The sequence below is a fragment of the Christensenella timonensis genome (genome assembly GCF_900087015.1).
In the GTDB taxonomy this organism is placed as follows: Bacteria; Bacillota; Clostridia; order Christensenellales; family Christensenellaceae; genus Christensenella; species Christensenella timonensis.
Genome location: NZ_FLKP01000002.1, coordinates 345,154 through 401,135, shown reverse-complemented (window position 1 = coordinate 401,135; position 55,982 = coordinate 345,154). Strand labels below are relative to the sequence as shown.

The window sequence follows — 55,982 nt, the reverse complement described above, 5'->3', positions numbered from 1 at the left end:
TGAAGCGGTCGCAAAGGTCGTCTTTACCGTGAACGTGAATTCATTTTCCTGTGTGTCGATGAGCAGCGCGTGCGGATTGTTCTGGCAGGCGCCATAATAGGTACGCTGCCAGATATCCGTTCCGGGCTGTGTATAGATTACTGCTTTATGGCCGCTTTCCTCATGTTTTTCCGGCTCATTTAGCCATTTCGCCTTTTTGAAATCAAAATCCATGTCCTGCTCCTTGCGTAATGTTTCACGTGAAACATTTCCTTTACCATTACCGTGCCCTGCTATTTCCTTACTACATAAATGTAATGCGGCATATCTTCGCCATAGTAGTGACGGATATACGCTCCCTCCCGGCAGGCACCCAACGATTCCGCGACCTTTTGCGAGGCAATGTTGCTGTCGCGGATCTGGAAGGCCACTTCGTCGATACCCATCTTTGTAAATGCGTGATCGAGGAAAGCTTTTGCGCCTTCACGCGCATATCCCTGCCCCCAAAAACGTTTATCCAGAATATAACCGATCTCCCAGCGCCACCTGCCGTCGATCTCATTGTAAATAATGCCCATGGTGCCTACTGCATCCTGCGTTTGCTTGTTTACCGCAAGAAAAAAGGCGTAGCCATTGTCCTCGTAGCGTTTCAAGTTCTTATCCAGCCACTCCCGGACTTCTTCATCGGAAAAGCCATGCCCCCACGCATACATCACGTCCGGGGCTTTCAAAAAAACGGAAATCGTATCAAAATCTTCCTTCTTTAATTTCCTGAAAACCAATCTTTCCGATTCAACGGTTTTTTCCATCACGTCCTCCTTTTGGGGCGTCCTGTCCTGTAGTCCGTCTTTTCATTTGCCGATCGATGCCAGATACACCAGCAATACCGAAATATCCGCAGGCGATACTCCCGAAATGCGCGACGCCTGCCCCACGCTTAGCGGGCGCACATCGTTTAATTTTGCACGCGCTTCCAGCCGTAGCCCGCTGATCCGTGTATAATCTATCTCCGGAGGTATCTGCTTTTTGTTGAGCGCTTCCGCCGCCGCGACCTGCTTTAGCTGCTTATCGATATAGCCCGCATATTTAATATTTGTCTCGATCTGCAGGGCTATATCCTCTTCCAGTTCCGGGCAATGCCCGTAAAGCTGCCGGATATCTTCATACCTGACCCCCGGCCGCATAAGCAGAGCGGAAAGCTTCATTCCCTTACCCGTTTCCTGCATGCCGCGCTTTTTCAAAAAAGCATCCGCATCCATACGTCCCACCGTCGTTTCGTTGAGGCGTTTTGTTTCACGTGAAACATTTTCCATCTTATACATGAAGCGGTCGTAACGTGCGTCATCCACGAGCCCCACGTCCCGCCCGATCTGCGTAAGGCGCGTATCCGCGTTGTCCTGCCGCAAAAGCAAGCGGTATTCGGCACGCGCCGTCATCATACGGTACGGCTCTTTTGTCCCTTTCGTCACAAGGTCGTCGATCAACACGCCCGCATACGCCTGGTCGCGGCCCAAAATAACGGGCGACTGCCCATCCAGGTAGCGGCAGGTATTGATCCCTGCGACAAGTCCTTGCGCGCCCGCCTCCTCATATCCGGAGGTACCGTTGATCTGTCCTGCCGTAAAAAGGCCGGGAACATCCTTTGTTTGCAGGCTGGGCATAAGCCGCGTCGGATCGATGCAATCATACTCGATCGCATAAGCCGGGCGTACGAAATGCACCTTTTCCAATCCCGGAATCGTCCGGTAAAGCGCGACCTGCACCTCGACAGGCAAGCTGGAGGACATGCCCTGCACATATATTTCATTTGTATGCAGCCCCTCCGGCTCCAAAAACAGCTGGTGCCGCTCCTTGTCCGGAAATTTGACCACCTTATCCTCGATAGACGGGCAGTACCTCGGCCCGATTCCCTCGATCATGCCGCTGTACAGCGGGCTCCTGTGTATGTTCTCGCGAATGATCCCGTGCGTTTTTTCGTTTGTGTAGGTAAGGAAGCAGGGAACCTGCTCCCGCTCGATCCTGCTGCTCATAAAAGAAAAGGGTACGATCCTTTCATCCCCATACTGCGGCGTCGTTTTGGAAAAATCGATAGAGCGCGCATCCACGCGCGCAGGCGTACCCGTCTTGAAGCGCTGCAGCGAAAAACCAAGGGAAGAAAGGCTGCCGCTCAAATACTCCGCAGGGAAAAGGCCGCTCGGCCCGGCGCTTTTCGCAAATTCCCCAACGATCACCTTTCCTTTTAGATACACGCCCGTCGCCAATATGACTGCGCGGGCCAAGTACCGTGCGCCCATCGCTCCGGTCACGCCCGTGACGCCCTTGTCGTCCGTCATAAGCTGTGTGATTTCGTCCTGCACAAGCGAGAGGTTGTCCGTATTCTCAAGCACTTGCTTCATATAGGCCTGATACTGCTTTTTATCCTGCTGTGCGCGCAGCGAATGCACCGCCGGCCCTTTTTTTGTATTCAACATCTTGATCTGGATAAAAGTCGCGTCTGCGGCGAGGCCCATCTGCCCGCCCAACGCATCGATCTCGCGCACCAAATGCCCCTTTGCGCTGCCGCCGATAGCCGGATTGCATGCCATCAATGCTATGGCGTCCATATTGATCGTCGCAAGTAGCGTCCTTTTCCCAAGGCGTGCACAGGCAAGCGCAGCTTCCACACCCGCGTGGCCCGCACCCACGACCACGATATCAAATTGCCCGCCATCGTATTCCGTCATACGTTCTCCTTATTTCCCCAGGCAAAAATTCTCGAACACGCGGTCAATGATCTCCTCGCTGACCGTGTTGCCCGTAATTTCCCCCAAACTCATCCATGCTCCATTTAGGTCAATGGTCACGCAGTCCATATCCATTCCGTGTTCAAGAGCGTCCTGCGCTTCCCCTAGTTTTGCCGCCGCATCGAGCAGCGCATACCTGTGGCGCAAATTTGTAATAACCGTACCTTCCGCCGAAGTTTGATCCTTCAACGCATATTGATACAACCACGCCCTCAGTGCTTCCATGCCTTCGCCCGTTTTAGCGGAAACACATAGCACGGGATATGCAAGAAACTGTGATAAAACATCCTTTTCTGTGAGCCTCTCAGAAGCATCTAATTTATTCAAAACGACCAGAACATCGGCTTCACTGTTTTTAAGCGTTTCAAACACGTCCTGGTCTTCCGCCGATATTCCCTCCGCCGCATCCAGCACAAAAATCGTCAATTTACTCGTTTCTACGGCGTTTTTAGACCGTTCTACGCCTTTGCTTTCAATAAAATCGTCTGTGTTCCTGATTCCTGCCGTATCCGTCAGGTTTATCCTGATATCATCGATGTAAAAGCTTTGGTCGATCGTATCCCGCGTCGTGCCCGGAACGTCTGCCACAATGGCACGCTCGTGCCCCAAAAGCGCGTTCATCAAAGACGATTTTCCCACGTTCGGTTTTCCGGCGATCGCCACATCGAGCCCTTCCTTCAAGACCCGCCCCTGCTCAAACGTATCTGCCAATTGCCCGATGCTTTTTTTCAGTTTTCCAATCAACGGCAGCGCATCCGCGGTGATCTCGTGCTCCAGGTCTTCCTCCGGATATTCCACCGCTGCCGTGACCTGCGCCAACAGGTCGGTCAGCTCGCTTTGGAAGGCGGACACCGTATCCTTCAATCCTCCGGCAAGCTGCCTTAGGGAAGCTTTTGCCCCTGCCTTAGAGGAAGCGGAAATAAAATCGCATACCGCTTCTGCCTGCGTCAAGTCCATCTTCCCGTTCAAAAAAGCGCGCCGCGTAAACTCTCCCGCTTGTGCCGGGCGCGCCCCGGACGCAAATACGAAGTCCAGTACGCCGCGAAGCCCGACCAGGCTTCCATGGCAATGCAGCTCTGCCACGTCCTCGCCCGTATACGAATGCGGCGCCCGGAAAAACACAGCCATGCCTTCGTCCAAAAGCTCGCCGTCACGTACGATCCTGCCATGATACATCCGCGCGTGCTCAAAAACGCCACGCGAAAACACGCGCCGCAAAACATCTTTTGCCTGCGGCCCGCTGATCCTGATGATGGCTACGCCTCCCGTGCCGGGCGGCGTAGCGATTGCTGCAATGGTCTCCTCTTGCATCGTTGTTCCTCACATGATTCAAAAAAACCCGACTATTCAAAGCCGGGTCCGTTTGCGTATTAATCGGCGCTGCGCTTTCTCCTGATCACCACACGGCGGTAAGGTTCTTCACCTTCCGACATCGTTTCCACGCGGGGATTGTTCTGCAACGTTGCATGCAATATCCGGCGTTCGTATGGGTTCATAGGCTCCAGCGTGATTGGCTTTCCGGTTTTCGCCACCGTGCTTGCCAGCCTCTTAGCCAGTTTTTCCAATGTATGCTCACGCTTCTGGCGGTAGTTTTCCGCATCCAGCATGATCTTCTTGTAATCGTCTTTTCCCTTATTGACCGCAAGCCCCGTCAAATATTGCAGGGCGTCCAGCGTATCCCCCCGGCGGCCGATCAGCACCGCCGTATCCTTTCCGGTGATCTCGATCTGGATGCTTTTTTCACCTTCTTCTTTTAAGGCGCAGACAGCATCCACATCCATCCGCTGGAAAAGCCCGTTTAGGAAATTTTCCGGCGCACTGTCTCCCGGGACGACGTTTACGCGCGGCTTGCGTTCCTCGCTTTTGGCTGCGCCCTTATTGCTGCTCCGGGGCGCTGGTTTTTCTGGTTTTTCGTCTTCCTTTTTCGTCAGCCGGACGACCGCGTTTTTGCCGAGCCCGAAAAAGCCTTTACTTCCTTCGTGTACGATCTCAATATTTACTTCATCGAGGGCAAGGCCCAATTCCTCCAAGCCGCTGAAGATCGCTTCATCGACCGTCTTACCCTTTGCTTCCACATATTTCACGATTTCATCCCCCTTTTATACAACGCTGACCTCTTTCTTTTTTGCCCGTGCCTTTTTAATGAGGTCAACCAGCTTCATCTGCGTGAAGGCATACAAGCTGGAAATGAACCAGTAAAGGGCAAACGCTGTATTCGATGTTGCGCAAATCCAGATTGAAAAGATCGGGAAGATCCAAAGCATCATCTTGTTGGTGCATCCCTGTGCCTCTGCCTGTTCGCTGCCGCCGGAGGCAGCCATGTTCATTCCCCCGTTCATCGCGGCAGGATTGAATTTTTGCTGCAGGAACAATGCCACGCCCGCAAGCGCCGGCAGGATAAAGTATCCATTGTAGTTGGTGACCTTTCCGGCCGCGTCCACAAACCCGTTCGCCTGGAGTATCTGCGTCGTCAGCTGCGTATACGTCGCGTCCGGTACGCTCATCACGCCCGTCGAAAAATCAAGCAGCCCCTTGCTCTGTAACAGCCCCATCGTCTGCGGGGTGATGTACAGGGAGTTCTGCTGGATAAACGACAGGAACTCCGTCGAGTTTGGCAGGATGTTGGACATCCCGTTGTCCGGCTGCCAGAAGTTATGCACCCAGAAAAATTCGGGAAGCTGCACCGTACTCGCGCCATACTGCGCCGCGTCAAGCATGAGGGCTACCGTCTGCTGGCTCTGCAGAACACGCATTGCGCCGAAAAACGCAAAAAGGATCGGCAGCTGTATGAGCGACGGAAGGCAGCCCAGCATCGGCTTTACATTCATCTTGCGATAAAGCTCCTGCTGCTTTCTCTGCAGCTGCTGCGGATTGTTGGCATAGCGCTTTTGCAAGGACTGGATCTCCGGCCCGAGCGCTTGCATCTTAGCGGAATTGCTCCGCATTTTCAAGTCGAGCGGCAGCAGGCACAGGCGGATCAGAATCGTCAGGATAACGATCGTCAGCGCATAATCCGCAAATAGGCTGTTGAGCCCATTCATGCAAATGCTGAAAAAATCTGATAAAAAGTTATTATATAGAAAATCCAAGATCTATATCCTCCCCAAATTATGGAACGGGATCGTATCCGCCCGGAAACAACGGGTTACAGCGCAATATCCGCTTGATTGCCAGGAATGAGCCTTTGAGCGCGCCATATTTTGTGACCGCCTCGATCGCATACTGCGAACATGTCGGCGTATACCGGCAGCACGGGCGCAAATAAGGCGAGATCGCCCTCCTGTAAAACCTAATGAGCGCCAATATCACTTTTTTCATGCTTCTCTCCCTTCAGGGAAAGCAGTCCGGCCTTATTGAGGAGCGTTTGCATCTGTCTTTCGATGTCTGCAAACTCCGCCTCGCGGATCGTTGGCCGCGCCACAAAAACAAGACTGTAATTTCCGCTTAAAACAGGTAAAAACGTACGAAACGCTTCCTTTAGCCTGCGTCTTGTACGATTTCTCACCACACTGTTTCCTACTTTTTTGCTGACCGAAAATCCGACCCGCACGCCGCCATATCTGCCCTTTGCACAGATAAGCGTCATATCGCGCGATCCTGCAGGCTTCCCACGCCTGTAAACAAAGTTGAACTCCTTGTTTTTTTTCAGAGTCAGTATGTTCACTTTTTATGCAGACAGCACTTTTCTGCCCTTTGCACGTCTTCTTTTCAGGACATTCCTGCCGGCTTTCGTTTTCATTCTGCTCATAAAGCCGTGGACGCGGCTGCGTTTTCTCTTTTTGGGCTGATAGGTCATTTTCATAATCTCATTCTCTCCACTTCTGTAATCGTATTACTAACCGACATAAGCGCCGGAAGCTTGCACCATATTTTTTTCGATAAAAAGACGATTATTATTATATATTTATTAAGGTCAAGTGTCAACCAAAAAAAGGCATGCGCGAAGCCTAAACTTCCGTGGGCCTAAGTTCCGCCCCTTCAAATTCTTCCTGCGTCACCGCGCCGTTTTTTACCGCCGCCCGCTTGATCTCCTCATAATATCCTGCCATCACCGTATTATAATAAGGGCCTACATAAAATATCCACAATATCCCCAGCGTCATCACGGATAAGACCATCCACCCCAAAAAACTCAGCTGGGCCACGAATATTTTTGCCTTGTAACCGCGCATCATACGTTTGGATATCTCCACAGCATCCGGCCCGTATACGCGCGGGCAATCTGACAATATATAGGGCGTCATACAATAGGAATAACTTTTGACGATCCCCGGTACGATAAGGAGGATAGACCAGAGGAATATCCACAGGATCATCCACAACATACCCCCAAGCGCGTTTCCGAAGTTCTGGAACCCCCCCCAGGCATTTCCACACGCTTGTTTTCCTGCTTTCAAAAACATCGATATACATTCCCGCGGCGCCGACCGACAGGATAGGCTGCATCAACACCATGATGATCCCCAGCAGAACGGACGAGATCGTCGTGGCCACCGTCTGCACCAAACTCAGCTGGAAAATAAAAACCGTACAGTACAGGGCCGCGATCGTAAAAATCGTTCCCGTCCACATCATAAAAAAAGGAATGATCGAAACGATCAGTACCACTACGACCGACTTCCAGTATTGCCCCAAAAAATTTATTTGGGCTATCCTTTTTATTTCTCTTCTCTTTTTCATATTTTCCTACCGGACAGGTTTCCCTTTTTCTATCTTGTATTCTAATACAGTTTTTACGGTATTACAATTCCATCACTTTTTATTTCTTTTTTCCTTTCCCTTTTTTCTCCCTTTATGCTATAATAAAACACGTACAAACCCGCATGGTTATTCACATTTTTGTGGATTTTGTGGATAGATTTGTGGATAACGTTCGTATAACTTTTTACAAGAACATGGAAACACTTGTGCACAGCCCTTTTATCTGTGCACATAGTTATCCACATAAAATAAGGCAGAGGAATTTTTTTGATGGGCGTATTTAACATTCTATGGGAAAAAACATTGAGTTATTTGGAAGAAGAACTTCCCATGTTCCAATTTAACGTATGGATCAAGGAACTAAAACCGATCCATGAAGAAGACAATACTTATTATTTTGAAGTATCCAGCCCCATGCACAAAAACCTGATCAATGAAAAATACGCAGAGCAGATCAAAAAAACGATGCAGCTTGCCTATGAAGAGCTTTACGGCGCTTCTTCCGTCAATCTTTCGCTTCTCTTTGTAACGCCGCAGGAAGCGGCGAATATCAAGGTAAACGAGATCACGCCGGAAAAGCCGCAGCCAAAAAAGCCCATGGGCTCCACGCTCAACCCGGCCTATACCTTTGATAGCTTTGTCGTGGGCGAATCCAATAAATTTGCCAACGCCGCGGCCCTTGCCGTTGCGCAGTCCCCGGGACATTCCTACAATCCCTTATTTTTATACGGAGGTGTCGGTCTTGGCAAAACGCACCTGATGCACGCTATCGGCAACCATATCAAAAAAGAAAATCCGGATGCCCAGATCGTTTATGTCACCAGCGAAACTTTCATGAACGAGCTGATCCGCATGATCCAGCTTACCAATAACAATGCGAATATCGACCTGCGCGAGCAGTTCCGCAATAAATACCGCAATGTGGACGTACTTTTGGTGGACGATATCCAGTTTATCGCCGGAAAGGACGTAACGCAGGATGAATTTTTCCATACCTTCAACGCCCTGCACGAGCTCAATAAGCAGATCGTGATTTCTTCGGACCGGCCGCCAAAGGAAATGGAAAAGCTTGAAGAACGCATGCGTTCACGCTTTGAATGGGGCCTTATCGCAGATATCAAAATGCCCGACTATGAAACGCGCGTAGCCATCCTTTTGAAAAAAATGCAGGCATTAAAGGAACAGAATCCCGATATCCTTCCTATTAAGAATGAAGTCTTCCACTATATCGCGCAGCAGAAGGATGCCAGCATCCGTACGCTTGAGGGGGCGCTGCAAAAGGTCATTATGTATGCGGAGCTGCATAACGATATTTCCTCCATTCAGGAAATAGACCTTGCACTTGCCCAAAAAGCGCTGGACGACTTTTTCAGTACGCCTACGGTCAAAGCGATTACGCCAAAATCGGTCGTGGACGTCGTATGCAGCTACTACGATGTAAAGGAAGACGATCTAAGGGGCCAGAAAAAAAACCGGGAAATCGCGTTTCCACGGCAGATCTCCATGTATATCCTGCGCGATATGACAGACCTTTCCTACCTGAAAATCGCTGAATTTTTCGGTAAAAAAGACCATACGACCGTTATCTATGCCGAGGAAAAAATTAAAAACCAGATCAAGGAGGATATCGAACTTAAGCGGATCGTTGAGGATATCGAAGCAAGAATTAAGGGATAACGAAAGAACATCTTGCGGATAAAAAATATATCGTTTTATTTTCTGGCTGCTGTAAAAATTTTTATCCACGAATTGAAACCATTCTGTGCACGGACATGCCTTGGAAAAAAGACACTCCATACACAAAACGGATAGCAGGAAAATACGGCTACATTAGGAAAAAAAGGGCTTATCCACATTATGAACATGCCCTAATACATACAACTGACACATATATGGTTAATTAAAAAATGGAGGACTGGCGTCATGCAATTCACATGTACGAAAACAAATTTACTCACAGCCATCGGAACAGTGAACCGCGCTGCTTCAAAAATGCAAAAAACAATCCTGGAGTGCATCCTGTTTTCCTGTTCTGAAGATGGAATTACGCTAAAGGCAACGGATATCGCACTTTCCATCAAGACTGAAATGGAGGCGCAGGTAGAAAAGACAGGGGATGCTGCAATTCCCGCAAGGCTTTTATATGAAATCATCAACCGTTTCCCGGACAGCGATGTTAGCTTTTCGAGCATCAATGAAAATTCTGTGGAGATCAGCTGCCTGAATTCAAAAGTCGTATTGCAGCAGATGAATCCGGATGAATTTCCTGTTTTTCCTGTGTTAGAGCAAAATGAACAGATCAAAATCCCGCAGAATATCCTCAAGAGTATGATCAACCAGACGATCTTTGCTGCGGCGATCAATGAAGATAAGCCGATCCTGACAGGACTTTTTTTTGATATAGGAAAGGATTCCCTGACGATCGTGGCGCTTGACGGGTACCGTATGGCGGTCAGAAAACAGCAGGCGATCTCCGATATCGAAAAAAACTGCGTGATCCCGGCGCGTACGCTGCGCGAGGTATCCAGGATCATAGACGATACGGAAGAGAATATCAAAATTTCGATCAGCGGGAATATGGCGCTTTTTGAAGCAAACCATACGCAGATATTTACGCGTCTTTTGGAAGGGGAATATATTAATTACAGGAACCTCCTGCCCAAGGATTGTGCGACAAGCGTCAAAGTGGAAACGGGTATGCTCAAGGACAGTATTGAGCGTGCATCGATCCTGGCCCGCGAGGGAAGCAATAATGTCGTGAAATTTGAGATCAGGGAAAAGAATCTGGATATTACCTCCAATTCGGAAATGGGTAATATCGACGAAAAAATTCCCGTGATCACGGAAGGAAACGATTTGAAAATCGCATTCAACGCAAAATATGTGCTCGACGTGTTAAAATGCGTAGAAGAACCGGAAATCCTCATGCAGTATAATACGGGAGTAAGCCCGTGTATCGTTAAGCAGGAGAATTCGGATATTTATGAATACCTGATTTTGCCGGTACAGTTGCGTGAGGATTGATTTTAAGCAATGAGATAAAAAATGCGTATACTGGTTTGGTATACGCATTTTTTAAGTTTAAAGAAGGAAATATTGATGTTTTTAAAGAATATCAGGCTGATTCATTTCAGGAATTATAAACAATTGAACATGGATTTTTATCCGGGCATCAATATCCTTTACGGCAAAAATGCACAGGGGAAGACGAATGTCTTAGAGGCGATCAATATTTGTGCCAATGGAAAATCGTTTCGCGTAAATACGGATAGTAAAACGATCATGTTTGAACAGGGCGAAGCGTATATCAGGGCGGAATTCGTGCGTAACGGCGAAACCAACTATATTGAGGTGCTGATCGAAAAAGAAAAAAAGAAAGGCCTGAAAATAAACGGCATACCGGCGAGGAGTTTAAAGGAATTGCTGGGAAACCTTTATGTCGTGGTCTTTTCGCCCGAAGATATCAAAACAGCCAAGGAAGGGCCGTCTCTCAGGCGGGGGTTTTTGGACGGGGAGATCTCCAAAATCCGTCCTTCTTATGTGGATGCTTTAAAAAAATATACGCGCATTATCGCGGAAAAAAATGCCGTATTGCGCTCCAAACGTGTGAAAAATCCGGAAACGGTGCTCGAAGCATATAACGATCAGCTGGAAAGCTATATTAAAATCATTTTGAAAAACCGGAAATCCTATATCAAAAGGCTGAACGAATATGTAAACAGGACGCATCAGGAGATATCCGGCGGGACGGAAAAGATCACGATCCGCTACAAGGAGACCATTCCCGAAAAGCAAGTCAGGGAAACGCTGCAAAAACTGGTAAAAAAGGAGATTGCCGATTTTGGCTGCGCAGCAGGCCCTCACAGGGACGATATCGATATCATGATAAATGATAAGGACGTACGCATTTACGCGTCACAGGGGCAGCTCAGGACGCTTATGCTGGCTATCAAAACGGCATGCCTTAGGATTCTCGAAGAAAGCACGGGGGAAATGCCTGTTCTTTTGCTGGATGATGTTTTTTCGGAACTTGACGATACGCGCAAGAAGAATTTACTGCATGTTTTAAGGGGAATACAGGTCTTTATCACGACCGCCGGGACGGAAGAAATAAAATCCTCGGAAAACGTGCATAAATTCGAGGTTTCCGGCGGCAAAATAACGCCAAAAACGTAAAAAACGCTTCCCTATTATATATATATATAGTATAATATATATAGTAGGGGAGTTTTGTTTTATATGATTTTACATTTGGGAAACGACTGTTTTGCAAGAACAGAAAATATTGTGATGATCCTGGACTATGAAGAGGCTGTAAAAAATGAAGATACAAGCCTTTTTTTAAAGGGGATCGAGTGTTTAAAAATTGCGGAAGACAACCCAAAATCCATTATTATTACGCAGGAAGGCGAAAAGAAGCAGGGCTTTCTTTCGCCTATTTCGTCGCGTACGCTGCTTCGGCGCAGCAAGAAGTTTGAACTGGAAGAAGAAAATTGTGTTTTGAGATAAAAGAGAGGTACATGCATGAGCAATCAGAATGAACATTATGACGAGAGTCAAATCCAGATTTTAGAGGGACTGGAGCCTGTCCGCAAGCGTCCGGGCATGTATATCGGGTCTACCGACCTGCGCGGGCTGCACCACCTCGTATATGAAATCGTGGATAATTCCATCGACGAAGCGATGGCAGGTTTTTGCAGCGATATTTATGTTGTGATAGAAGAGGACGGGAGCCTTTACGTAAGGGACAACGGCCGGGGCATCCCCACAGGCATGCATCCGCAGGCGGGCGTTTCCACTCTGGAGGTCGCGCTTACCATGCTGCACGCGGGCGGAAAGTTCGGCGGCGATGGGTATAAGGTGTCCGGCGGCCTGCATGGCGTGGGCGTATCCGTCGTCAATGCGCTTTCAGAAAAACTGGTGGCAAAGGTAAGGCGCGATGGAAAAATACATCGCCAGGAATTTACCCGCGGCGCGCCCGTTACGGGGCTGGAGATCGCAGGGGAATGCGGGGAAGACGAAACGGGAACGGAAATCCGTTTCTGGCCGGATCCTGAAATATTTGAAGACGTCAATTTTGTTTACGATACGCTGCGCGTAAGGCTGCGCGAAATGGCGTTCTTGAACAAGGGAATCAGCATCACGCTGGAAGACCTGCGCGGTGAAAAGCCATTAAAACAAGTATATTGCTACGAAGGCGGGATTAAATCCTTTGTGCAGTACCTGAATAAAAACAAAAACCCGCTCTTTGAAGAGCCGGTCTATTTCTGCGCGGAAAAAGGAACTTCCATGGTGGAAGTCGCGATGCAGTATAACGAAGGGTATGCGGAAAATATATTTTCGTTTGCGAACAATATTTCCACGCACGAAGGCGGCACGCACCTGAATGGCTTTAAAAACGCGCTCACGCGCGTTGTGAACGATTATGCAAAGCGCATGAAGCTGGTCAAGGAAAACGAGCCTGCGCTCTCCGGAGAGGACATCAGGGAGGGTTTGACAGCTATTATCAGTGTCAAGCTTGTGGAACCCCAGTTCGAGGGACAGACGAAAACAAAGCTTGGTAACAGCGAAATGCGTGCGCTTACGGACAGTACGGTCGCGGAAGGGCTGAATACGTTCCTGGAAGAAAATCCCGCGACTGCAAAAGTCATTGTGGATAAATGCCTGACCGCGAAACGCGCGCGGGAGGCTGCAAAAAAGGCAAGGGAGCTGACGCGGCGTAAAACGGCGCTCGAATCTGCGGCGTTGCCGGGCAAGCTTGCGGACTGCAGCGAAAAAGACGCCAGCAAGTGTGAAATCTTTATCGTCGAGGGCGACAGCGCCGGCGGCAGTGCCAAACAGGGACGCGACCGCCGCTTCCAGGCGATCCTGCCTCTTCGCGGTAAGATTTTGAACGTGGAAAAGGCGCGGCACGACCGTGCCCTTGCCAATGCGGAGATCAAGGCCATGATCACTGCGTTCGGCGCGGGCATGGGAGAGGAATTCGATGTGGAAAAGCTGCGTTACCACAAGATCATCTGTATGACGGATGCGGATGTCGACGGCAGCCATATCCGGATTTTACTGCTTACGTTTTTCTACCGCTACATGCGCCCGCTCATTGAGAACGGCTATGTGTATATCGCGCAGCCGCCGCTTTACAAGGTGAGTAAAAAGGGCACGGAGGATAAATATTTATACAGCGACGAAACGCTGCAGGAATATTTGAAGGAAGTGGGCGACGGCGCGGCGATCCAGCGGTATAAGGGCCTGGGTGAAATGAACCCGGATCAGCTTTGGGAAACGACGATGGATCCGGAAACGCGTACGCTTTTGCAGGTGGATATGGATAATGCCATCGAGGTGGAGGAAACGTTTTCCGTCCTCATGGGCGACAGCGTAGAACCGCGCAGGGATTTCATCGAGGAGAATGCGAAGCTGGTCGCAGATTTAGATATCTAAGGGAAAAACCAATACTTTTCGGAAAGAAGAGGTTCATGTTTTGGAAATAACAAAAAATATTGTACCGATTGACATTAATAAGGAGATGCAGAAGTCGTTCATCGCCTATGCGATGGCGGTCATCATCAACCGCGCGCTGCCGGATGTACGCGACGGCTTAAAGCCGGTACACCGCCGGATATTGTATTCGATGGGCGAGCTCAACATGTATCCGGACAAACCGTACCGCAAAAGCGCGCGCCTCGTAGGCGACGTACTCGGTAAGTACCATCCGCACGGCGATACGGCGGTATACGACGCAATGGTCAGGATGGCGCAGGATTTCTCCATCCGCCACCAGCTCGTCGACGGCCACGGGAACTTTGGCTCTGTGGACGGCGACGGCGCCGCCGCCATGCGTTATACGGAAGCGCGTATGTCCAAAATCACGATGGAGCTGATGCGCGACATCGACAAGGACACGGTCGACTTCTATCCGAACTTTGACGAAACGCTGGAGCAGCCGTCCGTGCTGCCGGCGCGCTTTCCAAACCTGCTTGTAAACGGAACGGGCGGTATCGCGGTCGGTATGGCAACGAATATCCCGCCGCACAACCTGGCGGAAACGATCAACGCGACCATTGCCCTCATCGATAATCCGGATATCACGATCGAGGAGTTGATCGATATCATCCCCGGGCCGGATTTTCCGACAGGTGGTATCATCATGGGCGTGTCGGGCATCCGCGAGGCATATAAAACGGGCCGCGGCAGGATCCGCGTGCGTGCGAAAGCGGAGATCGAGAAATACAACGAAGACCGTGAGCGGATCGTTGTAACAGAAATCCCTTACCAGGTCAATAAGGCGACGCTGGTCGAAAAAATCGCTGAATTGGTACACGATAAACGGCTGGAAGGCATTTCCGACCTGCGTGACGAATCTGATAAATCGGGCATGCGTATCGTGATCGAATTAAAGCGCAACGCGAACGCAAATGTGGTTTTGAACCATCTGTATAAGCACACGCAGATGCAGGATACGTTCGGCGTGATCATGCTGGCGCTGGTGGATGGCGAGCCAAGGGTTTTGAGCCTCAAGGCAGTGCTGGAGCATTATTTGGAGCACCAAAAAGAGGTCATTGTACGCCGTACAAAATTTGAATTGGAAAAAGCGCAGAAACGCGCGCATATCCTGGAAGGGCTGATCATCGCCCTCGATAATATCGACGAGATCGTAAACCTGATCAAAAAATCGCCGGACGCAGCGACAGCGCGTGCGGCACTGTCCGAGCGCTTCGGTCTTTCGGAGGTACAGGCCCAGGCGATCCTCGATATGCGCCTGCAGCGTTTGACAGGTTTAGAGCGCGACAAGATCGAAGCGGAATATAAGGACATCCTGTCCAAGATCGAGCATTTCAACGCGATCCTTTCCACGCCGCAGATGGTTCTTGACATCATCAAGGAAGATTTGGCGGAGATCCGGGAAAAATATGCGGATGCACGCCGGACGGAGATCACGTTCGACGAAGACGACATCGACCTTGATGAGCTGATCGCACGCGAGGATATGGTGGTGACTCTTACGCATTACGGGTATATCAAGCGTATCAGCCTGGAGACCTACCGTGCGCAAAAACGTGGGGGACGGGGCATCACGGCCATGTCCACGCGGGAAGAGGATTTCGCGGAACAGGTCTTTGTCACCTGCACGCACAACCAGCTTTTGTTCTTTACGAATAAGGGCAAGGTTTATATGAAGAAGTGCTACCAGATCCCTGAGGCAGGCAGGACGGCCAAAGGAACGGCGATCGTCAATATGTTAAACCTCGACCCGGATGAAAAGATTTCGGCTGTGTTCCCCATCGAGTCGGAAATCGAGAAGGATTCCAACCTTGTGATCGTCACCAAGGGCGGCGTGATCAAGAAGACACCGTTCAGCGAGTATTCCAATATCCGCCAGAATGGTTTAAAAGCCGTCAATTTGCGCGACGACGATGAATTGATCTCCGTTATGGAAACGGATGGCTCGAAAAATATCGTGGTTGGTACGCGCGATGGGATGTCCATTATCTTTAACGAAGAAAACGTGCGTCCGATGGGCCGAGTCTCCACGGGCGTCCGCGCGATCAAGCTGCGGGAAGGCGATGAAGTCGTGGATGCCTGTATCGTGGAAAAAGACCAGCAGATATTGGTTATCACGGAAAATGGATACGGGAAACGTACGCAAGCGAGCGAATACCGTTTGCAGACACGCGGCGGCATCGGGCTTAAGACCATGAACATCACGGAAAAGACCGGGAAGATGTGCGGCCTTAAAATCGTGGACGGCAGCGAGGAGATCATGCTGATCAACGACGCGGGCGTGGTCATCCGCATGAGCGTGGACGAGATATCGCTGATCGGCCGTTCCACACAGGGGGTGCGATTGATGCGCGTGGATGATGAAACAAAGGTCGTATGCGTCGCCAAGTTCGTGGAGAACGAATATGACGACGCTGATCCGGAAGGCTGCGGCTGTGAGGCAGGGGAAAAGGACGCGCCGCAGGAACAGGAATAGATAATAGGAAATAAAAAAGCAGATGCTCAAAGGCATCTGCTTTTTTTGCCGTTTAGAAGGAAAGGGAAATTTTATCGGAGACAAAAATATCGTCCCACGTCTCGGTGGAAAAAACGTTAAAAGCGAATTCCGCAGTTTCCAAAGTCGTAATCCCTTTTTCTTCCATATCCCAGGAAGCGATCGTGATAGCGTCTACCGCTTTTTTGCCCGCTGTTACGTCTGCGGACATAATACCGGAGAGCATGATCCCGTTTACGGACATATCCCGCACCTGGATGGTAACATCCTGGGCGGAACTATTCTCGATAGACAGTTTGATTTCAGGGCCTGACCATCCGTCGTAATTGACGCCGGTATAAGTGATCTTGATGCCGTCCTGATCCATCAATACCTGATTTGCTTCTGTGGAACTCCCGGCAGGGGAAACAGGGGTGTCCGGTTCCGTATCGGGCGAAGGTAGAGCCGTAACAGCATCAAGCTCTTCTTGCAGTGCGTCGCGTTCCGCCACGACCGAATCATAGTCCATCTGCAAAGATTCATATTCTTCCTGCAGGGCTACATACTGTTTGACAGGGACGCCCGCGCAACCCGTAAATGCACATGCAAGCACCACACACATCACTACAATCAATACTTTTTTCATCATCCTACCACCTTGTTTGCAATCTTGTATCCACAGCATACTATGTTTTCCTGAGTTTTTCAAGGCAAAGGACGGTGCGGCTTTTCATTATAGAAAAAAAGGCTTTACAGAAAGGATTTTTCTTGACAAATATATTAAGTTATTGCTATACTATTAAAGCGTATTTGAATGGGAGATGTTCACAAAGCTGCGGAATATTTCTTTTGGAGAGGTACCGAAGCGGTCATAACGGGGCGGTCTTGAAAACCGTTAGGGTGCAAGCCCACATGGGTTCGAATCCCATCCTCTCCGCCAATTTTAAAAAATTGCGGAGAAACCGCTTTATATAAATCATCAAAAAATTCAGTTGGAGAAGTACCCAAGTACGGCTGAAGGGGCTCCCCTGCTAAGGGAGTAGGCTGGGGTAACCGGCGCGAGGGTTCAAATCCCTCCTTCTCCGCCAAACCCGCTCTATGAGCGGGTTTTTTATTGCCGCGCCAACTTATGCGCCAAATAAAATTCTTTGAGCTCTGCCTTGACCTGATCGGGCAGGTCGTGCCAGCGTATGCCGTGGATCGCGCCCTCAAGGCCGCATAAACGGTTATAACAAGCTGACGGATCCATCGCCTGAATCCTGAGCCATGCATCCCGGCTGCCGATCTTCAGCAGGTCTTCCGCTGTCTGGATGCCCACATCGTTTAGTTGCTGCTTCAACACCGCGCCGATATTCGGCAGCTTCGATAATTCACCCATGCTTTCTCCTCTTATACCAGCTTTCCTTTTAATTGCTCGACTGTGTGCGCGCTGAGCCCTGCCTGCAGCAAATAGTCCTCCGCAGTCTCGTAATGCCGGTACATGTACTGCATCAGTTTCTGCATAAAGGATGACTTGGACTGGAAAACAAAATCCGGAACCTCGATCCCGGCGGACTGTATCATTTTCTGCTGCTCCAAAAAGACGGGCTGCATGTATTTTTCCGTAACGCTGTAATCGTCGATGATCGATTTGTCGTCCACGCCGGCCAGCTTCAATAAGAGCATGGTGACGATGCCGGTACGGTCTTTTCCTGCGGTACAGTGGTAAAGGGCGCAACCCTCCGCTCCCGCCAGCTTGCGAAAGATCGCCGCCAGGGTCGTTTTGCTGTCCTCGACAAGGCGGATATACATTTCCGACATATCGCTGGGCATCTTGCCCTGCAAAAAGGAGGACTGGATGTTGTCCAGCAACGGAAAATTCATATATTCCATGACCTGGCGGTCGACCGCGTCCGGATTGCGCTGTGTTTCTGCCTCCGCGCGCAGGTCAATCACCAGCCGCACGCCGTAATCGTACAAATATTTCCGGTCGTCGCCGGTCAGGTTTGCAAGGCTGTCGGCACGCAAAAACGATTTGTACTTTGTCGTTTTTCCCTCTTGCACAGGGTAACCGCCTAAATCGCGTACATTGTACGCCCCCGTAAGCGGCAGGGGTTGTGATATGAAATCCATGGCGAAAAACCTCCTTGCCATGCTATAATAATGCATCATGGGATATTATTTGTGTTATTTACTGGCAATCAATGTCATTGCCTTTCTGGTATGCCTTATAGATAAACGTGCCGCGAGGAGGTCTAAACGCCGAATCTCCGAGCAAACGCTGTTTTTATTGTCTGCCTTTGGCGGGGCATTTGGCTTTTTGGCCGGTATGCTAACATTGCGGCACAAAACGAAGCATTTGGGTTTTTGCATCGTGATCCCGCTTTTTTGTATGCTGTGGGCGGTGGGGACGGTGCTGATCGTCAAATATTGCCTGTAGGGCGCGTTCCTTTTTGGTTACCTCCTGCGGGAAAGCAAAAACAACCGCAGGAAGGAAAGGAAGGAGGCCAGCATGGCCGCGACATAGGTCATGGCCGCTGCATTGAGCATTCTTTTGGCTTCGCCCTGTTCCTGCAAGGTAAGTACGCCGGAGGCCTGGATATTTGCCATGGCCCGCTTGGAGGCATTGAACTCCACGGGCAGCGTGACCAGCTGGAAGATCACGACCGCAAAATATACCCACGCGCCGATGTCCACCAGCACGCCCATGTTCTCACGGAACAGCAGGCCGATCAGGATCAGCGGAAAAGCCAAGCTGGTCGCGATGTTGACCACGGGTACGATCGCGTTACGCACGCGCATGGGGCCATATTTTTTGAATCTCTGCAGCACGTGGCCACATTCGTGCGCCGCAATGGATACGGCGGCGACGCTGTGTTTGGCGTATACGCCTTCTGAAAGGCTCACCGTATTGTTGCGCGGGTCGAAGTGGTCGGTCATCTGTCCCTCTACCGCCTGCACGCGCACACCGTCGATGTTGTTTTGCCGGAGCATCGTCTGGGCAAATTCCCTGCCTGTAACGCCGCTTTGCGCGGGGATCTCCGAATATTTTTTATATGCGGAGCTGACCTTTGCCTGCGCCCAGATCGTAATGATGAACGCGGGGATGAGGATCAGCCATGTCCAGTCAAACCATAGGAAAAATGGCATCGTATTTCCCTCCTTCTATTCTGCCGGTAAGGGGCGCCGCTCAAGGAATATGCCCGCTTACCATCATGATGATAGCATCATTTTATGAACTACGTATGATATATAAACGAAAAGTGACGTGCCGAAAACATCTGCGAATAGCTGCGCACGTGCAAAAACAAAGGATCGGCAATTAGCCGAGGGGCACGAACGTGGGCTTCATCTCCTCGAAGGTGCAGATGTATTTGGCGCCGCTGCTCAAAAGCAGCTCGCGCGCTTCCCTGAATTTATGCCCGATCACGTCCGCGCTGTGCGCGTCACTGCCGATGGTCACGACCTCGCCGCCAAGCTCGAAGAAACGCTTGATGATGGTAGGGTGCGGCGTCGGGTAGCCGTGGATGTAATAGTTGCTCGTATTCACTTCAATGCCCCGCCCCTTGCGGATGGCGGTCAGCAGGATTTCGTCCAGCAAGTCGGGGAAGTCTTTGTACTGGAAGGGCGCGTCGCCGGGAGCAAGGTCACACTTGTCCAGGTATTTGTCGATATACCCCAAATGCGCGATCACGCAATAATCTCCCTTGAATTCCTTTAAATCATAGAGCGTTTCGCTTAAGTATGCCTCCTGCGCCTGCCGCAGCGTACGTCCGGGAAACAGGTCGCCGAAAAAAGGATCCTGACCGAGCGCCGTGTGCTGCGAAGCGATCACAAAATCAAACCCGCGCCCGGAAAGGTCGTCCGCGATGCGTGTAAGCCAGCCGGGGATGAGCGCCGCTTCCACACCTGCGCGTATTTTTATTTCGGGCACAGCGGCACGCGCCTTTTTGAGCTCGCTGAAATAAAGGTCAAAATCAAAATACGGCTTGGATTCCTCATATGGATAACCGAGCTCATGGTGCTCGGTAAAGCATATTTCCTGAAACCCTTTATCGCGCGCTGCCTGCGCACATTTGAGCATACTGTCGTGCCCGTCGAACGACACGGTGGAATGGACGTGATAATCAAACATAGTGTGCCTCGCTTCCCAAAATTCAAAATTCTATCCTTATCATATACTATCCGGGCGCACAAGTTCAAGCTGCATGGCGGTTTTATTCGCGCGGGAAATGTGCTATACTATACTGTATTTAATTTTAATGTTGAGGGGAACTATGCAAGGGACATCAAAGGTACGTTATTTGTGCGAGGCAAGCCTGATCGCCGCGATCTATGCGGCGCTGACGCTGCTTTTGGCGCCGCTTAGTTACGGGAGCGTGCAGGTGCGTATTTCAGAGGCGCTGTGTGTGCTGCCGTTTTTCACGCCTGCGGCGGTGCCCGGGCTGTTTATCGGCTGTATGCTCGCAAACCTTTATACGGTGGGCTTGGGGATCATGGATATCGTGGTCGGCAGCTTGGCGACCCTTCTCGCCGCGACGGTCACTTGGCTGATCCGCAACAAAAGCAAATGGCTGCTGCCGCTGCCGAGTGTGGTCGCCAACGCGTTTTTGGTAGCGTGGGTGCTGGTGGCGCAGGGGCAGACCCCGTTTCCCTACTGGGTCAACGTTCTCAGCGTAGGTGCAGGGCAGGCGGTCGCCTGTTACGCGATAGGTATGCCGCTTTTCTTCTTGCTGAAGCGCTACCAAAAGACGATTTTCAAAAGGGTTTAATGCGAAAGGAAAGGGTGTAACAATGAAAAAGATATGCGTATTCGGATCCTCTTCCTCGGTGCTGGATCAAAGCTATTTTGACGACGCTTTTCTGGTGGGAAAGCTGATTGCCGAAAATGGATGGGAGATGGTTTTCGGCGCAGGGGATATGGGTATGATGGGGCATGCGGCACGCGGCGTAAAATCCGCCGGCGGACGGATCACGGGCGTGCTTCCGGAGTTCATGAACCTGCCGGGTATCCCGTTTGAGGATTGCGACGAGCTCATCGTTTCCCCGTCCATGCGCGAGCGCAAGTTCGTGATGGAAGAAATGGCCGATGCGTTCATTGTGACGGCGGGCGGCTTCGGTACATTTGAGGAGCTGTGCGAGGTCATTACCTTAAAGCAGCTGAAACGGCATGAAAAAGCGATTGTCATTTTAAATACCAACGGTTTTTACGACGAGATGATCGCCATGTTTGAAAAAAGCGTAGCGCAGAGGTTTGCCAAGGAAGAGGCGCTCAGTGTCTACGAGGTCGTCAAAACGCCCGGGGAGGCGGTCGACGCGATCAAAAATTACAAATACCAGGCCATGGGGAGCAAGTGGTTTACGCCGGATGCCCCGTAAGGCGGGCCGCGTTGAGGGGTCAGAAATGAATCAATTACCGATGGGGTTTCGCGAGATGTTCCGGAAATCCGCGTATGCCTACAGGAAAAATTTTGGGAAGCTGTTTGTGCCGCTGTTGTTGTTCCAGCTTGTACTGCTCGTCCCGCTGATGTTTTTCACGATGCCGGGCACGGTTTCTGTGGCGCGCTCGCTTTTGCTGACGCTTTCACAGACAGGCGGCAGCAGTTTGAGCTCCGTGCTCTCTATCCTGGGGATCGTACTGTGCATCGCTCTCTTTTTGTCGCCGCTCATGGTTTCCAACGTGGTATATGTGATCGACAGCGATTACCATAACAGGGAAATCACCTTTCAGGATGCGGCGGCGCACGCAAAGAAGCGCTACGGCAGTATGCTCCGGTCGTATTTTGCGATCATTGCGCTGCTTGTCCCTGTCGTTGTGCTCATCGGCTGCGTGGTCGGGACAGGCGCGTTTGTAGACGGCGTCCTCCAAAACACACTTTCGGCAGGCGAGATCGTGGCAGTGGTATTGCTGGCGGTTGCCGCGCTGTTCATCTTGTTTGGTATCGTGTTCGTGCCCTACACGGTGGCGATCCAGGGCAAGGCGGGCTTTGGCGCGGTGTTCACGTCTTACCGCTACGCGTTCCTGGGAAATTTCTGGGGAAATTTCACACGTATTTTAACGGCTGCGGCCATCGTAGCGCTGGGCGGCGTGGTCGTCAACTGGCTGTCGCAGCTGCCCTTCAAAGAACTGTATGAGCTCTACCTTGTGGATCCGATGCTCGCGCTGCAAAACCCGCTGATGATATTCGTCATCCTGCTCGCTCTTGCGGCCATCGTGATCGTCACGCTGATCTTCCCGTTTTGGTATGCGTTCACTTACCATACCTACAAGAACGCCAAATATGAATATGAAAAAAAGTACCCGCGCAAAGAGCGGGATCATGCTTGAAACGATAAAAGGAGAATGAAACGAACATGAGAGCGATCGTAAGCGTCCTCGGACACGATAAGCCGGGCATCATTGCCAAAGTATCGAATACCCTATACGAAGTGAATGCGAATATCCTCGACATCACGCAGACAGTGCTGCGCGACGAGTACTTTGCCATGACGATGCTGATTGACCTTTCCGCATTGAATGCATCTTTTGAGCAGCTCAAAACGATGCTTGAAGCTGCGGGAGAGGAGATCGGGCTGGAAGTCCGCCTGATGCGCGAAGAGATATTCAACAGTATGCACAGGATATAAGGGGCGGGCGCAATATGATAAATCAAAAAGATATACTAAAAACGATAGATATGATCTCCAAACAAAACCTCGATATCCGCACCATCACGATGGGTATCTCGCTTTTGGATTGTGTGGGCGGCGACGCAAAAACAGGCGCGCAGCGCGTGTACGAAAAGATTGTGCGGCAGGCAAGGTATTTGGTGCCCACGGGAGAAGCGATCGAGGGTGAGTTTGGCATCCCGATCGTCAATAAACGGATATCCGTGACGCCCATATCGCTGATTTCGCAGGGCTGCGGGGACTATGTACTGTTTGCAAAGGCGATGGACAAGGCCGCAAAAGAGGTGGGCGTGGACTTCATCGGCGGATATTCCGCGTTTGTCCAAAAGGCGGCGACACAGGCAGAAAAGGAATTTATCGATACGATCCCGGAGGCGCTGGCGCAGACCGACCTCGTGTGCTCCTCCGTGAATATCGGCACCACGCGCGCGGGCATCAATATGGACGAGGTCGCGCACATGGGGCGCATCATCAAAAAGAGCGCGGAGCTGACCGCGGATCGTGACGGCATCGGCGCTGCCAAGCTGGTCGTATTCGCAAATGCGGTGGAAGATAATCCCTTCATGGCGGGGGCGTTCCACGGCACGGGCGAGGGAGACTGCGTGATCAACGTAGGCGTATCCGGCCCGGGCGTTGTGAAAGTCGCGCTGGAAAATAAAAAAGGACAGCCGTTTGATGAGATCGCGGACACGATCAAGCGCACGGCCTTCAATATCACGCGTATGGGACAGCTAGTTGCACGCGAAGCAAGCCGCAGGCTGGGCGTTCCCTTTGGCATCGTCGATTTATCGCTGGCGCCAACGCCCGCGATCGGCGACAGCGTCGCGTATATCCTGGAGGAAATGGGACTGGAAACCTGCGGCGCGCACGGCACGACGGCAGCGCTCGCGCTTTTAAACGACGCGGTCAAAAAGGGCGGCATCATGGCTTCCTCGCATGTGGGCGGTCTTTCGGGCGCGTTTATACCCGTAAGCGAGGACGCGGGCATGATCCACGCGGTGGAAACGGGCGCCCTGACGCTTTCCAAGCTGGAGGCGATGACGTGCGTATGCTCGGTGGGGCTGGATATGATCGCGCTTCCCGGTGACACGCCGGATTATGTGATCGCGGCGATCATCGCAGACGAAGCGGCGATCGGCATGGTCAATACCAAGACAACGGCGGTGCGCCTGATCCCCGTTCCGAAAAAGAAGGTGGGCGAATCCGTAAGCTTTGGCGGCCTTCTGGGGCGTGCGCCCATCATGCCGTATCATACGAATTCCCCCAAGGAGTTTATCGAACGCGGCGGCAGGATCCCCGCGCCGCTGCACGCACAGAGGAATTGACGCGTTACGCGCGGCAGGAAAGAGGTTATTATTATCTCAGGAAAAGGAGATAAAAGGATGAGTGAAAAGACAAGAGACCAAATAGAAAAACAATATAAATGGGTGCTGGAAGATATTTATCCGTCGGACGGGGCGTGGGAAGAAGATTATGCGGCCCTTGAAGAGCTGATGAAGGGGATACCGGACATCAAAAAGACGCTGGCTAAGGATGCGAAGAGCCTCGCCAAAGCTTTGAAAGCGATGGAAAAGATGGAGCATATCGCGGGCAACCTGTTCGTGTACGCGCGCATGCGCCGCGACGAAAACAACTCCAATACAACTTACCAGGCGATGACCGCGCGCGCGATGGACATAAACGTACGCCTCGGCAGCGCACTTTCGTTTGTGAACCCCACCTTGCTGGCCCTAAAGCCGGGAGTGCTCGAAGGATACATCGAGAGTGCGAAAGACCACTGCAAGCACGGCCGCGATCCCAAAACGTGTAAAAAAGGCGGGCATTGCAAGAAGTGCGACAATAATGTAAAAGGCAACGACAAGCTGGCGGATTACGATTTTATGTTAAGGGAGCTCATCCGCAGCAGAGAGCACGTGCTTTCCGGCAAAGAGGAAAAATTACTCTCCATGAGCGCGGATATCGCAGGCGCGCCCAAGGATATTTTTACGATGATCGATAACGCCGACTTAAAATTCGGCAGCGTGAAGGACGCAAACGGCAAACGGGTGGCTCTTTCGCACGGCAAATATATCGTGATGATGCAAAGCCCGGACCGCGAGGTGCGCAAGAACACCTACAAGATTTACTATAAATCCTATCAGGGTATGATCAACACGATCAGCGCGGCCTATTCCGCGAGCGTCAAAAAGGACGTCTTTTATGCGCGGGCGCGCAAATATGGCAGTGCGCTCGAAAAGTCGTTGTTTTCGGATAATGTGCCGGTGTCGCTTTACGATAACCTGATCGAAACGATCCACAAAAACCTGCCCACCATGTACCGCTACGTGGATGTACGCAAAAAAGCGCTCAAATTAGACGAGCTTTACATGTACGATATCTATACGCCGCTCGCGGAAGAAACGCACGGCGAATATTCTTACGAGCAGTCCATGGAGATGGTGAAACAGGGGCTGGCCGTCCTCGGCGACGACTATGCGAGCCTGTTGCAGGAGGCGCAGGACACAGGCTGGATCGACGTATACGAAACGCCGGGCAAAACGAGCGGCGCCTATTCATGGGGCGTTTACGGCGTGCATCCGTATGTGCTGTTAAACCACCGCGGCGACCTTGACAGCGTATTTACCATCGCACACGAATTGGGGCATGCGATGCACACCTACCATTCCAACAAATACCAGAGCGAAGCAAAGGCGGGTTACGAGATATTCGTTGCAGAGGTGGCCAGCACGGTCAACGAGATATTGCTCACGCACCATTTGCTGGATACGGTCACGGATAAGAAGGCGCGTAAATATGTGCTCAACCATTATCTGGACCAGTTCCGCACCACGGTAGTGCGCCAGACGATGTTCGCCGAATTTGAAAAAATGACGCACAGCGCCGTGGAGCAGGGGCAGGCGCTGACGCATGAGGTGCTGTGCCAGATGTATGGCGACCTGAACGCGCTCTATTACGGGCCGCAGATGCAACGCGACGACATCATTTCGTATGAATGGTCGCGTATCCCGCATTTTTATAACGCGTTTTACGTTTATAAATATGCGACAGGATTCTCGTGCGCGGTGCAGATCGCGTCGGATATTTTATCCGGCAAGAAAAACGCGGTCAGGGATTATATCCGCTTCCTCTCTTCAGGCGGCAGCGACCATCCTTTGGAACTTCTAAAGATCGCCCATGTCGACCTTGCAAGCGGCGGTCCGGTCGACGTATGCATGAGTGAATTTGATAAGGCGCTCACAGAATTTGAGCAGACGATCTGAAAAAATAGGGATATAAAAAAGAGGCTGCATCCTGCAGTCTCTTTTTTGGTGCGGTTTTATACTGCTTCGCCAAACAGCTGCTTTTCAAACTCGTCCACAGGGATCGGACGCGAGAATACAAAGCCCTGGATCATGTCACATTCGATGCTCCGCAGGAAATCCGCCTGCGCAGAAGTTTCCACACCCTCGGCAACAGATTTGATTTGGAGACTTTTGGCGAGATTGACCGCGGCGGCGATGACATCGCACTCGCGTGGGTTGTCCATCTGCTCTGAGCTGAAAAACGCCCGATCCAGCTTCAGCGTATCCACATAAATATCCTTTAGTACATTGAGAGAGGAATAACCGCTGCCGAAATCGTCCATAGAGCAGGAGAATCCATACTTGTGGATCTGTTCGACAATCTTCGAAAAGGCGTCGGGATCCTCAAAAACAGTAGTCTCCGTAACTTCGATCTCGATCAAATCTGTCGGGACATCATATTTCTTACAAATATCGGCATAGGATTGTATAAAATCCGGCATCACAAAATGGATGCGGGAAACATTGACCGAGACGGGAATGGGCGCAAGCCCCCGTTTGATCCATGAACGCAGCAGCGCGCATACGCTTTCCATCATATAACGGTCGAGCTCCACAATGAACCCGTTTTTTTCAAAGACCGAAATGAACTCGTTTGGAGGGATCATCCCCCGTTTCGGGTCGTTCCACCGTACGAGCGCCTCGGCTCCGGAAATCCGGTTATCCTTAAGCGAGAATTTTGGCTGCAGGTATATTTCAAATTCATGATTCTCCAACGCTGCATGCATCTTGTTTTCTATATTCTTTTCAATGACAAGTTTTTTACGGTCAGCTTCGCTGTAGAAGCGGAGGCTGTACAGGCTGTCTGTTTCTTTTTTGCGGATCGCCTTGCGTGCTACGTGCGCCCGGTCCTGTATCTGCGTGATCTCAAGAGACGGGTCGTCGATGCGGTAGATACCCGCGGTAAAAGGAAGGAAATATTGGTTTTTACGCTGCTGATTGAAATGGTTTACCTCTGTAACAATTTCACCTATCCGGTTCCGGATCGTCGCGTCGTCTGCATTTCTTATCAGCAGGGAATAATTATCGGCGGTGATCCGCGCAAGAAACTCCCCCTCCTGCAGATACAGGCTGATTTTTTCGTATACGTAACGCAGGACAGAGTCGCCCATTTCGTTTCCGGCAATGTCGTTGATCAGCTTGAACCGTTGCATATTGAGCCACACGAGCGCGTACGAACCCGCGCTTGCACGGCGGATCGCTTCGCCGGCGACCATATCGAACCGCATACGGTTCATGCCGCCTGTAACAGGATCCTCGTAGGCGAGCCTCTCCAGCTCGATATTGGTTTGCTGCAAAAGCTCCTGCTGCTCGGTGAGCTGCGTGATGTCGTCGTAAATCAAAAGATAAACGGGATCCTCTTTTTCCCAATCCACACATTCGGCCGTTACACGCATATAAAGCGGCTTTCCGTCAACGCCGGGCGGGGAGATGGTAAAGGATATCGGTTTCCCCTGGCGGATATCCGGCCAAAGAGGAACGATAGCGCCAAGGCCGCTTTCCGGCGTCAGGTCGGCAAGGGAAAAATCGGAATGTCGTTTTAGCTTCTGGAAATATTTGGTGTTTGCGTCAATAAACCAAATACCGCTTTCGGTTATTTTATATTTGGCGATCAGCCCCGGAAAATTGTTGTAGGTAATGGTCTGTTCGACCTGGAGCTGCATCTGCTCGGTGATATCCATCATCACAGAATAAGAGATCGGACAACCATTTACGATCTCTCCCGTGAGGTTGCCGACCAGCTTGATCCACAGTTTTTTTCCGCTGCGGTGGGGCATCCGGCAGACATATTCATACCGCGTCGCACCGGTAGAAAAGACCTCGGTGATATACTCCACCATGTCCTGCCAATCCTTCGGATTATGTTTGAAAAACAGATCGCACTGGTTGTGGAAAAGCGATTCATACTCTTCCTTGGTATAGCCGAACATCTCGTAATAACGATCGTTCGCCCAGACGACGGTATAGTGCTCGTCCAGCAAATGCTTGCTCACGCTGGCGCCGAAAGAATTCATCAGCAGGCTGTATTCATCGGCTGAAAAATCGGACACATTTTTCTCTTCTTGTTTCATAGTTTTTTTCACTCTGCGAATAGCCGTTTCTTCTCAGTATACCTCAAAAGTCATTCGGTTATATTTATGTTAGCACTTTTCCTTTTTAAAAACAACTTAAAAACAAAGCGCGAAAAAAGAGGCTCCGTCAAAGGAGCCTCCGTCCATCCGCAGTTTAACGGAAAGATTTTTGGTAGATCGCAAGCGCATCCTCATCGCTTAACTCCACCGGATCGACCTCAAACAGTCCGCCCATTGTCTCTCGCGCGTTTTGTACGCATTTGGGCAATTCCTCCTCGGTGACGCCGTATTCGCTTAGCTTGATATCATCCACGCCGCATGCCTTTTGCAGCTCAACCAATGCATCTACGAAATCCATAGAGGAGGTTGCATCGGCCCTGCCAAGCGCTTTTGCCATGTCGATCATACGCTGCTCGCATTGCCCTGTCCGTGCGAAGAAGGCGTAATATTCCCGGCTGATTGCGATCAGGCCCGCGCCATGCTCGAGGTTATGGTGATAGGCGCTCAAAGCGTGCTCTAAGCTGTGTTCGGAAATACAGCCCGAGGTGGATTCCACCATACCTGCAAGCGAGTTCGCAAGCGCCACGTCTTCGCGCGCCTGTATGTCCTGGCCGTCCGCTACCGCTTTTGCAAGGCTTTTGCCGATCAGCTCGATTGCTGTTAAGGCATAAAGGTCGCTCATCACATAGCTCGTCTTGTTGAGGTAACCTTCCGTACTGTGGAACAAAGCATCGAAGCCCTGGCAGGCCGTGAGGTAGGGCGGAACGCTGACCATAAGCTCCGGGTCTACGACGGCAAGCACGGGAAAGGTCTTGTCATAGCCAAAACCAATTTTTTCGTTGGTATCCGTTTTGGTGGTGACCGTCCATGGATCGGCCTCCGTGCCCGTACCCGCTGTCGTTGTGATCGCCACAACGGGGAGCGGATCGTTGGGTACAGGGAGTCCTTTGCCGGAGCCGCCGCCCACATAATCCCAATAGTCGCCGGGGTTGTTGGCCATGACGGCAATGGCCTTTGCAGCGTCGATGCTGCTGCCGCCCCCGAGGCCGATCACAAAATCAAGGTCGTTTTCCCTGCAGGCCAGCGCGCCCTCCATGACGTGCTCCTTGATGGGGTTGGGCAGGATCTTGTTGAATATAACGTAAGACACTCCCGCCAGGTCGAGCTGCTCCTTCAGCCGGTCCAGGTATCCGTATTTGATCACGGATTTCCCGCCGGTCGTTACGATGAGCGCGCGCTTGCCCGGAAGCTCCTGTTCATGAAGGCGGCCAAGCTTACCGGCCCCGAATAGGATACGTGTTGGGATAAAATAATTGAACTGTTGCATCGTGTGTCACTCCTTCAGCTTTTATGATATAATACTATCATACAACTTAGAGTTAGCTCGAAGTCAAGCATAATTTTTTGCGGAGGTAACAAAAATGACTTATTCAATTTCGCAGGCTGCCGGCCTTTCCGGTTTATCGGTTTATACGCTACGGTATTATGAAAAGGAAGGGCTGCTGCCCTTTGTCGGGCGCTCAAAGTCGGGCAAGCGCGCTTTTTGCGACCACGACCTGGAGATGCTCGCCATCATCAATTGTTTAAAAAGCACGGGCATGCAGATCAAGGAGATACGCACCTACATCGACTGGTACCAGGAGGGCGATGCGACGCTTCATAAACGGCTGGAACTTTTCAAAAAGCAGAAGGAGGCCGTAGAGGAGCAGATGAAACAGCTAAACGGGCACTTGAAAAAGATCAACCAAAAAATCAAATACTACGAATATGCATGCAAAGCGGGCAGCGCCAAGGCTTGCGAGGGCGTGATCGATTGCGAAGCCTAGAATTGCAAACAGGAAATCCTTATGTTAAAATATTGGTAAGATAGCGATGGAGGAAACGACTATGAAACTTTGTTTTTCAACACTGGGATGCCCCGAATGGAGCTTTTCAGATATTATATCCACAGCGTGCGATTTAGGGTACGGCGGGATCGAGATCCGCGGCGTTGGAAATGTGATCGACGGGACGCGTATTCCGGAATTTTCTCCCGCAAACGCTGAAAAAACGAAAAAGCTGTTGACGGAAAAAGGCCTTACGATCGCCTGTCTGACGTCGGCTTGTTATATGAACGATTTGAACCACATCGACGACGTGGTATACCTTGCAAAAGCGTATGCGGATACGGCCAGCGATATGGGCATCAAATACATCCGCGTGTTGGGCGATTTTGGGCCGGAGCAGAGCAGTGAACTCAATATCCCGGCGATTGCCGGCCAGGTGAGGGCGGTCGCACAGTATGCAAAACCGCTGGGCGTGGATGTGCTGGTGGAAACGAACGGCTTCTTTGCCGATTCCAAACGGATGGCGGAGCTCATAGATACCGCCGGGGAAACAAATATCGGCGTGCTGTGGGATATCCACCACCCGTACCGTTACTTCGGCGAAACGCCGCAGGATACGGTGGGGCTGGTCGGCGACCTGATCCGCCATGTACACATCAAAGATTCCACCTACGAAGATGGGAAACTGAAGTATACGATGGTGGGCTATGGCGACCTTCCTGTCCGGGCATGTATCGAGCAGCTGGAAAAAATCGGCTACGACGGATATTATTCGCTGGAATGGCTGAAGCGCTGGGACCTTTCTTTAGAGGAACCGGGAATCGCGTTTGCGGGCTATGCGAATTATATGAAATCGTTGATGAAATAAGAAAAACAATCAAAAGCCGCTCATGCAGCGGCTTTTTGTTTGCCTGAAAAAGCGCTTGACTTGGAGTGGACTCCAGGGTGTATGCTCAATAGAACGGCGGAAGACCGGAACAATACCGCCGGAAAAAAAGAAAGAAGGAATACCAATGAAAAACAACACTTTGATCGTATACTATTCCCATTCGGGCAATACGCAAAAGATCGCACAGCTGATCAGCGGGGAAACAGGCGGGGAGGTTTTAGAGATCAAACCCAAAACGCCGTACCCGCAAGCCTACGATGCGGTCGTAAAACAGGCGAAACAGGAAATCGGCGCAGGATTCCTGCCCGAGCTGGAAACGCGGCACATAAAATTGGAACAATACGACACGGTCTTTATCGGTTCGCCGAACTGGTGGAGCACCATTGCGCCTCCTGTCGCGGCCTTTTTAAAGCAATACGACCTGGATGGAAAAACGGTGATCCCCTTTTGTACGCATGGGGGCGGAGGGCTTGCCCGGCTTGCACAGGATGTGGAAAAACGGTGTCCGCAGTCCACATTGCTGCCCGCCTTTGGCATCTACGGAAACGGCAGCGCCAAAGCGCGCCAAGAGGTTTCCGCGTGGCTGCACAGCATAGGGATTGTATCAGCCCGGCGGCGATGATGCACAAAAGTGATCCCTAACTTGTGCTTTCCTCCCGGCTTATTTTTTCGCCACAGGCAGGCGGAGCACGGTCTTCAGCCTTTCCGGCGCGACCCGGCGCGGGTCGCTCAGATAGATTTCGTGGTGCTTGCGTACGTTGCCCGTCATGTTATCAAGGCCGCTGTCATCCATAAAGCGGTGCATCGCCTCGATGGTAACCGGTTCCTTAGCGTAAGGCCCTATGTGCATCATTTGTACGCACAGGCCCTCGGTAAAGGTCTCAAAACGAGCTTTGGAAACGTCTGTATCCGGCTTTTTGGCGCGGCATTGCGCGACGGCCCAGTCGAAAACTTCCTGTGTTACGAATTCCGGCTGGCGGATCATGGACGTCCACAGCCAGGCGTCGCGGTCGTTTTGTTCAAAGGAGCCTTTGTCACCGTACCACAGGCCTTCCAGCGGGGGCACGACATATTCAAAGTATCCGTCCGGCTGTTTGCCGCCCATCTTGCTCATTTTGATGGTAAAACTTAAGGAATAGAGCGCCTGCATCGCCTGCGGATATTCCTCCCCTTCGGGGGCGCCTTTACCATCCACCATAATAAAATTCATGGCAGGTACTTCGATCAGCATGGGCTTTGCTTTCGGAAGATACAGATCCTTATATTCTTTTTTGTAATCGAGCTTTTCCTGTGCCATACGGCGTTTCCCCCTGGTCATATATTTGATTCAATTATAACAGGTTTTAGAAAGGTACAAACAACCAAAAAGGCAATGCGTTGCGCATTGCCTTTGGTTGTTGATTTATACGTTTTGTGTTTCGGGTACCTGCGTTTCCCCATCCTTGTGTTTTTTGAAGGTGAAGAATATGATGACTGCCTGCACGATGGCAATGACTGCCATCAGCAGCGTCCATTCGTCCGTAAACTGCATGGACAGGCGCATGTTCTCCGTGAGCAGGAAAGCGATCACCGCGCCAACGCCCGGCAGGATGCTCAGCAGCCGCGCGACGCCGCGCCGTTTGAGCTCGCCTTTTTGCTGCGTCTGCTTGTCCTTGTGCTTTTTACCGGTGAAATAACCGACGAGCAGCACGATCATGATGACCGCCGTCGCGAGCATCAGGATCAGGTTCAAAAGTGCCCAGTGCGCGTCGCCCAGTGAACCGTTCCCGGATGCAAGCGGTACCTGGGGGTCTTTAATCTGCACATCGTCCTGGCCTTCCTGTCCCTGCGCTTGCCCGGAAGCAAGCGGGGCCTGCTGCTCAGGGATCGTTACCGCCTGCGGGTTTGCCGCCGCAGGGGTATCTGTCAAAACCTGCGCTACCGGGACAACCGCGTCGGGCGTTGCCGGGGTGATGACGCCAGGAGTATCAGGCGTGATCGCAGGTACATCCGGCGTTATCGTGCCGCCGTTATCTGGATTTTCTGGAACGACAGGCTCTCCCGGCGATACATCCGGCTGCCCAGGGCCAGGATCGACCGTACCGCCCGGATTTTCAGGATCGGGCTTCGGCTCAGGTGTCGGGAGCGGATTGGTATCCGTCCAGTTGATTTCGTCGTAATTCAGCATCTGCCCGTCTTTTACCACGAACAGCATGCCCCTGTCCGAAAGATCCGCCACGTCGTACGGATAATCCGTAAACTGGTTGCGATACTGGTTGTCGCTGTTCTGGATATAGTATTCGCCGTCCGGAAGCTGCAATGCGAAGGAATGATAGGTGTGCCATACTTTTTCAACCTTCGGATTGCCATTTTCGTCCCATATGGTTTTGCCGTTTTCGTCCTTTAAGACTTTGTTTTCATAAAAGACCGGAAGCGTGATCGTATCGATCACATTGCCGTCCGCATCGACGATATTGAGCGTGACCTCTGTCCCAAGGGGAAGAGCCGTGGTATCGTCTACCTTGCCTTTGTCGCTGATCCCCTCGAATCTTCCGTTCAGCATGCCTTCGATCTGCGATAATGTGCCGTTATCGATATCGATCGCCCATTTTCTTGTGCCGTCCGAAAATGCGTAGACCTTTGCGCCCTGCTTGATGATGATGGTTCCGGCCTTGCCATAAGTGCCGCCGCCAACACCGGCTGCGCCCGTTCCCGCGATTGCCGTTACGGATGCGTTTTCGCCTATTTCAACCGTGCCGCCCTGGTTTCTCGCGCCGCCGCCAACGCCTGCGCCGCCCTGGCCGCCTACCGCATTTATTTTGCCGCTGTTTATTGTGATGACGCCAATGGCGCCGTCTGCGCCGCTGCCGATCCCTGCGCCGTTGTTACCGCCTGAAGCGCTGACGGCCGCGCCGTCAATAGTGATCGTACCGCTGTTTTGTTTATCGCCGCCGCCGATACCGGCTGCGCCGGAGCCGCCTTGTGCGGTGATTTCCGCATTGCCTGTAATGGTGATCGTACCGCCCGCCACGCTGCTACCTCTGCCGCCCGTGCCGATGCCTGCGCCGCCAAGGCTTGCAGAACCGCCGCCCGTCGCGTCAATTTTTCCGCCTGTGATCGTTACTGTGTTGGCCTCGCCCCAACCGTAAAGCCCGCCGCCGATGCCCGCGCCGCCCGTGCTGCCGCCCTGCGCCGTTATGTCGCCGCCGGTGACCGTTACGTCGCCTGTCCGCTGGAACCCGCCGCCGATGCCCGCACCCTGGTTACCGCCGGTCGCGTTTACTTTGCCGTCATTGACCGTTACGGTCGCGCCGTTTCCCGTCGCCGCGTTATAGCCATTGCTACCGCCGCCGATGCCTGCGCCGCCGCCCTGGCCGGTTGCCGTCACATCGCCGCCATTGATGGTTACGTTTCCTCCATGGCCGTTATTGCCGCCGCCGATACCCGCGCCGCCGCCATTGCCCTGGATATATCCGCCGCCGTTCGCGTTGACCGTTCCGCCTTCGATCGTGATGTCGCCCGCGTGCTGGCGTTCTCCGCTGCCGATGCCCGCGCCGTTGAGCCCGCCGTTTGCCTCAAGGCTGCCTTCGCCCCTGATGGTTACGCTGTCGCCTGCTTCCACTTCGACGCCTGCCGCGCCGCTGCCGCCGGTCACTTTGTTTTCCGAACCTTCCGCAAGCGTGATATCGGCCTCGCCTTCCACCTTGACGCCTGCCTTGCCGCTTTCCGCCTCGATATTCACACCGTCCAGCGTTACTTCCGCTTTGTTGTTTTCGTCGCCCTTTACCGTGACGGTATTGCTGGTCGCGTTTTCCTGGTCGTTTTGTTTGATGACCACTTCCGTATCGTCCCATGTGGTGCTGCCGGACTGCGTGACGTTGTGGCCGCCCTCGCCGGCCTCCACGGTGATATCGCCGTTGTCAATGTACCAGTCCGCCGCGAAAGCCACGCCGGAGACGCCAAAGACCATCACGCCTGCAAGGACTGCACACAGAAAGGCCTTGCATCCCTTTCTATTTTTTCTTGCTGTTTTTTTGTTCGTACACATTTGCTCATCCTCCGTCAATACGGCATTGATTTCATTTGTTATTGATTTTGCATTGACCTCATTTTAACCATCGCAGGTCACACGAATGGTCACAAAAAGAGTTTGGCGTCGCAGATATTTCGCGAAACGTGAGACTTTGGGAAATATTTTTGTTTTTGGTCACAATACCGGTCACAAAAGGAAAAAATAAGGGCGATTCTTTTTTTCATTGCATTGGGGAGGAACATATGTTATGATATAAAAAATTATTCCGCAGAATGCGGAACAAAAGGAGTTGCATGTTGATGTCGGCCATCTATGTGGAGGCTGTTTTCTAAAATTGAATATGGGCTGCGTAAGCGCGGGAGCAATTATCCCCGGTTTGCCATGCCGTACAAGGTAACCTTTTGTGAATACTATAACTGTCTGTTGTAGCACACCGCGGGGTGTGTTATTTTTATGGAAAAACCGCAGTTTGAGCCACAAAAAAAGGCTGCTTCCTGCGGTATTTTTATGCCTGTTTTCAATTTTCGCTGAATCAACAAGGAGATTCCAAATGATGAATTTAACAGACTACGGTCTGACACCAAATATGCTGCAGGAACCGATCAAAGGGATTCCGGCAAGAGTAACTGCCGTCTATAAGGAGCGGTATGCCCTCATAAGCGGGCACGGAGAGCTCTATGGAAGGCTGAAAGCAAGCGTTTATTATGGAAAAGGCGGAGAGAGCTTCCCCACAGTGGGGGATTTTGTACAGATCGACTATGTACCGGACGGAGACAGCCGAATTATCGGCACGTTACCCCGCAGGACATATTTTTCCCGTAGGGATCCTACGCCCGGGCGTGGCGAACAGGCGGTCGCCGCTAACTTTGACTATGTTTTTATCATGCAGTCCTTAAATCATGATTTTAATCCAAAACGTTTGGAGCGGTATTTAACGCTATCCCGGCAATCAAACGCAATCCCTGTCATCCTGTTGACCAAGGCAGATTTGGCGGAAGACCACAGCAGCTACCTGCGCGCCGTTCAGAGGGTAGCCGCGGGAGTGGATGCGTTTGCAGTCAGTACGAAAACGGGCTTTGGCTTCGATGCGTTGGCGGACTACCTAAAGCCGCGCAAAACGATCGTGCTTCTCGGCTCGTCGGGGGTGGGAAAGTCAAGCCTGTTAAACAGGCTTTCAGGTAAAAAGGTTATGGCGGTAAATGATATCAGGAAGAGCGACGGCAAGGGCCGTCACACCACCACGGCCCGTCAGCTTTTTATGCTGGAAAGCGGTGTGATGGTGATCGATACGCCCGGTATGCGCGAGCTTGGCATGTGGGATGTGAGGGCAGGGCTTGACGAGGCGTTTGCAGATGTGGAGCAGTACCTCGGCAGTTGCAAATTTGCCGATTGCAGCCACCAGAGCGAGCCGGGTTGCGCGGTCAAGGCGGCGATTGCAAAGGGAGCGCTGTCCCTGAAACGATGGGAGAGCTATGTTGCGCTGAAAGCTGAGGCCAGGTATTCCGATGATAAAGAAGCGTATCTGAAGCAGAAAAAACAGCGGCATAAACAAATCGCCCAAATTGTAAGACAAGCCAAAAAGACGGATTACCGACACACGCCCTGTCTGGAAACATTCACCTGCAAGGTGTGTGGGACACATGTCGCTGCTGAAGGCGCAGGCAGCGGGCACCGCAACCATTGCCCAAACTGCTTGTCCAGTATCCATGTGGATAACGAACCGGGAGACAGGGCGTCTTTGTGTAAAGGCGTGATGGAACCGATCGGCGTGTGGGTTCGTAAAAACGGCGAATGGGCGCTCATACACCGCTGCCGGACGTGTGGCGCGCTGAGCTCCAACAGGGTGGCGGCAGACGATAACCCCGCCCTGCTCATGTCGATCGCGGTAAAACCGCTGGCGTTGCCGCCTTTCCCGCTTGACAAGCTGGGAAGGGATACCTGAAAAAATTAAAATTTTTTTCATAGACCGGATCTGGCATATGGGTGTGATATACTGGAACAAATCCCCGGGAGGCGTGTGCGGTATGGATATTTTTGAAAAGCTGGAGATCCTTGCGGATTCGGCAAAATACGATGTTGCGTGTACGTCGAGCGGCGTGGACAGGAAAGCGGGGCCGGGCGGCATCGGCAGCAGTGTTTCGTGCGGTATCTGCCACAGCTTTGCGGCGGACGGCCGCTGTATCTCGCTGCTCAAGGTGCTGATGACAAACGTATGCGTATACGATTGTAAATACTGTGTAAACCGGGTTTCCAACGATGTGCCGCGCGCCATGTTCACGCCGCGCGAGCTTGCCGACCTGACCATCCATTTCTATAAACGGAATTACATCGAAGGATTGTTTTTGAGTTCGGGCGTTGCCAAAAGCGCTGATTATACCTGCGAGCTGATGATCGAAACATTGCGCATTTTGCGCGAGGAGTATAAGTTTTACGGCTATATCCATGCCAAGGCGATCCCCGGCGCGTCGGCAGGCCTGATCGAACGGCTGGGGATGCTCGCGGACAGGATGAGCGTCAACATCGAGATGCCTTCGTCAGGCAGCCTGCAATTATTGGCGCCCGACAAGACCAGGGACGCGGTACTAAAGCCAATGGAATTTATCCGCGACCGCAAGCGGGAAAACAAGCAGGAGATAACGGTGTATAAGCACGCGCCCAAATTTGTCCCCGCAGGGCAGAGCACACAGATGATCGTCGGCGCGACGCCCGAAACGGACTTCCAGATCTTGAACCTCACGGAGGGCTTATATAAAAAATACCAGTTGAAGCGCGTGTTCTTTTCCGCCTATATCCCGGTGGTGGAAAACACACTGCTGCCTTCGCTCGATACCAAGCCGCCTTTGCTGCGCGAGCACAGGCTTTACCAGGCGGACTGGCTGCTGCGCTTTTACCAGTTTTCCGCAAGCGAAATACTGGACGAGAAGAATCCGAACTTCAACCCGTTCATCGACCCAAAATGCAATTGGGCGCTGCACAATATGGACCGCTTTCCCATAGAGGTCAACCGCGCGCCCTATGAAGAGCTGCTGCGCGTGCCGGGTATCGGCGTACGCAGCGCAAAGCGCATTTTGTACGCGCGCCGCGCGTGTTCGCTGAATTTTGACGGGCTGAAAAAGCTGGGCGTTGTTTTGAAACGTGCGAAATATTTCCTTACCTGCGGCGGAAAAATGCATGACACCGCGCGCTTCACGCAGGAGGATGTGCTCGTTTCGATGATGTCCAAAAAGACGCTTGCGCAATACAAGCTAAGCCCGTATTGCCCCAATGGAAGCAAGCAGCTTTCACTGTTCGAGCAAAACGGACTATTGGGGGAGGAGATGCAGAAATGCCTGACGGGACAGTTATAAATTACCGCTACGACGGGAGCTTCGACGGGCTTCTTACCTGCGTGTTTGAAAGTTTTGAGAAAAAAGAGATTCCGCAGGAAATAAACGGGCCGGGCGCGGGGCAAATGAGCCTGTTTGCGGAAAAGGAGATCTTGACGGACGGGGCAAAGGCAAAACGCGTGCTCGCAGCCATCCCCAAAAAAATCAACGCAGAGGCGCTTTCCTTCATCCGGCGCGCCTACCTCACCTGCCTGCCGCAAAAGGAGCGCTATATCCTCCTCTTTTTACACAAAGGGTTCCGCATGGGCGCAAAGGTCATGCGGCTCTTATCGGACGACGTGGTGAACGTGCTTTTCAAGGCGGTGAAACGCCTGGGCAACGAAGCGCACCTCTTAAAGGAGTTTATCCGCTTTTCCGTATACGACCAGGTGCTGGCCACGCAGGTCACACCCAAAAATTTTGTGCTGCCTTTTTTGGGACAACATTTTGCGGAGCGTTTCCCAAACGAGGCCTTTTTGATCTACGATACGACGCACGGGATGGCGCTTACTTACGAAAAAGGGAAGATGCAGATCAACGCGGTCGAACATTTCAGTATGCCCGCCCCCAGCGAAGAGGAACGGCAGTTCCGCAGGCTGTGGAAGATGTTTTATGATACGATCGCCATCAAGGAGCGCGAAAACCCGCGCTGCCGCATGAGCATGATGCCCAAGCGTTACTGGGTCAATATGACAGAGTTCGCGGTCGAAACAGACCCTGCCATGCTGCTGCCCATCAAAATCTAAAAATTTTGCTTGACCATAACGTTACGTCATAGTATAGGATAAAAGCCAGAAAGGAGGCGTGGCATGAAAACAGTACACGAAGTTTCGCTTTGCGCAGGGGTCAGCGTGCACACGCCCCCGGTCTCGCCGAATTCATGAGCGAGGCAATTAGGATCTATTGCCTTAACTGATCTTGCGTTTGTTTTTCCAGATGCTTGCAAAGAGGAACGCGCAGGCGATCAGGCCAAGCAGCAGGAAGGACGACAGCAGCGGCGTGAAATCGTAGCTGCCGCCCTGCCAGAAGCCTGCAAAATCGCGGCTGATATACGTCATGGGCAAAGCACCCGCCACAGCCTGCAAACCTTCGGGCAAGCGGTCGACGCTTACGCCCATCATGCCGCAGATCACCATAAAACCAAAATACAAGGTCATCGTGATGCCGTAGGTAGGGCCGAATTTCCCGGTCAGGGAGGAGATCGCGTGCGCCAGCACAAACAAAATGACGGCGAGGACGTAAAGCGCGGCGATCAGGATCAGCGCGGAGGAAAGCTGCGGCACCTGAATATCAAGCAAAAGATAGTCCGCAACGGTATAAATCGCGAGGGCGATCGTCATAAAAATCAGGTTGGCGATCATTTTTGCACCCAGCATGCTTTGCTCGCGAAAGCCAAACAGGCGGAAGCGCAGCGGCACTTCGTTTTCGAGCTCCTGCGAATAATTTGCCGCATAGCCGATCAGCAGCGTCGCCAGCGGGATGATCAGGCTCATGGTGATGAAAACGCCCGTATTTGCCGCAGGGATCGCCGAGGTGGGGATTTGTCCCACAAAAACATTGGCAATGAGCAGGGACATCAAAATGGGGAAAGCGATGCCGAAAAAGATCGTGAACCAGTTGCCCGCCGTGTTGCGCAGCTCGTACCCGACCAGCCGCAGGCTCAATTTCTTTGCATTCATACCGTTTCTCCCTTCGCCTCATAAAAATGCTTCACAGCATTGGTGAAGATGCTTTCAATATCCTGGTTGCTCCGCTTATAGTTGATATCATGGCGGATCAGCAGGGAAGAAAGCGCCGCTTCCGCCGCCTCATCCGGACAGGAGAAGGAGAGCAGATGCCGCGGGGATTCTATGGTAGGAAAGCCTTTCGTGATAACGCGGTTTCGCTGCGTATTTTCGATCGTCATGATCGCGTTCCCGCAATATTTTGAAAACAGGTCGTGCGTACTTCCGAAATCCACCACAAAGCCGTCCTCTAAGATCAGCAATTTGTCCGCGATGCGCTCCAGTTCGTCATAGTAGTGCGAAACGATGCACAGCGCCGTCGTTTTATCCGTATACCAGCTGGCGAGTTTATCCATCAGCTTTTGGCGCGTTTCAAAATCGAGCCCGGAAGTCACCTCGTCAAAAAAGGTGAGCGGCGCGTCCTGCATGAGCACGAGGATGATGGTAAAGCGCTGTTTTTCGCCGCCGGAAAGGATTTGAAAGCGCTTATTAAGGCAGCCGCCGAAATCAAAAAAGTCGACCAGCCCTTGCAGCTTTCGATCGTTTTTGATGCCTGTGCCGAGGATGGTCTCCATGATATAGCGCACGGGCATGGTCTTCACGTAATTGTTTTGCTGCATGTGCGCGGCAATGTCCTCCGGCCGCAGCCGGGTGCTGATGCGCCCGGTATAGCGCGTCAGCCCCAGAACGGATTTGAGAAGAGTCGTCTTGCCCGCGCCGTTGGAACCGATGATGCCGATCCGGTCGCTCTTCTTGATCGTAATGGGATGGGTGATCGAAAGCGCTGCCCGTTTTTTATAAGTCACTTCCAGATGTTCTATGGTAAGCATAAAGGCCACCTCCCTTCTGACTATCAGTATAAGCGGCCCAAAAACTGCGTCAACGCATTTTCCGCAAGCTGCACGATGCATATGGCAAGTTGCGTTTTCCTGTCCTTATTTTGGGAACCGTTGTATACACCGGGCGCGTCCTGCTTTATAATAGAAGCAGGATCGTAAACGGAGGGGGTTTCCATGAAGACAAAATCGATTGCAGCTATGTTGCTGTGCGGCCTTTTGCTGCTCGGTGCGTGTACCGCCAAAACGGATGCGCCGGCAGCCGTGCCCACGCAGGTGGTTTCCACAGAGGATGCGGTGGTTACGCCGGAAGCAAGCGCGAATGTGCAGCCAACGCCTAAGCCGGCAGAAACGGTCACCGGAACCGTTACCGATGCGACGATGTCTACGCTGTTTTTGAAAGCGGAGGATGGGACGGAGCTGACGTTCGCCATTGGCGATGCGCAAACAGAATTGGGTGAAAACGGGCTGGCGGTAGGTTCTGTGATCGATGTGACCTATACAAAAGGCGGGGAAGGCGAGATCCCCGCGGCGCAAAAGCTGGTATTAAAAGAAGAAGCGCCGGCGCTGGATTTTTTCCTGTACGAAGACCGCGCAAAAGAGATCCTTGCAGGTATGACGGCGGAAGAAAAGGCGGCGCAGATGTTTTTTGCGCGCTGCCCGGAAACGGACGCGGCCCAGTTGGAAGAGCAATTCCAGTTCGGCGGCTATATCCTGTTCAAACGCGACTTTGAAGGAAAGACGAAAACAGGGGTGCAGGGCGACATCAGGAGCTACCAGCAAGCGGCAAAGATACCCATGCTTATCGGCGTGGACGAGGAGGGCGGAACCGTCACGCGCCTCAGCGGGTTTGAGGCGCTGCGCGACGAGCCGTTTTTGTCGCCGCAGGAGCTGTATGCACAGGGTGGGCTGGAGCGGATCACAGAGGATACGCAGGAAAAATCGGAGCTGTTAAAAAGCCTCGGAATCAATGTCAATCTGGCGCCGGTGTGCGACGTATCCACAGACCCGGACGATTTCATCTATCCGCGCGCGTTCGGCAAGGATGCCGGGCAAACGTCGGAGTATGTTGAGGCCGTTATTTCCGCTATGAACGAAAGCGGGATGGGCAGCGTGATGAAGCATTATCCCGGCTATGGCTCCAATGCGGATACCCACACGGGCATCGCGCACGACACGCGCAGCCTGGATACTTTTCAAGACAGTGATTTTATACCCTTTGTTGCGGGTATGCAGGCGGGCGCCCCCAGCATCCTGGTGAACCACAACATTGTAGAGAGCATGGACGAGGAGCATCCCGCGTCACTTTCCAAAAAGGTGCACGAAATACTGCGGGCGGAGCAGGGCTTTGCCGGCGTAATCATGACGGACGACCTCTATATGGATGCGATCAAGGACGAATACGGCGCTGGGCAAGCGGCGGTGATGGCCGTTTTGGCGGGCAACGACATGTTGGTCTCCTCCCAGCCGGAGGAACAACTAAAGGGGGTGCTAGACGCGCTTGAGGACGGGACGATCGACGAAGAAGCGATCGACGAAGCGGTCGTGCGCGTGCTGTGCTGGAAGCTCTCGCTGGGACTGATGGAATAAAGAGCGGATAAAAAAAGCTGTCTCCCATCGAACCCTCTGGGGAAGGACAGCTTTTTATTTTACGGTAAAATTCAGCCCGGCTTTACGCGCCTGCGAATGTTGCAGGCGTTTTAAAATCGTATAGCGTTTGCCGTCCTTTAAGAAATTGCGCCCGGTCTGCTTGAACCAGAAGGAAACGCGGTGCTCCCAGCATTGGGCGTGCAGCGATAAGATCCAGCGGTAATCGCATGTGCGCGCCTCCATGCCCGATTCACCCCCCGCGACGACATACTCGAATTTGCCGCTCGCAAGGTAGGGCGATACGTCGATGTGCTCTAAAATAGGCTCGCAGATAACGATGCGGTGGGCCGCGGGCATCTGCATGAATATGGGCAAACGTTTATCGGCCATCTCCTGGTTTTCCACCGTACAGCCGATGCGCACGTTCGCATAGCCCTCGCCCCAGTCGCGGGGCAGGCCAACACGCAAGCGGTGGATGCGCTTGGTGATGATCAAAAACGAGATATCTGGCCGCTCGCGGATCAAGCGCCACGCATCATCGCGCCATTCGTCCGCTTCTTCGATGAAAAAATCCGAAGTGCCACAGGTGAACACCTCACGGCCCCCGGCCAGCTTGTAGCTCCCGTCGCGCTTGCGCTTTGCGGGCAAATCAAAAGACGCCGTCCTGCAAACGACACTTGGGTCTTTGCCAACGGATTCATCCCGCCGGTACATATAACAATTCTGGCAGCCGGGGCTTGTTTTGTGGCAGCCGTGCCACGGGTTCCATGCGTTCATAAGAACAGTATAGTAAAAAACAGGCATAAAAAACAAGTTAAGTTACAGGAATTTTAATGGTTGCCGGGATGGGACTGCAGGTATTGGGAAATATATTCCTCATCCTCCACCTCCAGGCCGCGCTCGCCCGAAAGCCCTTCCAAATGGTGGCGGAACTCATGGCGCAGCGTTTTGCGCAGCTCCTCCCGTAGCTTTTCCTCCGGAGAATTGCCGTAGAGCCGGGCAAAAGAGCCATAATAAATTTCGATATGGTTTCCCATATCGCTGCTGCGGTAATAACGCCCCAGAACATATAAATCGTTATCCCTGCTTTTTGGGTGCATTTCCTCCTGCGGCAAAAGCAGGATCCCGCCATTGAGTTCCGTAAAAAATTCCTGCGGGAGCTCCTCTGCGAGCTCGTCCAGCATTTGCCCCATTGCTTCGTAAGAAATCAAATTGTTGCCCTCCGGGATGTTTTTGTATACTATAATATATAACCATAAAAAAAGAAAGAGAAAATACCGTGCGTTTTATAAAAGACGGGAACTGGTTATCAATGACATGTAACAAAAAACGGATGAGGTAAACGTATGAACGGTGATACCACCACACAGATTGTGGATAAAACCAAAGATTTTTTTGAAAACTTTGAAAAGATGTTCTCATTGGGTTTTTGGAACACGCTGATTTTCGCGGCGGTCGTCGCGGGGATTACGTTTATCATCCTGAAACTATTGTCCAAATTTCTGAAAAAGCACCTGACCGGCAACATGCGTATTTTTTACCGGCTCATTTATGTGGTCGTCATTGTGATCGCGGTCTTTTCGGTGCTGATGACGATCGAGCCCCTAAAACAATTTGCAACGGTCATCCTTGCAAGCTCGGGGATTGCGGGCGTGGTGATCGGCCTTGCGGCACAGACAACGCTGGGGAATGTATTCAGCGGGATTTCCATCGGTGTGAGCAAGCCGTTTGAACTGGGAGATTATGTGGAGATCATAGGCCAGAACGTAGCGGGCGTGGTGGACGATATCGGCCTGCGCCACACGGTGATCCGTACGCTGGATAACAAGCACGTGGTCATTCCCAACGGTGTGCTGGATAAGGATATGGTCTTAACGTCGCACGGCCTGCCCGACCAGGCTGTGAACAACCAGCTCAATGTAGGGATCTCCTACGACAGCGATATCGATCTTGCCATAAAGATCATTTCCGACGCAGCCTATGCACATACGGATACCATCGACCGGCGCACGGACGAGGAAAAGAAAAACGGCACGCCCAAAATACTGATCCGCATCACGGACTTTGCGCCGTCGGCCGTCATGCTGCGCGCCTTTATATGGACCAAAGACCTTGTGACCGGAAACCAGGTTCTGTCCGACCTGCGCTATACGATCAAAAAACAATTTGACGAACAGGGGATCACGATCCCTTACCAGACCCAGACGATTCTGTTGGAAGAAAAAAAGGACGGAAAATGACCCGTCCTTTTTTTCACCTGCCCCTGTGCTTTTCTTTTTTCTTTTGCTGCCGCAGCAAAAAAGCTTGCTCTGCTTTTTGCGCCCTGTGCAGGCGGTGCTCCACCTTGCGTGTGGCGGTTGCCTGTTCATGGCAGGCGTAGGCCTGCGCCCGGACTACCGACCGGGACTGTGTTTTTATCTTCGCATGTCCATACTAACGCCGATCAAAAACGATGTCAACAAATCTTAGGACACTCTTAAGATTTTGTTGCGCTATTTTTATGTTTGGGGAGGTATCATTGGCTTATAAGTAAGCATAAGAGGTGATCGATATGCTGAAAATCAAGCGGGTATACGACAGTGCGGAGCAGCAGGACGGATACCGTATCCTGGTAGACCGGCTGTGGCCGCGGGGCGTTTCAAAGGAAAAAGCAGCGATCGGTTTGTGGGCAAGGGATATTGCGCCCACGCCGCAGTTGCGCAAGTCGTTTGGCCACGAGCCGGAAAAGTTTCCTGCGTTTTCGGAGCAATACAAAGAGGAGCTCATGGGCAATCCTTCCACAGAGGCGTTTGTCTCTGTTGTCAGGGAAAAGCTGGCGCAAGGGGACGTTACGCTGGTATACGGCGCCAAAGATACCCGGCATAACGATGCTGTCGTACTGGAAGCATTTTTGGAACAGAGGTTGGCCGCCATGGCCGGAAAGGAAAAACAATGAAAGTATTGTTACATGTAGACGAAGCGGAAAAATGGAAACTGGCATTGGGCAATGCCAAAAACCTGTTGAAATACGGGGAAGAATTCGGTAAGGAATATGTGGTCGAAATTTTGGCAAACAGCGCGGCGGTCACGTCGCTTACGCAGGCAAGGGCCAAAGAAGAAGGGCTCTTTGCAGATATGGAGGATCTGGCGATCCAGGCCGTCGCGTTTGTGGCGTGCAGGAACGCGCTCAAGGCAAATTCGATCATGGAAGGCAGCTTGATCCCCTTTGTGGAGGTCGTACCGGCGGGGATCGCTGAAATCGTGGATAAACAGGAGGACGGCTATGCCTATGTAAAGCCATAAGCATCCTGGCGGTACAAAATCCGATCAGGCAATCGTTTGCGGCTATCGCTTGAACCGATGAAAGCTGAATGATATGATGATTCTGTCGAGGCGCCTCTTTCTAAACCGGGGGACAGCGTGACATTGAAAGCGCTGATGGATGTACGGCTAGGTGTAGCCGCTTGCAGCGTCTGGGAAAGCAAATGCAATTCCGGCAGATGTTCCCCGATAAAAATTGTGGTTGAAGGTTAATACCGTTCGTTTTCCCGCACGTCGCAGACAGTTTGACGGCATAGCTTATCTATGCCGTCTTTTTAAGTACCGACCAGCCGTTTTGCCATCCACCGCCTGCGCGTAAAATAGATGCCCGCAACGATCGCCGGCAGGACGGGGGCGAAGGATTCCGCGATATAGATGCCGATAAAGCCGCAGCCAAAGGAAAACCCCAAAAGGAAGCTGCCCAAAATACGGATGACCACGCAATCGAGCATGGAGTTCAGAAACGAGAACATAGCGTCGCCCACGCCTGTCGCAAAAGAATTGTACGCGTACATGACGGCATAAACGATGCAGTTTAGAGAGCAGCATATCCGCAGGTAAAGGATACCTTCGCGGACGACGTCCGGGTCGGCGTTGAAAAGCATGACAAGCGGCCCGGCAAACAGCTGGAACAGGATCGTAGTGATCACAGCCGCGGCAATGCACAGCTGAGCGCCCGTCTTTCCGGTGATTTGCGCGCGCTGCATATCCCCCGCGCCCATCATCTGTCCGGCAATGGTGGTGACCGCCTGCCCTACTGCCCAGATCGGCATGGCTGCGACAGTGTTGAGCTTGAGGCCGATGCCCGACGCAGCGGCGACTGCTACGCCGAATACATTGAGCATCCCCGTTGCGATCAGATAGGAAAGGTTGAGGATCGCCATCTGCCCGGCGGTCGGCAGGCCGATCTTTAAGATCAGCTTTGCCGTTTTGGAAAGGAACAGGCCCGCAGAGTACGCCCCCACCGCCAATCTCGACCGCTTTAAGGATACGGCCGCCACAAAAAACGATATCCCCTGTGAAACGACAGTGGCGATCGCGGCGCCGCGGGTATCCATGCGGAACACGCCGACCAGCAGCAGGTCGAGCACGATATTGGCGATTGCCGCCGCCAGCACAAAATAGAGGGGGCGCCTGGAATCCCCCAGGCCGCGCAGCACAGCGCACACAGCGTTATAGCCAAACACAAATACCGTGCCCATACAGACGATGCCCATATAATCGTCCGCGTACTGCATCGCTTCTTTGGGGAGCTGCATCAGTTCGAGAAGCGGGTGGTAGAGAAGTAGGCTTGATACCGTAACCAGCACGGAGAGGAGCATGGAAAGCGTGAACAGCGTACCAATGGTATGCACGCGCCGCTGCTTTTTGTGCGCGCCTTCATATTGTGCGACGAGCACCGCGCCGCCGGTGGTGATGCCCGTACAAAGAGACGTGATCACAAAAACGATCATGGAAGCGCTGCTCAGGGCCGCCAGTCCCCCGCTGCCCACGAACTGCCCGACCACGACCATATCCACGATACTGTACAGGGTTTGCAGGAGGTTCGCCAAAAACAGAGGCCATGCAAAGCGGAGCATTTGCCGGGCCATGTTGCCCGACGTGAAATCTTGTATTGTCTGATTCATGATGATATTTTCCTTTTTTGAGCCATAAAAAGCCATTTCGCGGCACAAAAAAACCGCGGGACATTGCCTGCGGCCCTATCATCAAAATCATCCGGCAAACCGTATCACAAAAAGAGCGCATTCATGCGCGCGTCAATACGCTTTGCGGACGAGGCGGCCCTTTGCGGCCGGATTAGGCTCTATGCAATGTCTCATCCTGTCCATTTGCACAGAGCTTCTTAGGATACAAAATTTCATATGGCTATCGCCTTTCGTCCTTTTATGATACGCGCAAGATATCGCGGCTGTCAAGACGCATAACATGAAAATACGCAATTTAAAAGAGCGGGCAGGCAGCCCGCTCTTTTAAAAAAACGTTACTCTACGACAACGCCTGCCCGTACCAGCTTCACGCCGTTTTCCAGGCAGTCGCCCACCGGACAATGGCTTTCGATGTAGTCCGCAAGCTTTTCAGCAGCAGCCTGCCCGGATTTGGTTTTGAAATGCATCGTGAAACGGATCTCCTGGAAACCGTTCCGTACGTCTGCGAGATCCAAAAAGCCATCCGGATCGAGGTCGCCTTCCATTTCCACGTGGAAATCTTCCAGGTCTACGCCGCATTTTTGCGCAAAAGCAGCGGCGCAAATGGTCTGGCATGCGCCGAGCGCACATAAAACGGCTTCTACGGGATTAAGCCCCTTGTTCGTCCCGCCGAGCTCTGCTGGCTCGTCCAAAAGAATCTTAAAACCACGAGAATCTGTTTCCACCTGCAGCCCACCCGGCAGTTTTTTTGCGGTAGCTTTGAATGTCGTTAACATCAATACACACCTTCTTTCATTTTTATAGGGATATATTATATTAATAAAGTATTTTTTTGAAATGAAACATAAAAAATGAAAATATCCATAAACGGGCAAAAACGAGAGGATATCTGCGAGAGAAAGGAACCATGCGTAAAAACAACCGCAGCGGAGCAAAATTCATTTATTTTTAAGAAAGTTTTACGAAGATTTCTATTTCCTATTTATATGTTTTCGATTATAATAGGCATGGTAACAAAAGGAAGTGAGAAAACACACATGGTTTCAGACTTAACAGCTTGCCTGATCGTCATCGGGCTGGGAGCCGTTGCCGTACTGATCTTAAACCGGATCATGACGGTCGTATCCCCGCCGCAGGAAAAGACATGGCTGACGGAGTTCCAATATGCACACAGGGGACTGCATGATGATGCGGTTCCGGAAAATTCCCTTCCCGCTTTTCAAAGTGCGGTGGATGCAGGTTTTGCGATCGAGCTCGACGTGCAGCTTTCAAAGGACGGCCAGGTCATGGTGTTCCATGACAGGGATTTAGAACGTATGACAGGCGTAACGGGAAGGCTCAGGGACCGTACCTACCGCGAGCTGCGGAATTTGCGGCTTAAAGGGACTGGACAGAAGATCCCCACGCTTGCAGAAGCGCTCACAGTGGTCGGGGGGAAAGTCCCGCTGCTGATCGAGATCAAAAACCACGGTATGGCGGGCGAATTGGAAAGAAAGCTTTACCGGATACTGTTCGACTATGAAGGAAAATACGCGATCCAGTCGTTTTCGCCGTTTTCCGTCAGGTGGTTTCGGCGAAACGCGCCGCATATCTACCGCGGGCAGCTTGCCTGTAATTTTTGGAAATGTAACGAGTTTACAGTCAGCAGGATCAAACGGTTTTTGATTGCGAACCTGTTGTTCATCGTCCAGAAGCTGGGTGTGAATTTTATCTGTAAGCCCAATTTTATCAGCTACGAGCTGCATAAGGTTAATTCGCGGCTGATCAGGCGGCTGCGCAGGAAAGGCGCGCCGATCTTCGCCTGGACGGTACGCAACCACGAACAGTATGACGATGCGAAGCAATATACGGATTCCGTGATTTTTGAAGGGTTCCGCCCTAAGGATATCCGGTAACGGAAAAAGAATAACAGGCCATTCCTGCAAAAGGAGTGGTTTTTTTATTCCCAGTTCAGGTATAATAGGGGATAGGGAATCAAGAAAACCGGGAGGATAGGACATGAAATATTTGATTGGGATCGATATCGGCACGTCGGCCACAAAAACCGTGCTTTTTGACGAGGCGTTCCAGGTGGTCGCTTCCAGCTCGCAGGAATATCCGATGTACCAGCCGCACAACGGCTGGGCGGAGCAGCGCGCGGAAGATTGGCGCGACGCGGTGTTAAAAACGATAAAAGATGTAGTCAGCACATCCGGCGTGCAGGGCGGGGATATCTCCGGCGTCGGGCTTTCGGGCCAGATGCACGGATTGGTGATGCTGGACGAACAAAACGAAGTCATCCGGCCGTCCATCATCTGGTGCGACCAGCGCACGGCAAAGGAATGTGAGGAGATCACGCAAAAGGTAGGGGCACAGCGGCTCATTGAGATCACAGCCAACCCTGCGCTTACAGGCTTTACCGCCTCCAAGATTTTGTGGGTGCGCAACAATGAACCGGAAAACTATGCGAAATGCCGCCATATCCTGCTGCCCAAGGATTATATCCGCTTTATCCTGACCGGGGAATACGCGACGGAAGTGTCGGATGCGAGCGGGATGCAGCTTCTCGACGTACCCAAACGGCAGTGGTCGGCAGAGGTGCTGGAAAAACTGGATATCGACCCCTCGCTGCTGGCAAAGGTATATGAATCGCCCGAGGTCACGGGCGCCATCCTGCCGGAGGTCGCCAAAGAAACGGGGCTTTCGGAAAAAACGGTCGTTGTAGGCGGCGCGGGCGACAATGCGGCAGCGGCTGTAGGTACGGGCATTGTGCAGGACGGGCGTGCGTTTACGACGATCGGTACCAGCGGCGTTGTCTATGCGCATAGTTCAAAGGTCACCATAGACCCTAAAGGCCGCGTACATACCTTTTGCTGTGCAGTCCCGGGCTGTTGGCATGTGATGGGCGTGACGCAGGGCGCGGGGCTCTCGCTCAAATGGTTCCGCGACCAGTTCTGCCAGGATTATGTTGAGCAGGCGAAAAAACAGGGCGCGAACGTTTACGACCTGATGGGAAAAGACGCGGCGGGCGTTCCTGTAGGCAGCCATAAACTGATTTATCTCCCCTACCTGATGGGGGAGCGTACGCCGCACCTAGATCCCGACTGCCGCGGCGTATTTTTTGGGCTGTCCGCCATCCATACCAAAAAAGACATGATCCGTGCGGTCATGGAGGGCGTTTCTTTTTCGCTGAAAAATTGTGCGGATATCCTGGACGGCATGGGCGTTACGATCGACGAGATGATGGCATGCGGCGGCGGAGGAACCAGCCCGGTGTGGCGGCAGATGCTTGCCGACCTCTATGGCTGCGATGTCAAAACGATCGTGTCGCAGGAGGGGCCGGCCCTCGGCGTGGCGATTCTTGCCGCAGTGGGCGCAGGGCTCTACAGCGACGTCCCGGCGGCATGCGCAAAAGCGGTTAAAACAGACCAGAGCTGCCCGCCCATCCCGGAAAACCAGAGGGAATACCCCAAATATTATGAGATATACAACGACCTTTATGGGTGCTTAAAAGAGGAATACAAAAAATTGGCCGGCATCTGAAAGCGGTATATAGGAAAAGACCGGCGATCTGCCGGTCTTTTTTGATGCCGCGGCGGTCAGGCGGCGCTGCTTTTGAACAGCAATTTTGAAACGGACATACCGAGGATGACGCCAAGGAAACTGAAAATAAGGTTAAAGACGATGTTGCCGAACGCGCGGGCATAGTCGGAGGCCAAAAATAAATTGATCGTTTCCATGCTGAAGGTGGAAAAGGTGGAAAGCCCGCCGAGCATACCCGTCGTCAAAAAGAGCTTTGCGCGCGGCGTGATGAAGGAAGTCTGTTTTTCCATACCTGCCAGGAAGCCGACCAGGAAACCGGCGATGATGTTGGAAAAAAGTGTTGCCAGCGGCATTTGCACAGGCAGGGGCATCATCAGCTTGGTGATCAAAAAACGCAGGCAGCAGCCGATAAAGCCGCCCGCCCCCACTACTAAAAATTCAATCATAGATCCATTTCCTTTCCGTCAATAAAAAAGCTGGCGACTCCTGCGTGTCCTGCAGAAGTCATCAGCTCAAAAAGCAGTTTTGGTTTCCCACGGGAGAACTTCATTCCCTCATACTTATTTTAACAGGAGGCCGCTGCCCCGTCAATAAGGCGGCAGGATATCCCGGCCCCAGATATGGCGGAACCGTAAACAATCTGTTAATATTTTGCCGGTTTTCCACACCTTTTCCATAGTTCTGCTATAATGGCAGTATTCTTAGAAAAGGACTGTGGAACGTGAAAAAAATACTGGTGGTTATGATAGGCGCTTTCACGCTTATATGCACCTTAAACGCATGCGCCCTGCCCAATGCGGGCAAGGTGCAGGTCATAGCATCGCCCGAGCCTGCAGGAACCGCAAGCACGCCGGAGGTATCTTCAGCCCCTTCTGACGAGGGAGAGGAAACGCCGGATGGGGCAGGGAAGCCCGCTGCGGAAAGCACGGAGGCGCAGGGCGCCGCAACGGAGGAAAACGGGAGCAGCGATATCCTCCATGATGAAAAAGAGACGCAGGCGCAGGCGGATGAATATGGGAAAGGGGTCAAGTGTACCTCGACGATCATTGCGGGCAACAATATGATCGTGCAGGTCAGGAATACGAACGAAATTACGATACCCAAAGTCACGGTGGCGCTCAATTCGCCGGAAGACAGCTACGAGCTGGTATTCTACCAGGTGAGCGCAGGGAAAAGTATTTCGATCCCCATCGAAAAAAAACCGAACGAGCTGCCGCCCGCCGTCAATGCGGAAGTCAGCGTATCGATGGAGGAAAACGAATATGTCGATATTACAAAGCAGGTCAGCGTCAGCGTCGAGCAGGTGGACAGCGGCGCACAGCTTACGGTCAGCAACGGGGCGGCGCAAGCCTGTAAGCTATTGAATATCACGGTAAAATTTGCAAATAATACGGATATCGTTTATGCACAGATGCGCGCAATGCAGGAACCTATTGGGCCGGGCGAAAGCGTAGTGCTCTCCTTTTTGCTGCCGCAGGAATTAAAGGACGGGGGAACCGCCTTTGACCGGGTCGAGTATGTGCTCAACCAGGCGGTCGCGTGAAAATAAGCACGAGTGAATTGACACGCTTTTGCAGCAGGTGCTATCATAGGGAAAGAACGATTACATGAGGGGAAAGGTAACGCGATGAAAAGATCAGAAGTGAACCAGATTTTGCAGAAAACGAAAGAGGCGCTTGAGGCGCATATGATCCGCCTGCCGGATTTTGCTTATTGGACGCTCGACGACTGGAAGAACAGTAAGGAAGATACAAGCCGCATCCGCCGCGTGATGCAGGGATGGGACTTGACCGATTTCGGCATGAAGAATTTTGACGAAATAGGGGCAGTCCTTTTCACCATCCGTAACGGTTTGCAGGATGAGCCGGGCGTAGGCACGCCGTACGCTGAAAAAATGCTTTTTGTAAAGGACGGCCAGAGGCTGCCGCTCCATTACCACGTTACAAAAACGGAAGATATCATCAACCGCGGCGGCGGGGATATGTTCATGATCCTTTACAATGTAACGAAGGACTTGCAGCCGGACACCGAAAGTGACGTTACGTTCTATTGCGACGGGATCCCCAGGACAGTCAAGGCGGGTGAAAAGTTCCTGATCACGCGCGGCAACAGCATCACCTTAGCGCCGTATTCGCTCCATACCTTCGGCGCGGAAAAGGGAACGGGAGACCTGATCGCCTGGGAGGTATCCTCCGTCAACGACGACAACACGGATAATTACTGGGCGGAAGACGCCAGCCGTTTTTCGGGCATCGAAGAAGACGAGCAGCCGCTGCACCTTTTGTGCAACGAGTACGACAAGTTCCTGTAAACGATACAAAAAAGGACTGCTTTTGATGGCAGTCCTTTTTTCCTATTGCTTACTTCAGGTGCGTTCCCTCTACTTCGTTCACCAGCGCCAGGAAATCTTGTCCGAAGTTTTCGTCCGCGCACATCGTTGCGTCGTGGTAAGTGAGCGCACGCAGCACGTCCGGCCCCGCAGTGACCGCGCCTACGCCATATTTGCACAGGCTCAGCACCTGGTGCGAATTGCGGAAGCTTGCCGCAATGACCTGCGCCTCTAAGTTGTGGATGCGGAAAATGTCGTGGATGTCCTTTGCCACCTGGATCCCGTCCGCGCCCATGTTATCGAGGCGGTTGATGTACGGCGCGGCAAAACGCGCGCCCGCCTTGGCCGCCATAAAGGCCTGCATGGCGTTATAGACGACGGTCGCCGTGATGTTGATGCCTTCCTTTTTCAGCAGGCGGATGGCGCGCAGCCCTTCGGGGGTGACCGGCACCTTGACGAACAGGTCGTCCCCTAATTCCCGCAGCATGAAATGCGCTTCGTCCACCATTTTTTCCGCTGTGTCGGAAATAAGCTGCGCGTGCAGCATGGATTCCTTGGGAATAAACGAGCGGATCTCCTTTAATACATGGAAAATGTTCTGGTGTTCCTTCAACAGGATGGACGGGTTGGTGGTGACCCCGTCATAAGGGAAGCTGTCGTATAGCTTCCGGATTTCGTCAATATTGGCATGATCGATCAATACAAGCATGGTTCGTCCCCCCTCATTCGCCGATGCTCGGCACGCTGACTTCCGTATTAACGTCCGCGCTGTAATCTACCCCTGGGATATCAAAGCCGAACATCTGGTAAAAATCCTCCCAGTATCCGGCAACGTCCGCGAGCTGCTCCAAATTTTCATCGGAGATCTTATCCCACGCCGCGCTCACCGCGTCCTGCACGTCTTTGCGCATTTCCCAGTCGTCCAAACGGATCATGCCGCGTTCGTCCGTGGGAACGTCCTTTGCAAGCAGGCGGTCGTGCAGCATACGGTACATTTGCTCGATGCAGCCCTCATGCAGTCCCATGTCTTTCATGACCCGGTAAAGGATGGAGATGTAAAGCGGGACGATGGGGATCGCGGCAGAAGACTGTGTTACAAGCCCTTTGTTGACGGAAATATAAGCGGAAACGCCGGGGAACTCCCGCGCGATCTCCTGCGACGTCGCAAACAAGTGTTCCTTTGCCTTGCCGATGGAGCCGTTGGTGTACATCGGGTAGGTCAGCTCCGGCCCGATATAAGAATAGGCGACCGTGGTCGCGCCCCCTGCAAGGACGCCCGCGCTGCCCAATGCGGCGATCCAGTCTTTCCAGTCCTCACCGCCCATGACTTTGACGGTATCGTCTATCTCCTGCTGCGTTGCGGGGGTAACGGTGACCTCGGATATTTTCCGGGTATTCAGGTCGATGGTCTTGTTGGTATAGTCGCTGTCCGTCGTCTTGAGGACGGAGGAATAAGTCGTGCCGTCCGCGACCGTCCTGCGCGGGGAGGCAAGGCTGTAAACGACCATATCCACCTGCCCTAAGTCGCGACGGATCAGGCCTATGGCCTGTTCCTTGATCTCCCTGGAGAATGCGTCGCCGTTGATGGTCTTTGCATAGAGACCGTCTGCGTGGGCAAATTCTTCAAAGGCGGCGGTGTTGTACCAGCCGGAAGAAGCGGTGCGCTTGCCGTTTGCCGGACGCTCGAACATTACGCCGACCGTCGATGCGCCGCACGAATATGCAGCCGCAATACGGGACGAAAGGCCGTATCCGGTGGACGAACCGATCACCAGCACATTTTTTGCGCCCGGTGTTTTCGGTTGCCCCTTCACGTATTCGATCTGCCGCCGCACATTTTCACGGCAGCCCGCAGGATGCGCCGTCGTACAGATAAAGCCCCTGACTTTTGGTTCTACTATCATGATGAAGCTCCTTTGTTTCAAAATTAAGATACGCGTTTATTTTACCATAGTACGCTGGATTTTTCAGCAAGAAATATTGGGGGGAAAGACCATGGAAACAAAAGAATATTTGCAAATGATACGTGAAGTGAAGGATTGCGCCTTTGCCACCGTAGATGAGTCGGGAAAACCGGAGGTGCGCATCATCGACGTCATGATGGTGGAGGACGATTGCCTGTATTTTTTGACGGCGCGCGGGAAGAACTTTTACCGGCAGCTTTTAGACCAGGAATTCGTTGCGCTCACGGGACTGACGAAAAACTGGGAGATGCTCTGTTTGCGCGGCAAGGTAAAACAGGTGGAGCAGGACTACCTGCGGCCCATCTTTGAACAAAACCCCTCCATGAACGAGGTCTATCCGGGCGACAGCCGCAACATCTTAGAGGTCTTCTGCTTGTACGAAGGGCAGGGCGAATATTTCAACCTTTCCCAAACGCCGGTATTCCGCGAAACGTTTTTGGTCGGCAAACAGGAGGAAACATACAAAGGTTTCCTGATC

General features: G+C 52.2%; 57 protein-coding genes, 2 tRNA genes and 1 riboswitch (2 of these 60 only partly in view). Of the genes, 30 read left to right on the top strand and 29 right to left on the bottom strand.

Annotated elements, in window-relative coordinates; all coding sequences use genetic code 11:
* The 10 genes from BN6471_RS03395 to BN6471_RS03350 all read right to left on the bottom strand — a co-directional run.
* On the bottom strand, window positions 1–213 hold the start of the coding sequence (locus BN6471_RS03395; RefSeq protein WP_066645525.1) for a DUF1349 domain-containing protein. It extends 381 nt beyond the left edge of the window; only the first 213 of its 594 coding nucleotides appear in the window; the start codon lies at window positions 211–213; its stop codon lies beyond the left edge, outside the window.
* A gap of 59 nt (window positions 214–272) precedes the next feature.
* Entirely contained in the window at window positions 273–788 is a 516-nt protein-coding gene (locus BN6471_RS03390; RefSeq protein WP_066645523.1) for a GNAT family N-acetyltransferase, read from the bottom strand.
* Window positions 789–830: 42 nt separating this feature from the next.
* Window positions 831–2,702, bottom strand: coding sequence for a tRNA uridine-5-carboxymethylaminomethyl(34) synthesis enzyme MnmG (mnmG, locus tag BN6471_RS03385; RefSeq protein WP_066645521.1), 1,872 nt, complete (start codon window positions 2,700–2,702; stop codon window positions 831–833).
* Between the two features lie 9 nt (window positions 2,703–2,711).
* Entirely contained in the window at window positions 2,712–4,073 is a 1,362-nt protein-coding gene (gene mnmE, locus BN6471_RS03380) for a tRNA uridine-5-carboxymethylaminomethyl(34) synthesis GTPase MnmE (RefSeq protein WP_066645519.1), read from the bottom strand.
* 59 nt (window positions 4,074–4,132) lie between these two features.
* Entirely contained in the window at window positions 4,133–4,846 is a 714-nt protein-coding gene (jag, locus tag BN6471_RS03375; protein ID WP_066645517.1) for an RNA-binding cell elongation regulator Jag/EloR, read from the bottom strand.
* Window positions 4,847–4,861: 15 nt separating this feature from the next.
* Entirely contained in the window at window positions 4,862–5,851 is a 990-nt protein-coding gene (locus tag BN6471_RS03370; protein ID WP_066645515.1) for a YidC/Oxa1 family membrane protein insertase, read from the bottom strand.
* 19 nt (window positions 5,852–5,870) lie between these two features.
* Complete coding sequence (yidD, locus tag BN6471_RS03365) at window positions 5,871–6,080, bottom strand: membrane protein insertion efficiency factor YidD (protein WP_066645514.1); 210 nt, start codon at window positions 6,078–6,080, stop codon at window positions 5,871–5,873.
* A complete protein-coding gene (rnpA, locus tag BN6471_RS03360; protein WP_082903313.1) occupies window positions 6,052–6,426 on the bottom strand; it encodes a ribonuclease P protein component in 375 nt (124 codons plus the stop codon). Before rnpA ends, yidD begins: the two co-directional genes overlap by 29 nt.
* 3 nt (window positions 6,427–6,429) lie before the next feature.
* Window positions 6,430–6,564, bottom strand: a complete 135-nt coding sequence (rpmH, locus tag BN6471_RS03355) for a 50S ribosomal protein L34 (RefSeq protein WP_066645513.1) — start codon at window positions 6,562–6,564, stop codon at window positions 6,430–6,432.
* Window positions 6,565–6,709: 145 nt separating this feature from the next.
* Window positions 6,710–7,087, bottom strand: a complete 378-nt coding sequence (locus tag BN6471_RS03350; protein WP_162270174.1) for a DUF975 family protein — start codon at window positions 7,085–7,087, stop codon at window positions 6,710–6,712.
* A 643-nt stretch (window positions 7,088–7,730) separates the two neighbouring features.
* Between BN6471_RS03350 and dnaA the strand changes: the two genes are divergently transcribed.
* From dnaA to gyrA, 6 genes are all read left to right on the top strand, one after another.
* A complete protein-coding gene (gene dnaA, locus BN6471_RS03340) occupies window positions 7,731–9,140 on the top strand; it encodes a chromosomal replication initiator protein DnaA (protein WP_066645509.1) in 1,410 nt (469 codons plus the stop codon).
* Between the two features lie 246 nt (window positions 9,141–9,386).
* Window positions 9,387–10,487 carry a DNA polymerase III subunit beta gene (gene dnaN, locus BN6471_RS03335; RefSeq protein WP_066645507.1) on the top strand — a complete coding sequence of 367 codons (1,101 nt, stop codon included), beginning with the start codon at window positions 9,387–9,389 and terminating at the stop codon, window positions 10,485–10,487.
* A 75-nt stretch (window positions 10,488–10,562) separates the two neighbouring features.
* On the top strand, window positions 10,563–11,639 hold the full coding sequence (gene recF / locus BN6471_RS03330) for a DNA replication/repair protein RecF (protein WP_066649740.1): 1,077 nt from the start codon (window positions 10,563–10,565) through the stop codon (window positions 11,637–11,639).
* A 63-nt stretch (window positions 11,640–11,702) separates the two neighbouring features.
* The gene (remB, locus tag BN6471_RS03325; protein WP_066649738.1) at window positions 11,703–11,972 is read left to right on the top strand and encodes an extracellular matrix regulator RemB; all 270 of its coding nucleotides are present in this window, start codon (window positions 11,703–11,705) and stop codon (window positions 11,970–11,972) included.
* A gap of 15 nt (window positions 11,973–11,987) precedes the next feature.
* Window positions 11,988–13,904 (top strand): DNA topoisomerase (ATP-hydrolyzing) subunit B, encoded by a 1,917-nt coding sequence (gene gyrB, locus BN6471_RS03320; RefSeq protein ID WP_066645502.1) that lies wholly within the window; start codon window positions 11,988–11,990, stop codon window positions 13,902–13,904.
* A gap of 40 nt (window positions 13,905–13,944) precedes the next feature.
* Window positions 13,945–16,440, top strand: coding sequence for a DNA gyrase subunit A (gyrA, locus tag BN6471_RS03315; protein WP_278287562.1), 2,496 nt, complete (start codon window positions 13,945–13,947; stop codon window positions 16,438–16,440).
* Between the two features lie 52 nt (window positions 16,441–16,492).
* Here gyrA and BN6471_RS03310 read toward each other — a convergent pair whose 3' ends face one another.
* A complete protein-coding gene (locus BN6471_RS03310) occupies window positions 16,493–17,083 on the bottom strand; it encodes a hypothetical protein (RefSeq protein WP_066645501.1) in 591 nt (196 codons plus the stop codon).
* A 205-nt stretch (window positions 17,084–17,288) separates the two neighbouring features.
* Between BN6471_RS03310 and BN6471_RS03305 the strand changes: the two genes are divergently transcribed.
* Window positions 17,289–17,377 (top strand) — tRNA-Ser (locus tag BN6471_RS03305).
* Between the two features lie 54 nt (window positions 17,378–17,431).
* A tRNA-Ser gene (locus BN6471_RS03300) sits at window positions 17,432–17,525 on the top strand.
* A gap of 23 nt (window positions 17,526–17,548) precedes the next feature.
* Here BN6471_RS03300 and BN6471_RS03295 read toward each other — a convergent pair.
* Both BN6471_RS03295 and BN6471_RS03290 read right to left on the bottom strand, forming a co-directional pair.
* Window positions 17,549–17,815, bottom strand: a complete 267-nt coding sequence (locus BN6471_RS03295; RefSeq protein WP_066645500.1) for a TfoX/Sxy family protein — start codon at window positions 17,813–17,815, stop codon at window positions 17,549–17,551.
* Between the two features lie 11 nt (window positions 17,816–17,826).
* Complete coding sequence (locus BN6471_RS03290; protein WP_162270173.1) at window positions 17,827–18,549, bottom strand: tyrosine-protein phosphatase; 723 nt, start codon at window positions 18,547–18,549, stop codon at window positions 17,827–17,829.
* A 37-nt stretch (window positions 18,550–18,586) separates the two neighbouring features.
* On the opposite strand from BN6471_RS03290, the gene BN6471_RS03285 reads away from it, so the two are divergent.
* Window positions 18,587–18,856: a DUF1294 domain-containing protein gene (locus tag BN6471_RS03285; protein WP_066645499.1), complete on the top strand. Its 270-nt coding sequence runs from the start codon at window positions 18,587–18,589 to the stop codon at window positions 18,854–18,856.
* Window positions 18,857–18,873: 17 nt separating this feature from the next.
* Here the strand turns inward: BN6471_RS03285 and BN6471_RS03280 are convergent, their stop codons facing one another.
* Window positions 18,874–19,566: a zinc metallopeptidase gene (locus tag BN6471_RS03280; RefSeq protein WP_066645498.1), complete on the bottom strand. Its 693-nt coding sequence runs from the start codon at window positions 19,564–19,566 to the stop codon at window positions 18,874–18,876.
* Between the two features lie 172 nt (window positions 19,567–19,738).
* Complete coding sequence (locus BN6471_RS03275) at window positions 19,739–20,551, bottom strand: histidinol-phosphatase HisJ family protein (protein WP_066645496.1); 813 nt, start codon at window positions 20,549–20,551, stop codon at window positions 19,739–19,741.
* 142 nt (window positions 20,552–20,693) lie between these two features.
* Between BN6471_RS03275 and BN6471_RS03270 the strand changes: the two genes are divergently transcribed.
* The 6 genes from BN6471_RS03270 to pepF are packed head-to-tail and all read left to right on the top strand — an operon-like array spanning window position 20,694 to window position 26,345.
* The gene (locus BN6471_RS03270) at window positions 20,694–21,188 is read left to right on the top strand and encodes a QueT transporter family protein (RefSeq protein WP_162270172.1); all 495 of its coding nucleotides are present in this window, start codon (window positions 20,694–20,696) and stop codon (window positions 21,186–21,188) included.
* A 22-nt stretch (window positions 21,189–21,210) separates the two neighbouring features.
* A complete protein-coding gene (locus BN6471_RS03265; protein WP_066645494.1) occupies window positions 21,211–21,795 on the top strand; it encodes an LOG family protein in 585 nt (194 codons plus the stop codon).
* A gap of 25 nt (window positions 21,796–21,820) precedes the next feature.
* Window positions 21,821–22,744, top strand: coding sequence for a DUF7847 domain-containing protein (locus BN6471_RS03260; RefSeq protein ID WP_147553973.1), 924 nt, complete (start codon window positions 21,821–21,823; stop codon window positions 22,742–22,744).
* 26 nt (window positions 22,745–22,770) lie between these two features.
* On the top strand, window positions 22,771–23,043 hold the full coding sequence (locus BN6471_RS03255) for an ACT domain-containing protein (protein ID WP_066645491.1): 273 nt from the start codon (window positions 22,771–22,773) through the stop codon (window positions 23,041–23,043).
* 14 nt (window positions 23,044–23,057) lie between these two features.
* Window positions 23,058–24,410, top strand: coding sequence for a PFL family protein (locus BN6471_RS03250; protein WP_066645489.1), 1,353 nt, complete (start codon window positions 23,058–23,060; stop codon window positions 24,408–24,410).
* 57 nt (window positions 24,411–24,467) lie between these two features.
* Window positions 24,468–26,345: an oligoendopeptidase F gene (pepF, locus tag BN6471_RS03245; RefSeq protein ID WP_066645487.1), complete on the top strand. Its 1,878-nt coding sequence runs from the start codon at window positions 24,468–24,470 to the stop codon at window positions 26,343–26,345.
* Between the two features lie 56 nt (window positions 26,346–26,401).
* Here the strand turns inward: pepF and BN6471_RS03240 are convergent, their stop codons facing one another.
* Window positions 26,402–28,498, bottom strand: a complete 2,097-nt coding sequence (locus BN6471_RS03240; RefSeq protein WP_066645486.1) for a sensor domain-containing protein — start codon at window positions 28,496–28,498, stop codon at window positions 26,402–26,404.
* Between the two features lie 154 nt (window positions 28,499–28,652).
* Window positions 28,653–29,825: an iron-containing alcohol dehydrogenase gene (locus tag BN6471_RS03235; RefSeq protein WP_066645484.1), complete on the bottom strand. Its 1,173-nt coding sequence runs from the start codon at window positions 29,823–29,825 to the stop codon at window positions 28,653–28,655.
* A 94-nt stretch (window positions 29,826–29,919) separates the two neighbouring features.
* Between BN6471_RS03235 and BN6471_RS03230 the strand changes: the two genes are divergently transcribed.
* The 3 genes from BN6471_RS03230 (at window position 29,920) to BN6471_RS03220 (ending at window position 31,835) form a co-directional block, all read left to right on the top strand.
* The gene (locus BN6471_RS03230) at window positions 29,920–30,324 is read left to right on the top strand and encodes a MerR family transcriptional regulator (protein ID WP_066645482.1); all 405 of its coding nucleotides are present in this window, start codon (window positions 29,920–29,922) and stop codon (window positions 30,322–30,324) included.
* Between the two features lie 61 nt (window positions 30,325–30,385).
* On the top strand, window positions 30,386–31,192 hold the full coding sequence (locus BN6471_RS03225) for a sugar phosphate isomerase/epimerase family protein (RefSeq protein ID WP_066645480.1): 807 nt from the start codon (window positions 30,386–30,388) through the stop codon (window positions 31,190–31,192).
* 145 nt (window positions 31,193–31,337) lie between these two features.
* Window positions 31,338–31,835 carry a flavodoxin gene (locus BN6471_RS03220; protein WP_066645478.1) on the top strand — a complete coding sequence of 166 codons (498 nt, stop codon included), beginning with the start codon at window positions 31,338–31,340 and terminating at the stop codon, window positions 31,833–31,835.
* Window positions 31,836–31,874: 39 nt separating this feature from the next.
* On the opposite strand, the gene BN6471_RS03215 is transcribed toward BN6471_RS03220, so the two are convergent.
* Both BN6471_RS03215 and BN6471_RS03210 read right to left on the bottom strand, forming a co-directional pair.
* Complete coding sequence (locus BN6471_RS03215) at window positions 31,875–32,510, bottom strand: GyrI-like domain-containing protein (protein ID WP_066645472.1); 636 nt, start codon at window positions 32,508–32,510, stop codon at window positions 31,875–31,877.
* Between the two features lie 105 nt (window positions 32,511–32,615).
* Window positions 32,616–35,240, bottom strand: coding sequence for an FILTED domain-containing surface protein (locus tag BN6471_RS03210; RefSeq protein ID WP_066645470.1), 2,625 nt, complete (start codon window positions 35,238–35,240; stop codon window positions 32,616–32,618).
* Between the two features lie 535 nt (window positions 35,241–35,775).
* On the opposite strand from BN6471_RS03210, the gene rsgA reads away from it, so the two are divergent.
* The 3 genes from rsgA (at window position 35,776) to BN6471_RS03195 (ending at window position 39,336) form a co-directional block, all read left to right on the top strand.
* Entirely contained in the window at window positions 35,776–37,167 is a 1,392-nt protein-coding gene (gene rsgA, locus BN6471_RS03205; RefSeq protein WP_242861831.1) for a ribosome small subunit-dependent GTPase A, read from the top strand.
* Window positions 37,168–37,249: 82 nt separating this feature from the next.
* Complete coding sequence (locus BN6471_RS03200; RefSeq protein ID WP_066645468.1) at window positions 37,250–38,572, top strand: putative DNA modification/repair radical SAM protein; 1,323 nt, start codon at window positions 37,250–37,252, stop codon at window positions 38,570–38,572.
* A complete protein-coding gene (locus BN6471_RS03195) occupies window positions 38,551–39,336 on the top strand; it encodes a TIGR03915 family putative DNA repair protein (protein WP_066645466.1) in 786 nt (261 codons plus the stop codon). Before BN6471_RS03200 ends, BN6471_RS03195 begins: the two co-directional genes overlap by 22 nt.
* Before the next feature lie 162 nt (window positions 39,337–39,498).
* Here BN6471_RS03195 and BN6471_RS03190 read toward each other — a convergent pair whose 3' ends face one another.
* A complete protein-coding gene (locus tag BN6471_RS03190; protein WP_066645464.1) occupies window positions 39,499–40,269 on the bottom strand; it encodes an ABC transporter permease in 771 nt (256 codons plus the stop codon).
* A complete protein-coding gene (locus tag BN6471_RS03185) occupies window positions 40,266–41,144 on the bottom strand; it encodes an ATP-binding cassette domain-containing protein (RefSeq protein ID WP_066645462.1) in 879 nt (292 codons plus the stop codon). The genes BN6471_RS03190 and BN6471_RS03185 overlap by 4 nt, the downstream gene beginning before the upstream one ends.
* Before the next feature lie 183 nt (window positions 41,145–41,327).
* Between BN6471_RS03185 and BN6471_RS03180 the strand changes: the two genes are divergently transcribed.
* A complete protein-coding gene (locus tag BN6471_RS03180; protein WP_082903308.1) occupies window positions 41,328–42,740 on the top strand; it encodes a glycoside hydrolase family 3 N-terminal domain-containing protein in 1,413 nt (470 codons plus the stop codon).
* Window positions 42,741–42,794: 54 nt separating this feature from the next.
* Here BN6471_RS03180 and BN6471_RS03175 read toward each other — a convergent pair whose 3' ends face one another.
* Window positions 42,795–43,517, bottom strand: a complete 723-nt coding sequence (locus BN6471_RS03175) for a DUF5131 family protein (RefSeq protein ID WP_066649724.1) — start codon at window positions 43,515–43,517, stop codon at window positions 42,795–42,797.
* A 53-nt stretch (window positions 43,518–43,570) separates the two neighbouring features.
* Window positions 43,571–43,951 (bottom strand): metallopeptidase family protein, encoded by a 381-nt coding sequence (locus BN6471_RS03170; protein ID WP_066645460.1) that lies wholly within the window; start codon window positions 43,949–43,951, stop codon window positions 43,571–43,573.
* Between the two features lie 135 nt (window positions 43,952–44,086).
* Here BN6471_RS03170 and BN6471_RS03165 point away from each other — a divergent pair, with 135 nt between their 5' ends.
* The gene (locus BN6471_RS03165) at window positions 44,087–44,980 is read left to right on the top strand and encodes a mechanosensitive ion channel family protein (protein WP_066645458.1); all 894 of its coding nucleotides are present in this window, start codon (window positions 44,087–44,089) and stop codon (window positions 44,978–44,980) included.
* A 13-nt stretch (window positions 44,981–44,993) separates the two neighbouring features.
* On the opposite strand, the gene BN6471_RS13300 is transcribed toward BN6471_RS03165, so the two are convergent.
* The gene (locus BN6471_RS13300; RefSeq protein ID WP_147554042.1) at window positions 44,994–45,158 is read right to left on the bottom strand and encodes a DUF2992 family protein; all 165 of its coding nucleotides are present in this window, start codon (window positions 45,156–45,158) and stop codon (window positions 44,994–44,996) included.
* Window positions 45,159–45,291: 133 nt separating this feature from the next.
* Between BN6471_RS13300 and BN6471_RS03155 the strand changes: the two genes are divergently transcribed.
* Both BN6471_RS03155 and BN6471_RS03150 read left to right on the top strand, forming a co-directional pair.
* Entirely contained in the window at window positions 45,292–45,675 is a 384-nt protein-coding gene (locus BN6471_RS03155) for a DUF488 domain-containing protein (protein ID WP_204213227.1), read from the top strand.
* The gene (locus tag BN6471_RS03150; protein WP_066645455.1) at window positions 45,672–46,022 is read left to right on the top strand and encodes a DsrE family protein; all 351 of its coding nucleotides are present in this window, start codon (window positions 45,672–45,674) and stop codon (window positions 46,020–46,022) included. The genes BN6471_RS03155 and BN6471_RS03150 overlap by 4 nt, the downstream gene beginning before the upstream one ends.
* Before the next feature lie 293 nt (window positions 46,023–46,315).
* On the opposite strand, the gene BN6471_RS03145 is transcribed toward BN6471_RS03150, so the two are convergent.
* Both BN6471_RS03145 and BN6471_RS03140 read right to left on the bottom strand, forming a co-directional pair.
* On the bottom strand, window positions 46,316–47,668 hold the full coding sequence (locus BN6471_RS03145; RefSeq protein ID WP_066649714.1) for an MATE family efflux transporter: 1,353 nt from the start codon (window positions 47,666–47,668) through the stop codon (window positions 46,316–46,318).
* A 356-nt stretch (window positions 47,669–48,024) separates the two neighbouring features.
* Window positions 48,025–48,465, bottom strand: a complete 441-nt coding sequence (locus BN6471_RS03140; RefSeq protein ID WP_082903307.1) for an OsmC family protein — start codon at window positions 48,463–48,465, stop codon at window positions 48,025–48,027.
* 261 nt (window positions 48,466–48,726) lie between these two features.
* On the opposite strand from BN6471_RS03140, the gene BN6471_RS03135 reads away from it, so the two are divergent.
* The gene (locus BN6471_RS03135) at window positions 48,727–49,584 is read left to right on the top strand and encodes a glycerophosphodiester phosphodiesterase (protein WP_162270171.1); all 858 of its coding nucleotides are present in this window, start codon (window positions 48,727–48,729) and stop codon (window positions 49,582–49,584) included.
* Window positions 49,585–49,687: 103 nt separating this feature from the next.
* Entirely contained in the window at window positions 49,688–51,211 is a 1,524-nt protein-coding gene (gene xylB, locus BN6471_RS03130; protein ID WP_066645452.1) for a xylulokinase, read from the top strand.
* 56 nt (window positions 51,212–51,267) lie between these two features.
* Here xylB and crcB read toward each other — a convergent pair whose 3' ends face one another.
* Window positions 51,268–51,657, bottom strand: coding sequence for a fluoride efflux transporter CrcB (gene crcB / locus BN6471_RS03125; protein WP_066645450.1), 390 nt, complete (start codon window positions 51,655–51,657; stop codon window positions 51,268–51,270).
* Window positions 51,658–51,702: 45 nt separating this feature from the next.
* A riboswitch (Fluoride riboswitch) is annotated at window positions 51,703–51,774 on the bottom strand.
* A gap of 158 nt (window positions 51,775–51,932) precedes the next feature.
* Here crcB and BN6471_RS03120 point away from each other — a divergent pair.
* Together BN6471_RS03120 and BN6471_RS03115 are read left to right on the top strand one after the other, a co-directional pair.
* Window positions 51,933–52,754, top strand: coding sequence for a hypothetical protein (locus BN6471_RS03120; protein ID WP_147553972.1), 822 nt, complete (start codon window positions 51,933–51,935; stop codon window positions 52,752–52,754).
* 84 nt (window positions 52,755–52,838) lie between these two features.
* Complete coding sequence (locus tag BN6471_RS03115) at window positions 52,839–53,522, top strand: D-lyxose/D-mannose family sugar isomerase (protein ID WP_066645446.1); 684 nt, start codon at window positions 52,839–52,841, stop codon at window positions 53,520–53,522.
* Between the two features lie 49 nt (window positions 53,523–53,571).
* Here the strand turns inward: BN6471_RS03115 and BN6471_RS03110 are convergent, their stop codons facing one another.
* Window positions 53,572–54,249: a transaldolase family protein gene (locus BN6471_RS03110; protein WP_066645445.1), complete on the bottom strand. Its 678-nt coding sequence runs from the start codon at window positions 54,247–54,249 to the stop codon at window positions 53,572–53,574.
* Between the two features lie 13 nt (window positions 54,250–54,262).
* Window positions 54,263–55,444 carry an enoyl-ACP reductase FabV gene (fabV, locus tag BN6471_RS03105; RefSeq protein ID WP_066645443.1) on the bottom strand — a complete coding sequence of 394 codons (1,182 nt, stop codon included), beginning with the start codon at window positions 55,442–55,444 and terminating at the stop codon, window positions 54,263–54,265.
* 91 nt (window positions 55,445–55,535) lie between these two features.
* On the opposite strand from fabV, the gene BN6471_RS03100 reads away from it, so the two are divergent.
* On the top strand, window positions 55,536–55,982 hold the 5' portion of the coding sequence (locus BN6471_RS03100) for a 4Fe-4S binding protein (RefSeq protein ID WP_066645441.1). 198 nt of this gene lie beyond the right edge of the window; only the first 447 of its 645 coding nucleotides appear in the window; the start codon lies at window positions 55,536–55,538; its stop codon lies beyond the right edge, outside the window.

What these genes read in the sequence shown, in the direction of transcription:
- gyrB (WP_066645502.1), top strand. Translation starts at nt 11,988, where the DNA reads ATGAGCAATCAGAATGAACATTATGACGAGAGTCAAATCCAGATTTTA.
- rpmH (WP_066645513.1), bottom strand. Translation starts at nt 6,564, where the DNA reads ATGAAAATGACCTATCAGCCCAAAAAGAGAAAACGCAGCCGCGTCCAC.
- pepF (WP_066645487.1), top strand. Translation starts at nt 24,468, where the DNA reads ATGAGTGAAAAGACAAGAGACCAAATAGAAAAACAATATAAATGGGTG.
- BN6471_RS03225 (WP_066645480.1), top strand. Translation starts at nt 30,386, where the DNA reads ATGAAACTTTGTTTTTCAACACTGGGATGCCCCGAATGGAGCTTTTCA.
- BN6471_RS03390 (WP_066645523.1), bottom strand. Translation starts at nt 788, where the DNA reads ATGGAAAAAACCGTTGAATCGGAAAGATTGGTTTTCAGGAAATTAAAG.
- BN6471_RS03185 (WP_066645462.1), bottom strand. Translation starts at nt 41,144, where the DNA reads ATGCTTACCATAGAACATCTGGAAGTGACTTATAAAAAACGGGCAGCG.
- BN6471_RS03200 (WP_066645468.1), top strand. Translation starts at nt 37,250, where the DNA reads ATGGATATTTTTGAAAAGCTGGAGATCCTTGCGGATTCGGCAAAATAC.
- BN6471_RS03230 (WP_066645482.1), top strand. Translation starts at nt 29,920, where the DNA reads ATGACTTATTCAATTTCGCAGGCTGCCGGCCTTTCCGGTTTATCGGTT.
- BN6471_RS03255 (WP_066645491.1), top strand. Translation starts at nt 22,771, where the DNA reads ATGAGAGCGATCGTAAGCGTCCTCGGACACGATAAGCCGGGCATCATT.
- crcB (WP_066645450.1), bottom strand. Translation starts at nt 51,657, where the DNA reads ATGATTGAATTTTTAGTAGTGGGGGCGGGCGGCTTTATCGGCTGCTGC.
- recF (WP_066649740.1), top strand. Translation starts at nt 10,563, where the DNA reads ATGTTTTTAAAGAATATCAGGCTGATTCATTTCAGGAATTATAAACAA.
- BN6471_RS03210 (WP_066645470.1), bottom strand. Translation starts at nt 35,240, where the DNA reads ATGTGTACGAACAAAAAAACAGCAAGAAAAAATAGAAAGGGATGCAAG.
- BN6471_RS03220 (WP_066645478.1), top strand. Translation starts at nt 31,338, where the DNA reads ATGAAAAACAACACTTTGATCGTATACTATTCCCATTCGGGCAATACG.
- rsgA (WP_242861831.1), top strand. Translation starts at nt 35,776, where the DNA reads ATGATGAATTTAACAGACTACGGTCTGACACCAAATATGCTGCAGGAA.
- BN6471_RS03260 (WP_147553973.1), top strand. Translation starts at nt 21,821, where the DNA reads ATGAATCAATTACCGATGGGGTTTCGCGAGATGTTCCGGAAATCCGCG.
- BN6471_RS03115 (WP_066645446.1), top strand. Translation starts at nt 52,839, where the DNA reads ATGAAAAGATCAGAAGTGAACCAGATTTTGCAGAAAACGAAAGAGGCG.
- BN6471_RS03155 (WP_204213227.1), top strand. Translation starts at nt 45,292, where the DNA reads ATGCTGAAAATCAAGCGGGTATACGACAGTGCGGAGCAGCAGGACGGA.
- BN6471_RS03350 (WP_162270174.1), bottom strand. Translation starts at nt 7,087, where the DNA reads ATGTTGTGGATGATCCTGTGGATATTCCTCTGGTCTATCCTCCTTATC.
- BN6471_RS03195 (WP_066645466.1), top strand. Translation starts at nt 38,551, where the DNA reads ATGCCTGACGGGACAGTTATAAATTACCGCTACGACGGGAGCTTCGAC.
- BN6471_RS03215 (WP_066645472.1), bottom strand. Translation starts at nt 32,510, where the DNA reads ATGGCACAGGAAAAGCTCGATTACAAAAAAGAATATAAGGATCTGTAT.
- BN6471_RS03110 (WP_066645445.1), bottom strand. Translation starts at nt 54,249, where the DNA reads ATGCTTGTATTGATCGATCATGCCAATATTGACGAAATCCGGAAGCTA.
- BN6471_RS03310 (WP_066645501.1), bottom strand. Translation starts at nt 17,083, where the DNA reads ATGAAAAAAGTATTGATTGTAGTGATGTGTGTGGTGCTTGCATGTGCA.
- mnmG (WP_066645521.1), bottom strand. Translation starts at nt 2,702, where the DNA reads ATGACGGAATACGATGGCGGGCAATTTGATATCGTGGTCGTGGGTGCG.
- BN6471_RS03150 (WP_066645455.1), top strand. Translation starts at nt 45,672, where the DNA reads ATGAAAGTATTGTTACATGTAGACGAAGCGGAAAAATGGAAACTGGCA.
- BN6471_RS03190 (WP_066645464.1), bottom strand. Translation starts at nt 40,269, where the DNA reads ATGAATGCAAAGAAATTGAGCCTGCGGCTGGTCGGGTACGAGCTGCGC.
- BN6471_RS03275 (WP_066645496.1), bottom strand. Translation starts at nt 20,551, where the DNA reads ATGTTTGATTATCACGTCCATTCCACCGTGTCGTTCGACGGGCACGAC.
- BN6471_RS03180 (WP_082903308.1), top strand. Translation starts at nt 41,328, where the DNA reads ATGAAGACAAAATCGATTGCAGCTATGTTGCTGTGCGGCCTTTTGCTG.
- BN6471_RS03270 (WP_162270172.1), top strand. Translation starts at nt 20,694, where the DNA reads ATGCAAGGGACATCAAAGGTACGTTATTTGTGCGAGGCAAGCCTGATC.
- BN6471_RS03295 (WP_066645500.1), bottom strand. Translation starts at nt 17,815, where the DNA reads ATGGGTGAATTATCGAAGCTGCCGAATATCGGCGCGGTGTTGAAGCAG.
- remB (WP_066649738.1), top strand. Translation starts at nt 11,703, where the DNA reads ATGATTTTACATTTGGGAAACGACTGTTTTGCAAGAACAGAAAATATT.
- xylB (WP_066645452.1), top strand. Translation starts at nt 49,688, where the DNA reads ATGAAATATTTGATTGGGATCGATATCGGCACGTCGGCCACAAAAACC.
- BN6471_RS03280 (WP_066645498.1), bottom strand. Translation starts at nt 19,566, where the DNA reads ATGCCATTTTTCCTATGGTTTGACTGGACATGGCTGATCCTCATCCCC.
- BN6471_RS03240 (WP_066645486.1), bottom strand. Translation starts at nt 28,498, where the DNA reads ATGAAACAAGAAGAGAAAAATGTGTCCGATTTTTCAGCCGATGAATAC.
- BN6471_RS03265 (WP_066645494.1), top strand. Translation starts at nt 21,211, where the DNA reads ATGAAAAAGATATGCGTATTCGGATCCTCTTCCTCGGTGCTGGATCAA.
- BN6471_RS03290 (WP_162270173.1), bottom strand. Translation starts at nt 18,549, where the DNA reads ATGGATTTCATATCACAACCCCTGCCGCTTACGGGGGCGTACAATGTA.
- BN6471_RS03145 (WP_066649714.1), bottom strand. Translation starts at nt 47,668, where the DNA reads ATGAATCAGACAATACAAGATTTCACGTCGGGCAACATGGCCCGGCAA.
- dnaN (WP_066645507.1), top strand. Translation starts at nt 9,387, where the DNA reads ATGCAATTCACATGTACGAAAACAAATTTACTCACAGCCATCGGAACA.
- BN6471_RS03140 (WP_082903307.1), bottom strand. Translation starts at nt 48,465, where the DNA reads ATGTTAACGACATTCAAAGCTACCGCAAAAAAACTGCCGGGTGGGCTG.
- BN6471_RS03285 (WP_066645499.1), top strand. Translation starts at nt 18,587, where the DNA reads ATGGGATATTATTTGTGTTATTTACTGGCAATCAATGTCATTGCCTTT.
- fabV (WP_066645443.1), bottom strand. Translation starts at nt 55,444, where the DNA reads ATGATAGTAGAACCAAAAGTCAGGGGCTTTATCTGTACGACGGCGCAT.
- yidD (WP_066645514.1), bottom strand. Translation starts at nt 6,080, where the DNA reads ATGAAAAAAGTGATATTGGCGCTCATTAGGTTTTACAGGAGGGCGATC.
- BN6471_RS03175 (WP_066649724.1), bottom strand. Translation starts at nt 43,517, where the DNA reads ATGAACGCATGGAACCCGTGGCACGGCTGCCACAAAACAAGCCCCGGC.
- BN6471_RS03235 (WP_066645484.1), bottom strand. Translation starts at nt 29,825, where the DNA reads ATGCAACAGTTCAATTATTTTATCCCAACACGTATCCTATTCGGGGCC.
- BN6471_RS03250 (WP_066645489.1), top strand. Translation starts at nt 23,058, where the DNA reads ATGATAAATCAAAAAGATATACTAAAAACGATAGATATGATCTCCAAA.
- BN6471_RS03135 (WP_162270171.1), top strand. Translation starts at nt 48,727, where the DNA reads ATGGTTTCAGACTTAACAGCTTGCCTGATCGTCATCGGGCTGGGAGCC.
- BN6471_RS03165 (WP_066645458.1), top strand. Translation starts at nt 44,087, where the DNA reads ATGAACGGTGATACCACCACACAGATTGTGGATAAAACCAAAGATTTT.
- mnmE (WP_066645519.1), bottom strand. Translation starts at nt 4,073, where the DNA reads ATGCAAGAGGAGACCATTGCAGCAATCGCTACGCCGCCCGGCACGGGA.